This window comes from Synechococcus lacustris Maggiore-St4-Slac (assembly GCF_024345595.1).
Taxonomy (GTDB): Bacteria; Cyanobacteriota; Cyanobacteriia; order PCC-6307; family Cyanobiaceae; genus Synechococcus_D; species Synechococcus_D lacustris.
Genome location: NZ_JAGQBK010000004.1, coordinates 1 through 55,893 on the forward strand (window position 1 = coordinate 1; position 55,893 = coordinate 55,893).

Genomic DNA, 55,893 nt, shown 5'->3' on the forward strand with positions numbered 1-55,893 from the left:
GGCGTAGATCCATTGGCAGTTCATGATCTTCAGCAACTGATTCTCTCCCTACGTGAACGGGGGGTTGCGATGTTGATCACTGATCATAATGTACGCGAAACATTATCAATTACAGATCGTGCTTATATCCTTGCCGATGGCACAATTCTTGCATCAGGCACTGCCCATGAGGTGGCAAATAACCCCTTGGTTCAGAAGCATTATCTTGGTGAGGACTTTAGATTATGAATCGCTTTATTACATTTGTTAATCGCTACTGGCGCCAGGTTCCGTTGATGGATCGTTGGTTGTTATCTGAATTGCTGGGTCCCCTACTGTTTGGTATTGCAGCATTCACAGCCGTTACCCTATCGGTTGGAGTGGTTTTTGAACTTGTTCGTAAGGTTGCTGAATCGGGGTTGTCAGTTGCGATAGCAACTCAAGTTCTATTTTTAAAACTGCCTGGTTTTCTAGTTCTCTCCTTTCCCATGGCCACCTTAATGGCCACACTGCTTGCCTACAGCCGTTTGTCTGGTGGCAGTGAGCTCACAGCTCTGCGCAGCATCGGTGTTTCAACAGTGAGATTTGTTGTTCCAGCAATATTATTGGCTGCTTTAATGAGTGGCCTTACCTTTATGTTTAATGATTTTATTGTCCCCCCAGCCAACAGGGCAGGTTATGTAACCCTCCATAAGGCCCTTGGCAGAAGCATTGATTCTGAAAAAGGTGAAAATATTATTTACCCTCGCTATGGAAAAGTTATTGGCGGACCAGCTGAGGAGAAAGAACGTTTAGTGCACTTGTTTTACGCTAGGAGTTATTTCAATGGCGCTATGCTTGACGTTACATTACTAGATTTTTCCAGGCCAAATAGTAGGCAGATGCTTAAGGCAAAGCAGGCTAGGTATGACGAAAAATCGGGCAATTGGGAATTTCTTCAGGGCAGCGTTATAAATATTTCAGAGAATGGTGGAATGAATACCACAGCTGAATTTGATAGTTATTTTTACCCCCTTGGTGAGGGCCCATTAGATCTAGCTGAACTGCCAAGGGATGCAAATAATATGACCGTTGCTCAAGCTCGAGAGGGATTGCGCATCTTGGAGCAGGCCGGAGACCGTAAGGAGGTTCGCAAGTTAAAGGTTCGCATTCAAGAAAAATTTTCTTTCCCTGCCATTTGTTTAGTGTTTGGCTTGATAGGTGCCAGTTTGGGTGCCAGGCCCAATGGCCGCACAAGCCGCAGCCAGGGTTTTGGCATAAGTGTTCTATTGATATTCCTTTACTATCTTCTGGCTTTTGTTTTTAGTTCCTTGGGAGTAAAAGGTACCCTTTCACCAGTTCTGTCTGCTTGGTCGCCTGTGTTTATCGGGCTTATTGGTGGTGGATACCTGCTTAGGCAGGCAAGTCGCTAGGAATCCACCCACCCTTTCCATCCGTGCTGTATTAAACCTGAGGTGTGTTCTTGAATAATCCCTTGCTTGATCCTGTGCTTTTGCTGGGGCTTCTGGCCTTTGGTTCCCTGTTACTAGCTCTGCCCCTTGCCTTCTGGGGCCTCAGCGGTAGCCCTCAGGCCCCTACGGCAAAACTGGTACGGGGCTTGGTGGTGGCTGCAAATCTTCTCTTAACTACCCAGCTTTTGTGGCGATGGCTCGATTCAGGCCATTTCCCCATCAGCAACCTGTATGAATCCCTTTGTTTCCTCGCTTGGGGTTGCACCCTTACGCAGTTATTGGTTGAGCGCAGTTGGCCTTCAGGGCTCGTACCCGCTGCCACCACGCCAATGGCATTGGTTTGTGTTGCTTTTGCAAGTTTTGCCTTACCAGAAACCCTTAAAAATGCTGCTCCACTGGTGCCGGCCCTACGTTCCAGTTGGTTGGTTATGCATGTGAGCGTAATAATGATGAGTTATGCAGCATTATTAGTTGGCTCGCTTTTATCAGTTGCCGTGCTGATAACTGAACCCAGTAAAGTGCTAGAACTACGAAGTAGCTCAATTGGCAGTGGGGGCTATCAAAAAGCACACCTTAATCAAGGTGAATCCATTTCATTACAAGGCAGCTACTTTGGCCTGGGTGAAAGACTTGATAACCTTAGTTACCGAACAATTACAGTTGGTTTTCTGCTTTTAACAGTGGGAATCATCAGTGGTGCTGTATGGGCAAATGAAGCATGGGGAAGTTGGTGGAGTTGGGATCCAAAGGAAACCTGGGCTTTGATTTGTTGGCTTGTATACGCGGCTTATCTGCATACCCGTTTAACCCGCGGTTGGCAGGGCCGCAAACCCGCCTGGCTAGCTATGGGAGGTCTTGTTGTAATCACAGTTTGTTATATAGGTGTTAATTTACTTGGCATCGGTTTACATAGTTATGGTTGGTTTTTTGATAGTTAGTTTGCTCTAGTTAGCAGGGCTTGAAAGTCTTTATTTTTGGCCAGTGCTTCGATAATTTTGTGGCGTTCCCATAGGCCAAGCTGGCGTTCGGGGAAGCCATCAATAAAATCATCAATCACCTTAAGAGGTTTGCCTAAATTAAAGGGACTGATCTCAAGATTAAGCAATCGGAATGAGCCGCTTGGAATATCAATGCTCTTCTTGGATCTCGGGTAGGTTGAAGTTAGTAAATATTTAATATTACTTCGTAAAAAATTCTTTAGAACGATCGCAATATCTGTATTGGAAAGATGGAACAAGCAATCCCTGCAGAGCCAAATGTCAGCATCGGGTAATTTGTCATTAATTATATCCAAACAAACAAAGTTCCTTTTTTCTGATCCATAAAGGAGCTGATTGCGGCTAACTAGTGATTCAACTATGTCACCACCAACATAGGTTATTTCACCGTTCCATTCAATCATCCTAAACCAGTTGTAATCACCGCAGGGGGAATCTAGGATGCTAGTAACTTCAAGCTCCTCTACTAATTTTGGAAGCTCGGCCCTCAGGTTTTCCGTGTAGGCCATGGTTGAACCCGGTCCCGATACGCTTTCACTGTCCCCCCAGAAATTATTATTATAATAATAATTAAATATGTCGCTATTATTACCAATTAAATCAAGTTTGCGCTTTTCCTCTGAGTATTTGAATTTATCTAGCGAGTATTTCTCGCCAAATAAATTAGAGGTTAAAGAGGTTAATAAATCTATGAATTTTTTGAAAAACATTCCTTACCAAACTGCCTTTTAAGATCAATATATTATAGCGCGTAGCGCGTAGCGCGATTTAAGCGCCTGGGCGACGACTATTCCTAATGTTGCTGATTGCCTCTGCGTAATTATCTGTATTGAAAACGGCTGAGCCTGCCACCAGGGCATTGGCACCTGCTTCGATTACTTGCCAGGCATTGTTTGCCTTGATGCCACCATCTACTTCAATCCAAGGATCGAGGCCCCTCTCATCGCACATGCGCCTCAGGCTTCGCACTTTATCTACGGCAGATGGGATAAAACTTTGGCCACCAAAACCAGGGTTAACACTCATTAAAAGCACTAAATCACAGAGTTCCAGGCAATATTCAAGGCTGCTTAAAGGAGTGCTGGGATTAAGTACTGCGCCTGCTTTACAACCTAAATCGCGAATTTGGCCAAGGTTGCGGTGGAGATGGGGACAGGCTTCAACTTGTACATAAATGTGGTCAGCGCCTGCCTTTGCAAAATCGGCTACGAATTTTTCTGGTTCAACAATCATCAAATGCACATCCAGTGGCTTGCTGGTTACGGGGCGCAGGGCCTCAACCACCAGGGGACCGATGGTGATGTTTGGCACAAAACGGCCGTCCATCACATCAACGTGGATCCAATCGGCACCGGCTTGATCCACTGCCCTCACATCATCGCCAAGCCTTGAAAAGTCTGCGGAAAGGATCGATGGGGCAATCACAAGGGATTTTTCGGTCATGGGAGGGCCGGTGGTTGCCAAATTGTACGGAGCACCGCGGCGACCAACGCTGATACAGTCAACGGCGCTTTGCTTCCCTCAAAGGAGCCAGCAAACCGTTCTTTGCCCCAGCCCCCTTGGACCGCACCCTTATCCAGGAAATTCTCGAGGTAGTCGAGCAGGCCGCCATCGCCTCCGCCGAACTCACAGGTATGGGCCTGAAAAATGAGGCGGATGCCGCTGCTGTTGAGGCCATGCGCAAGCGCATGGGTTTAATCAACATGCAAGGCCGAATCGTTATTGGTGAAGGTGAGCGGGACGAGGCCCCCATGCTCTACATCGGTGAGGAGGTGGGCACTGGCACGGGTCCAGGCGTCGACTTCGCCGTAGACCCATGCGAGGGCACAAACCTTTGCGCAAACAGCCAGAGGGGATCCATGGCGGTTCTTGCCGCCTCAGACCGTGGCGGTTTGTTTAATGCCCCAGATTTTTATATGAAGAAACTGGCGGCTCCCCCCGCTGCAAAAGGAAAAGTTGATATCCGCAAGTCGGCCACAGAAAACATTGCAATTCTTAGCCAGTGCCTGGGCCTTGCTGCCAGCGAACTGGTAATTGTTGTGATGGATCGTGCCCGCCACAAGGATCTAATCGCTGAAATCAGAACTACCGGAGCAAGGGTGCAACCAATCTCCGATGGCGACGTGCAAGCGGCAATTGCCTGTGGATTTGCTGGCACAGGCACCCATTGCCTTATGGGCATTGGTGCAGCCCCCGAAGGTGTGATTTCAGCTGCTGCCCTAAGGGCCCTTGGAGCTCATTTCCAAGGCCAGCTGGTTTACGACCCCGCCGTGGCTCAAACTAGCGAGTGGGCCGACTACACAAGGGAAGGCAATATTGCTCGCTTAAATGAAATGGGTATAACCGATGTGGATAAGGTTTATGAAGCGGATGAATTAGCTTCAGGGGAGAATGTTGTATTTGCAGGTAGCGGCATCACCGATGGTTTGCTCTTCCATGGGGTTAAATTCGAGAAGGATTGCACCCGCACCAGCAGCTTGATTATCAGTACCTTAGACAACACAGCCCGTTTCACTAACACTGTGCATATCAAGGAAGGAGCTACCAGCATCGCTCTGCATTAAATAACCACTTAAAAAACCTTCAAGAATGGAGCTGGCTTATGCCTCTCCATTCTTGAGTTCCCCCCGTTTGGCCATGCATCTAGCCGTCGTAGGGCTTAGCCACCGCACGGCTCCTGTTGAGATCCGCGAAAGGCTGAGCATTCCAGAGCATTCTTTGGAGGTTTCCCTTAAGGAACTTCGTTCCAGTGATCAGGTACTTGAAGCATCAATCCTCAGTACCTGCAACCGTTTAGAGATCTACAGCCTTTTGAAGCAACCCCAACAGGGGGTTGAGGCAATCCAAGATTTTCTTGCCAGCCACAGTGGCTTACCTGGTTTAGAGCTCAAACCGCACCTATTTGCCCTTCACCACGAGGAGGCAATCCAGCATCTGCTGAGGGTTAGTTCTGGTCTCGATAGCTTGGTTTTAGGAGAGGGACAAATACTCAGCCAAGTAAAAAAAATGTATCGGTTGGGTCAGGATCACCAATCGATAGGTCCGATTTTAAATCGCCTCTTAAACCAGGCCGTAAGTACTGGGAAAAGGGTTCGCACTGAAACCAACCTCGGTTCAGGTGCTGTTTCGATCAGTTCAGCAGCGGTTGAGTTGGCTCAATTGAAGGTTGGGCAAGAGCAGGGTTTAGATGAATTGGTATCTCTGAACAGCGAACAGATCGCTGTGGTGGGTGCAGGTCGCATGGCCCGCCTGTTGATTCAGCATCTCCAAGCCAAGGGGGCTAGGGAGCTGGTTTTGGTAAATCGAACCGTTGCAAAGGCGGAGCTGCTTGCGGCTGATTTCCCCGAGCTGCCGATCAACTGCGTGGGGCTAGATCAACTCAACAACAAATTGATTAGCAGCTCCCTGCTGTTTACGAGCACAGGCGCCGATGAACCGCTGATCAACTGTCAGCGGCTAAATGGGCTGATGCGCACTCAGCGTTTGATGTTGATCGACATAGGCGTTCCCCGAAATATCAGCTCGGATGCAAGCCTGAGCCGCAATGTGCAGTGTTTCGACGTAGACGATCTCCAAGAGGTGGTAGATCGCAATCAAGCAGCACGCCGTGAGCTCGCCCTTCAGGCAGAGGTGCTGCTTGAGGAAGATCAGCGGGCTTTTCTTGAGTGGTGGGATGGCCTGGAGGCTGTTCCCACCATCAATCGCTTGCGTAGGCACCTGGAGGACCTGCGCCAGCAGGAACTTCTCAAGGCCTTAAGTCGGATGGGAGCCGATCTATCCGATCGGGAGCGCAAGGTGATCGAGGCCCTAACCAAAGGAATCATCAACAAGGTGCTGCACGGCCCCACAACGGCCCTTCGAGCCCCGCAGCCCCGGGCAGCAAGGCTTCAGGCCATGGAAGCCCTAGAGAAGCTATTCGGCCCCTTTGCGGCCCCTGGTGACGGGGAATCAAGCGGCAACTAGCCGATTTTTTGAATCGGGCATTTACGGATCGAAAACAGATCACAAATTAAACTTGCTTCTCGCGAATTCCTTGCCGGAATGGGGGTGCTTCCACCAGAGTGGCGCCGCTGCAGGGGTTAGATGAAAAGAGTTCTCGCGATCATTCTTGGAGGCGGAGCCGGCACCAGGCTTTTCCCCCTCACCAAAATGCGGGCCAAACCCGCAGTACCCCTGGCTGGCAAATATCGATTAATCGATATCCCAGTTAGTAATTGCATTAATAGTGGGATTACACAGATTTATGTGTTAACCCAGTTCAATAGCGCTTCATTGAACAGGCACATATCTCAAACATACAATTTATCCACTGGCTTTGGCCAAGGTTTTGTTGAGGTTCTAGCAGCTCAACAAACACCAGATAGCCCAAGTTGGTTTGAAGGTACGGCGGATGCAGTGCGCAAATACGAATGGTTATTTCAGGAATGGGATGTTGATGAAGTTGTGATCCTTTCAGGTGATCAACTTTATAGAATGGATTATCAGTTATTTGTTGAAGAGCACCGTCGCAGCGGCGCCGATCTCACTGTTGCTGCCCTACCAGTTGATAGCGAGCAGGCAGAGGGTTTTGGCCTAATGCATGCTGATGCCGATGGCTGGATTACTAAATTTAGAGAAAAGCCGAAGGGCGAAGCTCTCACTGAGATGAGGGTGGACACAGGTGGCATGGGCCTCAGTGCAGAGGATGCCGCCAAAAGGCCATACCTGGCATCAATGGGTATCTATGTTTTCAAGCGAGATGTGCTTTTTAAGCTCTTAGCTGAAAATCCTGAGGCCACCGATTTTGGTAAGGAGATTATCCCCACAGCACTACAAGACGGCAAGAAATTACGCTCCTACTTCTTTGATGATTATTGGGAGGATATCGGAACTATCCGGGCATTTTATGAAGCAAACCTGGCCCTAACAGCCCAACCCCATCCACCTTTCTCATTTTATGACAAGCAATTTCCTATCTATACAAGGCACCGCTACCTACCACCATCAAAATTGCAGGATGCCCAGGTAACTGAATCAATCATTGGTGAGGGTTCATTACTTAAAGCCTGCAGCATTCACCGCTGTGTTCTTGGTGTTAGATCCCGAATTGAAAATGAAGTGGTGCTGCAAGACACACTCGTTATGGGTTCTGATTATTTTGAATCGGGAGAAGAGAGGGAACTACTGCTTGAACGTGGAGGCATCCCCATGGGTGTTGGCAGGGGCACCACGGTGCGACGGGCAATCCTCGATAAAAATGTGCGCATCGGCGCCAACGTAACCATCGTCAACAAAGATCACGTGGAGGAAGCCGATCGCCCTGAACACGGCTTCTACATCCGCAACGGCATTGTTGTTGTGGTGAAAAATGCCTCCATTGCCGACGGTATGACGATCTGATTAAAGGAGCTAAAGCTTTGGGATCCGAACAGATCCAGGTTCTTAGCAGGCCCTTAAGCCAGTTGTTGCCACACTGCAATCGACTGGTTTTTTGGTTTAACCATGGGCAAAGGGCATTTTGGACTTATCGGCCTTGGCGTTATGGGCGAGAACCTCGTTCTAAACGCTGAACGCAACGGCTTCTCTAGTGTTGTTTACAACCGAACAGCTCAAAAAACCGATGAGTTCCTTGCCGGCCGAGGCGCTGGTAAGCAAATAAGTGGTGCCTACTCCCTTCAGGAGTTTGTAGACAAGCTGGAGCGCCCTCGCCGGATCTTGATGATGATCAAGGCGGGTCAACCTATCGACGACACCATCGCCAGCATTTCGCCCTACCTCGAGGAAGGCGACCTGCTTATCGATGGTGGTAACTCCCTTTACACCGACACTGAAAGACGAGTAGCAGAGCTGGAAAGCAAAAGTTTTGGCTACATCGGCATGGGTGTTTCCGGAGGCGCCAAGGGTGCATTGGAAGGTCCGAGCATGATGCCCGGTGGCACAAAGGCCTCCTACGACGCCATCGAAAGCCTCGTAACCAAGATGGCTGCCCAAGTAGAAGACGGCCCCTGCGTTACTTACATCGGCCCTGGCGGTTCGGGCCACTTCGTTAAAACAGTGCATAACGGCATCGAATACGGCATTGAGCAAATACTTGCTGAGGCCTACGACTTAATGAAGCGTGTTGCCGGCATGGGTGGCACAGAAATGGCGGATGTGCTCGGCAAATGGAATAGCAGTGAAGAACTTTCCTCTTATTTGGTTGAAATTACCGAGGTTTGTTTACGCACAAAGGATCCTGAGGACGGCAGCGACCTTGTGGAAAAAATCATGGACCAAGCCGGCCAAAAGGGCACTGGTCTATGGACCGTTGTTAGTGCCCTTCAGATGGGGGCTCCCGTTCCAACGATTTACGCATCCTTAAATGCGCGCGTAATGAGTTCACTTAAACCCCAGCGGGTTGCAGCTGAAGCCAGCCTCAAGGGGCCAGCGATCAAAGCTTTCCCCATGGGTACCCCTGAAGATGGCATGGCACCTCTTATGGATGCTGTTGTGTTGGCTTCCATGGCCAGCTATGCCCAGGGCATGGAACTTATGCGTATCGCTTCAGAGGAGCACAACTACAAATTGCATATGCCTTCAATTGCACAGATTTGGAAGGGGGGGTGCATCATCAGAGCCCGTTTGCTTAAGCGCATCCAAGACGCCTTCAACAAAGATCCGCAACTTTGCAATTTGCTTGTTGATCCTTGGTTTGCAGAGCAGGTAAACCGCCGTTTACCTGGCCTTGCCCAGGTGGTTGCAGGGGCAGCAGAGGCGGGAATCCCAGTGCCTTGCTTTAGTAGCACCCTCGACTACATCAATAGTTATCGCAGCCCCCGCCTGCCCCAGAACCTGGTGCAAGCAATGCGTGATTGCTTTGGCTCCCATACCTATCAAAGGGTTGACAAAGAAGGGGCCTTCCACACTGAGTGGCTTTAGTGGCAAGTTATCAACTAATTGAGGTTGCAGATCGCGCCGAATTAGCAGCGCGGGCCGCGGAGCAAATTGCCCAAACGATTGAGGGTGCTCTTGCGCTTCGCGATCGGGCACAGATTGCCCTGTCTGGTGGCACCACTCCAGAAGCGGCCTATCGGAATTTGGCCGAATACAACCTTCCTTGGCAGAGAATCGACTTCTTCCTTGGCGATGAACGTTGGGTTCCGGCCAACGACCCCCTCAGCAATGCCCGCATGGTGCGTGCGAGCTTGCTGGGCAATGCCAAAAGCGCCTTTGCTTGTTTCCATCCAGTACCAACGGATTCCCCAAACCTTGAAAAAGGAGTTGAGGCCTATGAACGCAGCCTTGAGCAGATCTGCCAAAGCAGTCCACCGGTTCTTGATCTGGTGCTTTTGGGCCTTGGCGATGATGGCCACACGGCATCTCTATTCCCTGGCACGGCCGCCACTCAGGTTCGTGATCGCTGGGTAACCGTTGGAGAAGGCAAAGGAATTCCAAGGATTACCTTCACGGTGCCGGTGCTTTGCGCCGCCCGTTCAGTGTTGTTCCTCGTGGCAGGTACCAGCAAACAAGAAGCGCTCAAACGCTTACTTGATCCAGCTGAAAACCCAGGCCGAACCCCAGCCAAGTTGGTGCAAACCAATTCAGATATGCTCGTATTTGCGGATACCGAAGCATGTGCAGGGCTTGGTTGAACTGGTGATATTGCTGATAGCCGCAGGCGATGGATTTAGTGGTTGGGCAAGCCTCAACGACACAGTTATGGGCGGCCGCAGCAGTGGTGCTTGCAGCGTTGGCAGTGATGGTTTGCTTATGCAAGCCGAGGTGGTGGCTGAAGGCGGTGGCTTTGTTAGCTGCCGCTCCCCCCGCTGGAACCCGCCGCTCGATTTATCGGCAGCAGGGGCGATTGAGCTTGTGCTTCAGGGGGATGGGCGCCGATATAAATTTGCCGTTGCCAGTTCTGATCTGGCCGGAAAATTGGCAGATCTTGTACCTGGAGGATTGCGCTGGGTTCGCGACTTTGATACCCAACCAACTGGCACTACAACTGTTCGAATACCTTTTGCCGATTTGCTACCAACGCTGCGGGCAAATCCCGTTTCAATACCGCTTCGATTTGATCCCAGCCGCGTTGTTCAAATGCAAATACTGCACTCGCGTTTTGCAGAAGATGGTTCAGAAAATATTGGCTTTCGACCAGGGCCATTGAGGCTTTTAGTTCAGAAGCTAGAAGCTGTTCCTTAATGGCAACAACTTGGCTACCGGCTGAGGGGCAATTGCTGGAGCAGGCGAAACTGCTGCAGAGCATATGTAAATGTGCCGACCACTCAAAACCTGAATTAAGGCATGCAGCAATTTTGCTTGAAGCTGCTGTTGATAGTTGGGTTGTGCGCCTTGAAGCGCGGGATTGCGCTGGTTTAAGGCGAGAACAAGATGATCTCGAACTTGAAATATACGGTTCAGCGCAAGACCCATCACTGCAAATTGGCTGGCTGCAGCAACAAAATCAACCCCTCCTATGGCTCGGTCGCCATCCAGTATGGATGGATCCAAATACGGGCCTTCGCCAGGAGAGACCGGCGGCAGGCATGGATTTGGAAACCATGGCTAGACGCTTGCGCAGCCTCCTAATTCAGGGTTGATCAGTAACAGCACCCTTGCTGCTGCAACTTACCTGCCGGGCGTACTTTCCTAAAACACCAGTGCTATAGGGGGGCTTTGGGGCGCGCCAAGCTGCCCTGCGTTGATCTAATTCTGCATCGTTTACGTTCAACTGAACCAATAATTTGTGGGCATCAACTGTGATGCTGTCGCCTTCTTGTACCAAAGCAATCGTGCCACCCACGGCTGCTTCCGGTGCCACATGGCCAACCACCATTCCATAGGTTCCACCTGAGAAACGGCCATCGGTAATCAGCGCAACCTGATCACCCAAGCCCTGGCCAATAATTGCGGAGGTAGGCGAAAGCATCTCACGCATGCCAGGTCCGCCTACGGGTCCCTCATAACGAATGATCAGAACATCACCGGGAAGTATTGAGCCAGAAAGAATTGCCGCCAGGCAATCCTCCTCACATTCAAAAACACGGGCAGGTCCGGTGAGGCAGGGATTCTTTACGCCTGAAATTTTTGCAACACTGCCTTCACTAGCTAGGTTTCCTTTTAAAACTGCTAAGTGGCCCTTTGCATATAGTGGATTTGATAAAGGTCTAATTACATCTTGATTTGTTGCTGGTAGCGCTGGGATATCAGCCAGAACATCATTCAATGTTTTACCTTCAATGGTGCGGCATTCACCGTGTAATAACCCCGCATCCAATAACAACTTCATCACTTGGGGTATGCCTCCAGCCGCATGAAGGTCGGTGGTAACAAAACGGCCGCTCGGCTTTAGATCACAAATAACAGGGACCCTTTGACGGATGCTTTCAAAGTCATCAATGCAAAGGGGAACTCCGGCAGTGCGCGCAATAGCCAATAAATGTAAAACCGCATTTGTTGATCCACCAATGGCCATAATCACGCTGATGGCATTTTCAAATGCCTCGCGGGTAAGTAGATCTCTAGGACGTATATTCTGCTCAATAGCTGCAACTAATACCTCGGCTGAACGGGCGGCACTATCTGCCTTTTCCTGGTCCTCAGCCGCCATGGTGGAACTTCCAGGCAAGCTCAAGCCCATCGCTTCTATGGCAGAACTCATCGTGTTCGCAGTGAACATTCCGCCGCAACTACCAGCTCCAGGACAGGCATTTTTTTCAACAGCAAGCAGCTGAGCCTCATCAATTTTAGCTGCTGTGAATTGACCAACAGCCTCAAAAGCACTTACTACTGTTAGATCGCAGCCTCCAAGTTTGCCTGGTTTAATAGTTCCGCCATAGATAAATATTGCAGGTATATTCATTCTTGCCATGGCAATCATGGCGCCAGGCATGTTTTTATCGCAACCACCAACGGCAATAACACCATCCATCGATTGGCCATTGCATGCTGTTTCAATTGCATCAGCTATCACCTCCCTTGAAACCAGGGAATATTTCATTCCCTCGGTTCCCATCGAAATACCATCACTCACGGTGATGGTGCCAAACATCTGCGGCATAGCCCCAGCCAAGAAGGCAGACTGCTCCGCACGTTTAGCTAGATCATTCAAGCCGATATTGCACGGCGTAATCGTGCTGTAGCCATTTGCAATACCAACAATTGGCTTATTGAAATCTGCATCACCAAATCCAACCGCCCTAAGCATTGCCCGGTTTGGGCTTCGTTGTATCCCTTGGGTGATAGCAGCGGAGCGGAGTTTTTCCATGGCAGCGGTGGGAGCTCTAAACAGATCCTCTCAGTTCCCAGGTTCGGGGCTGAGATCCTCAAGTTGGCGGCGCACCTCATCGATGGCGATGTTCAGTCTTTGAACCCTCTCCTCAAGGCTCTCAGGCACTGCTGAAACCGAAGCAGGGCCAGGCGCAAGGCTGTTTAATTTGCTCAAACGCCTCATTTGATCGCCAAGGGCCTGCCTGCGATCAGCCCTGGAGAGCAACCACCAGGTGAGGCCAGCCGCCCCTAGGGCTGCACCCGTAACAGCGCTAAGAAAAAGTGAGCCTGAACTGCTGGGCTGGTCGGCCATAAAAGGGCCAAAAACTGAATTTACCCTAGGAAATCATCGGTAGCGGTGCCATAAAGCCTGTGGTTGGCATTGCCCAGCCCAGGCACTACGCAATTGTTGTCGTCTAATTCTGCGTCGATGCAGGCGGTATAGATGCTCAGGTTTGGAAACTGTTCTGCCACCCGCCTCAGTCCTGGAGCTGCTGCTACAGCGCAAATAGCTCTCACCTGTTCGCCTCGTACCGATTTTTCATCCAGGGCGCTGAGCACTTTGATCAAATTTGATCCGCTGGCGAGAACTGCATCAAAAACAACTACGCCAACCCTTTCACCTATTTGGTTCGGCAGGCAATTGAGATAGGTGGTGCCTTGATCACTAAAACCCAAATGGGCAACCCTGGCATTGGGTAAAACCTCCTGGCCTCCCGCCCAGAGCCCCAAACCGGTGGTTAGCAATGGAACAACCAAAAGTGCGGCGGTGGGATCAATCACAAAACCATCACAACTTGAATGTGGGGTTTCAACCTGAACGGCCTGTTGGGGAAGCCAATCACGAATCGCCTCGTAACTGAGCCAGCGACCCAATTCCTTCATGGCGGAGGCAAATAAAGGCGGAGGTGTGTTTTTGTCGCGCAATACGGTGAGCCAATGGGCTACCAGCGGATGGGGAGGAACGATCACCCGCAAAGACATGCTGCTGGCATAATTTGGATGGATCAGCTTAGGAGTTGCCATGGCGCCGGTCCAAAAAAAAAGATCAGTGTTTGATCGTTTTAAGGCTCTAGCTGCAGCTGTTTTTTTATTGGCGGCGCTGCTGCTTTTTGGCCAACCGCAGAGCACTTTTGCCATGACGGCACCTGAATTACGTGGAGCCAAATCACTCCAGGATCTAAGCCCAAATATGCACGGCAAAGATCTTCAACAAAAGGAATTCCTAAAAGCGGATTTAAAAGGTTTTGATTTTTCGGCCGCAGACCTACGCGGAGCAGTTTTTAATGGCAGCCAGCTGCAGGGCAGCAATCTTCAAGGGGCCGACATGCGCGATGTTGTTGGTTTTGCCAGTGGATTTCAAGGGGCTGATTTGAGTCAGGCTCGCCTTGATCGCAGCATGTTGCTGCAGAGTCATTTCCGCGACGCCCGCATCGATGGAGCTGATTTCTCTGAGGCAGTGCTCGACCAGCCGGAAATTAAGGCACTTTGTGCAAGGGCTGAAGGCGTAAATCAACTATCTGGAATTAGCACCGCAGAAAGCCTTGGCTGCGGCTGAAATAGCGGTGATAGGGTTGTGCATCGGTTCCCAGGTGATCAGGCCTGGGAGGTAACGGGGAAAGTCCGGTGAGAATCCGGCGCTGTCCCGCAGCTGTAAGAGGTGCAGCCAGTGGCTTGCCTTGAGTCAGAACGCCCGCCGAATTCACCCCCATCCCCGGCGCGGACCGGCTTCTCGGATGTTCAAATCTTTGTTTCCTAAGGCTTCACTGGCCATCTTTTTCAGCGTTTTAGTTTTGATTTTTGGTTTGGGCACTCCGGTGTTGGCCCACCACTTAATGGAATTTTTTCCAATGGAGCCAAGCCCAGCTTCAGGTTTGCTGAGCGGACTGCTGCACCCGGCCCTTGGACCAGACCATCTACTCTTCCTGCTCGCCCTTGGCATTGTTAGTTTGGGCCAAGAGCTACGTTTTCGCTGGGTGCTGGCCCTTCTAGCTGTTGGTTTAGCTGGATCGCTTACTGGTTTGGCATTACCAAACAGCTTGCCTTGGGCTGATGCATGGATAGGTTTTTCACTGCTTTTGGAAGCCCTTGTTTTACTTAATCGCTTACCAAAACTGCTGCTGATTCCTGCCTTTGCCTTCCATGGCTATGTGCTTAGCGCTTCGGTGCTGGGTTGGGAGCCAACACCAGTTTTCTTCTATTTAATCGGCTTGTTAATTTCCCAGGGACTTTTGCTTTGGGTTGCTTTAAAAGTTGTGAGAAATTCATGGGCTCAGTGGGGATCAACTGGCAAACTGAGAATTGTTAGTGGAATGCTTGCTGGTATTGGCACTAGCTTGGCCTGGTCTAGCTTGGTGCCTTAATAATGGTAATGGGAAATAATCGTATACCGGTAACAGTAGTTACCGGTTTTCTTGGCGCTGGTAAAACCACATTACTAAGATATTTATTAAAGCAAACAACCCAAAGATTAGCTGTTATTGTAAATGAATTTGGTGAGGTTGGAATTGATGCTGCATTAATAAAAAACTGTATTGATTGCCCAGACGATGCTGGCTTAATTGTTGAGCTCGCCAATGGCTGCTTATGTTGCACGGTTCAAGATGATTTTTTGCCCACAATTGAGAAATTGCTGGCCCAACCACAGGCCTTAGATGGAATTATTATTGAAACAAGCGGGCTAGCCCTTCCAGAACCGTTATTGCAAGCCTTTCAATGGCCTCAAATCAAACATCGCACCATCGTTCATGCGGTTATTACCGTTGTAGATGGTGAAGCGCTAGCTGCTGGCTCGGTAGTTTGTAAACCAGAAGAGCTAGAAAAGCAGAGGTTTGAAGATCTGAGCATCAATCACCTTGATGCAATAGAGGAGCTGTTTAGAGAACAGTTAGAACAGGCTGATCTTGTGTTGATCTCAAGGGCCGACCTGCTTAAACCTGATCAACTACAAGTTGCCAGGAATTTCCTGGAGGAGCAATTAAGGATGTTGCAAATTCAGAATAGGCCGCAATGCCTAGCCATCGCTAACGGAGAGCTTTCAGCGGATTTATTGCTTGGTATCCAGCACACCAATAGGTTAAATGAGGCAGAAGAGGAGCACACCCACAGCCATCCTGAACTAAATGCCGCCGCCTTAAGCCTGCAGGGAGAATGGCACAAGGATGGTTTAGCTGAAATGATCCTCGCAAATGTTATAAAGCCTATGGATCTCTATCGCCTCAAAGGACGCATACCAATAAAGGGCAAAGAACTTCCTTTGCAGGTGCAAGCTGTTGGTAGCCGGCTGAATTTATGGTTTGAAGCCGATGGATTAGATAGTGATCAACTCGAAATAGTACTGATCGGCTCCAATCCAGATGCGAAGAGATTAGAGCTTCACCTTGATGAATTTAAGTGCTAGTCGAGGGGTAGGGGACCTTTAGTGCAAACAGGCCCCCAACAAAGCGCACCAGCCTCTTCCCAACGGGGTTGAGCACTCTTCCATGAACCCTTGCCTTGACGCAATTGGACCGTTCCTGTTCCGTTGTGTTGGATGCTCCATCTTTCGCTGCCAATATTTAGCTGCCATCTACTGCCAGGTTCAATCACAGCTACGGAACAAGAACTCCATATTTTGGTTCCAACTCGGCACTCAGTGGCAATCACAAGCGACTCTGCCTCAACCATCTTGGCTGAAGTGAGAAGAAGCATTAGCAGCAGGGCCCGCACAGGTCCCATTGTCTCAACACTGAGATCAATTTCACCATGGCAATTTTTCGAGCTTTTGGCAGCCAATGCTGTCAAGATCGAAATACTTGCTTTGGCTAAGTGCCCCGTTTTGTAGCTCGAGTGCAGGTGCAGCTCAGACCATCGGTATTGGATCCAGCTGGGGAGGCCACCAGGGCTGCCGCCCAAAGGCTAGGAGTGACCGGTGTAAGGCAACTGCGCATCGGAAAGATGGTGGAAATGGAGTTGGAAGCAGCCACTATCGAAGCAGCCCGTTCTGAGGTTGAACTGCTTAGTGATCGCCTCTTGGCTAATCCCGTAACCGAAAATTGGACGCTTGCTTTGGAGCAGTGCGAATGACCGTAGGCATAGTTGTTTTCCCAGGTTCAAACTGCGATCGAGACCTGGCTTGGGCCCTTGAGGGCATTTTGGAGATCCCCTGTAAGTTCCTTTGGCATGCCAATAAGGATTTGGAGGGAGCAAAAGCAATTGTGCTTCCCGGGGGATTTAGCTATGGCGATTACCTGCGCTGTGGAGCATTAGCCCGCTTTGCGCCGTTATTGGAAGAGGTAAGAAAATTTGCCGAAGCGGGCGGACCAGTGTTGGGTATTTGTAATGGCTTCCAAATCCTTACCGAGATGGGTTTACTGCCTGGCGCTTTAACCAGAAACCAAGATCTGCACTTTATTTGTGAGCCATGCAATTTAGTAATTGGGCAAGGCAAATCTAAGTTTATTGCTAATTATCAGCCAAACGAAACAATAAATTTACCAATTGCCCATGGGGAAGGCAGGTATTTCTGCAACTCTGATACCCATGAATTGCTAGAGCAGAACAACCAAGTTGTGTTGCGCTACCAAGCGAACCCAAATGGTTCTGTTGGCAACATAGCTGGCATTAGTAATAAAGCTGGAAATGTTGTTGGCATGATGCCCCATCCAGAGAGAGCCTGCGATCCTCAATTAGGTGGCACCGATGGCCAGCAACTGCTGCGGGCACTTGTGGGCTAAAAAACCGGACAACTGAGGTTGCCCGGTTTTAAGTTAAAAATTAAAGTTCAAATCGCAGCAAAAAAGTCTTTGCTGCCCACTGGATCAGGATTCATAGTGCGATCACCGGGTGTCCAGTTTGCAGGGCAAACCTGATCTGGATTGGCTTGAATGTGTTGAAAAGCTTGGAGAATCCTGAGGGTTTCCTCTACATTGCGGCCAACACCGAGGTTATTGATTGTGGCATGCTGAACAATTCCAGCATCATCAATTATAAATAGTCCACGCACAGCAATACCAGCTTCTTCGTCTAGAACGTTGTAGGCGCGAGCAATATCCTTTTTAAGGTCTGCCACCAACGGATAGGCCAAGTCACCCAATCCACCCTGTTTACGATCGGTTTGTATCCAGGCCAGATGGCTGAATTGACTGTCTACGGAAACACCTAGAACTTCAGTGTTCTTACTGCTGAATTCAGAATAGCGATCGGAAAATGCTGTAATTTCAGTGGGACATACAAATGTGAAATCTAATGGATAGAAAAACAAAACAACATACTTGCCGCGATATTGCGACAAACTAATTTCTTTAAATTCCTGATCAACCACTGCCGTTGCGGTGAAATCAGGGGCCTGTTGGCCAACTCTAAGTGTTCCGTTGGTCATGATTAGTACAAGCGGTTAATGGGAAATCAGCTTATACGGAGTAAATCCGCATAAGGATAGGGATAACATACCACTTTTTCGGTCCCCCCGTGGGTTTAAGCTGACACTATTAAATCAATTGCTTTTATGGCCTGGGATCCGGCGCTAATGCGCAAATACAACAACACTGGTCACTTTCGCTTGCTCAATCAACTGCGAAGCGAACTTAAAAACCACCCAATTCAACGGAGCGCCAAGGAAGAACCAGGTGGAGCTAAAGAATCTTCCTTAGGTGGATCCCCCAGAACAAAGGAAATCCGTCCCCAAACCTATCAAGCAAACCGCACAAGACGCAGCGTTAATTTAAACGAAAGCACCGTAAATAACGAATACAACAAAGAGCAAACCACTTCAACAAGCTTCAGAGACAGATTAAATGCAATTGAAATGCGTTGATGGCTCGAGGGAGACTTGAACTCCCGACCCCGGGGTTATGAATCCCGTGCTCTAACCAGCTGAGCTACCGAGCCATGGCAGCCTTAAAGCATAGATGATTGAGAGACCCTTTAACTATTTTCGGGGTAAAAAGGCAAGTGGATTTGCCGCGCCACTGCTGGGTGGAATGATCTCAAAATGAAGGTGGGGACCTGTGCTGCGGCCAGTGCTTCCCATTAGGGCAAGAGGGGTGCCTTGGCTCACATTCATACCCTTGCTCACTAGCAATCTACTGTTGTGGGCGTAACGGGTGAGTGTTCCATCTGGATGGCTAATTTCTACCAAGTAGCCATAGCCACCTTCATTCCAACCAGAGCTTGCCACAACACCATCAGCAACAGCAACTATGGGAGTACCAACATTATTTGCTACATCGATACCACGGTGCATTCTTCCCCAACGCCAGCCATAACCTGAGGTGAGGGTGCCAACGGCTGGCCAAATATATCCAGTAAAAGATCTTTGATTTTGTTGATTACCAAAATCTGGTAAACCTGGCCAACTCAAGCCGCCACTGCCGCCGGGAGTAATACCAAAAGGTAAACGAGCGCGAACAGGTTGCAGAAGCTTAACTGGAGTATCAACCGCCAAGCGAGCAATCGGGTTCAAGCCAGGATTTAAACGAGTTAATTCATGAACTGGAATTTCATAGCGATCGGCGATTTTTGCGAGATTATCTCCAAATCTTGCAAATATCGACTTTTGAGGTGCTGAGCGTCGCAGTTGAGAATCATCAATGGCTGCAACTGATTTCAGCAGATCAGCAGAACGGCTTGGCAAGGCAAACCATTCACCGGCTACAAATTTTCGACTGGTATCACAATCATTTAAAACTGCAAGCCTTTCAGCAGACAAATCAAGTTGATCTGCTAATTGTTCAACCGTAATATCATAACGAACCCTAGCCCAAAGTGAGGGGATCTCAGAGCTGGCTATGAGTTCAGGTTTATAGTGAGTAGAAATATTTTGAATTGAACTATTAATTGGAGTGGATGAACTTAAAAATGGCGAACGATCAAGATTTGAGCGACCAGGCATACCTGCGGACAACAGGAATGCAGCAGGAAAGCTAATGGAAACAGTTACAAGTAAAGCGGAAGGCTTCATGCAAAAGTATCAAAGAACAAGCCGTTGGAGAAGCCAACATCCAACGACTTCGATAGAATACACCATGCTCAAGGGAAAATCAAGTGCCCTAAGTTACAGAAAGCCCACTAATTAGCGAGATCACTGTTCAGCAAAGGCTTTTTAATTTGCCTTAGAGCCTCAAAAAGCACAATTGCTACTGCAACGGAAAGATTCAAGCTCCTAACGCTGGCACAAGGTAGTGGTACGGTAAGAAATGCGTCACAATCACTGCGCACGTAATCGGGCAGCCCACTGGTTTCGCGCCCAAACACCAGCCAATCTGAGTCTAGAAAGCGATAATCGAGATACGAATCTGGGGCGTGGCGGCTAAGGGCAATCAGTTTGCCGCCCATGCCGTGGCAATGGCCCAGGCAATCAGACCAATTGCCATGGCGATGTAGATCTACAAATGGCCAGTAATCAAGACCGGCACGCTTCAAGGTGCGATCACTAATCTCAAACCCAAGTGGTTCAACTAGATGCAGCGGAGTTTTGGTGGCGGCGCAGGTGCGGGCAATATTTCCTGTATTTGGGGGTATTTCTGGTTCAAACAGAATGATCCTGGGCATCCCTAGTTCATACCAACAACAGTTGTGCAAAGCCTATGTAGGGGAAGGGCCTCACCCATGCAAACCAACCAGCGCTCGATACAGCAACTTGCACAGGCCCTAGCCAAGCTGCCAAGGCGGTCGCGAAAGCAGCCACCAGCAACAGTTGCTGGTACAACTCCCCAGCCCACCTCCTCACTGACAAGAACCACTGGAAGCTTTCGAACTGATAACACTTCAAGAAGTCCAGCCTGCATTGCTAGCCATTCATTATCCGTAAGCTCAAGGCCAAGGGATACCCAGCTGCCGAGGGAGTCGATCAATAGAAAATTATTAGCTAAATCACTGCTGTTATCTAGGATTTTTAATAACAGATGCGGGTGTTCAAGCTCCATAAGCTGCCAGTAACTGGGGCGCCTTTGGCGATGAAGATCAAGCCGTTTCTGCCAGGATGCATCATCGGGGTATAAATTGCCCGGAGCCACATAGCAAATTGGATTGTTAGCTGCTTTTGAAACAAGTAATTGTTCAGCCCACTCACTCTTCCCACTGCGGCTAGCACCTGTAACGATGATGTGTTCAGTCACCGTTGCGTTTAACCACCACCATTCATATTGCGCAAAGTGGCCACAGAAGATGGAGATACGCGATTGAGGTAACGGAAAATCCAATATTTAAATATTGTTGCTAAAATAACAGGGAATGTTGCAATGAAAAGCATTATAAAATTTTCTTCAGTTGGAAGCCCTAAATGACTTGAAATGCTTTGAAGTAACACAGTCCAACCCTCAGGGCTGTGGAATCCAACAAATATGTCTGTAAATAGAATAATAACAAATGCTTTGGCGCTGTCACTTAATCCATAAACGGATTCATCAAAGAAGCCACGTAAAACCCTTAAGTCTTCCCTGCCTAAAAAACAAACAAAAGTAAAACCAATAAGTGCGATCAAATCGGAAATAACATTCTTTATGGCTCCGGTGCTCTTGGAATCGGCCTCATCCTTGAGCTGGTCGGCCCTTTCAGACAGTTTTGTTCTTATCTCATCAATGGAAGGGGCCTCCCTCCCCGCCAAAAGAGCATCAAACTCCAATTCTTCTTTGTAGAGGCGCAACTTACTAACCGCAGCATCCTGCAGCTGCGGTTTTGTGTAACTCAAAAAAGGAACTTCAGGCGCTAATCGATCAATTATTGGTGCAACGATATAGGTGCGTGAAACCTGTTGCAACAGAAGGGGCACTAATATAAGAAGTAATAAAATTCTTAACGACACAAGAGTTGAATCACGCCTGCGGCGAAAGCCCGCAACCAAGCTGGCTTCAGCCTCTGGATTCAATTCATTACGTACCCGATCAAAAACGCCGAGCAAACTACGGGGCAGTGCCTCTGGCCGACGTAATATTCCCTGGCTATCGGCACCGCCATATCGCCTTACAACCGATTCAATTAACTGCAATTGACGTAGTTCTTGGCTATCTAGCTCCGACCTATGCAGTTCTATGGCACTAACATATTGACGGCAGTTTGCTAAGGCTGATCGAAATCTCCTAATTATTTGAGCCTGTGTTGTTTTAGGTAATCCCAAATCCACATCTGTACGAACCGGTCGATCATTGAAATATTCCAGTTCAAGGCCCTGAATCATCAGGGCAGATTCATAGGCAAGCTCTAGGTTGCTGCTGAATTGAAGTTCTTCAGCCTTGCCAAAGGCTCCCAACCAGTTGTTCATCCCCATGTTGGGCCTGATCTACCGCTTCCATGATGCCTTGCAATCATCGGGAGAACACCCACCATGTGGCCATCGGCACAAGCGTTCCAACCACCAACAGAACAATTACCCATGAAAAAGCATTGCTATTAGCGGTTTCTTCCGCTGTGGGGATATTGGTAACTGGAGCCACCACTTCTTCAATCAGTGGCGGCCCAGGATCCTCAGCTCCACCAAGCACTGTGCCAAGGCGATCAAGACCACTTAATAGGGCTTGGCGATACCTGCCTCCATCACGGAGCGGAACAGCCATGGTTGTTTCTGCTGTGCTTTCAAGAAGTTCCTCAGGCAGCAGCTTTAAAACAACTGGCGAGGCTTTCACAGAAGCGCTATTCGAGCCGGTTTCCAAAAGGATAAGAAGCTCTCCCTCGCTTGGGCTTTGCCAGCGCTGTAGCAATTCTTCTGCCAGTTGATCAAGGCCAATGCCGTAGTCGAGGCGCCTGAAGGTGATAATCCTTGCGTCGATTCGAGCTTGACTGAACAGCTCAAGTTTTTTTTGTAATTCGGTAATTGCTGCACGGCTGAGCACGTCGGCCCCATCATCCACCTGTTCGTTGGGAGCATGAGCGGGGAAATCATCAATCCCAATCGCCCATAGAGCCTGGCCAGGCCATGCCAGCGCGCACACCAAGAACAAAAGGCTGAGTAAGCGCAGGATTGATGACGGAACCATGTTTGCTCCCCTGGAAGGTTTTCTTAGTTTGCCGTGGCCAAGGCATCTCGATGCAAAATATCCATAACTTCAATAATCAATTCAGCCTTACCAGGGCTGAGATCGAGGTTCCTAGCTAAGGATTGTAAGAACTCGAGCTCCTCAGCCTCCACCACGCGATCTGCTCTAACCAATTGAGTAGCTACCGCCAAGGCGGTTTCCCGTTGGGGTGGAGTTAGCTGGGGCAAAGCAGACTGAACAAGACCCTCTGAACCCTGATCACGCCAAAGGGCTAGCAAGCGATCAAAAAGATCAGTCATCTCGCGATCGTCCATCGAAGAGAAGGGAGTGCGAAACTCCAATTCAATTCTTAGGCTTCGTGCCTCATCACGGCCCAAAACTCCATCGCTAGCAACCGCCGCAAGGCAAACGGCAGCAAAGGACTCTGCGCTATTCATTGAAAACACCAAGGTTCATACCATTTGAGCTATGGAAAGCCAAAATGGCAGCCCTCCCACGGCAGCAAAACTCGTTATTTGCTGTGGTGGCCTGGGATTAGCTTTGAATTTCGCAAATAGCTTCACATTTCCTGAACTTGTTACACCTGCCCTAGGCCGAAGCTCTGTGTTGGCTGGTGTGATGGCAGTTGGCCTGATGTTGGTTGGGGTTATCTGGACGCGGGCAAATCCAACGGCCAGGGATCGCGTGGAGCTTGCTGGTAAGGAGGGCTTTGAGTTGACGAAGCTACTTTCAACTACATGCCAAGGGGAAATTGCCTGGGGAAGCGCAATGTTTTTACTCGCCACGCCAGCGGCCTGTTTGATGTTGGTGTGGGACGGTGAAGTGCTAATGCGGCGGGGAATCCTTGGCGAAAAAGCATTCTTAGAAGGAAATATCCTAAAAAGAGCAAGGGAGAAGCAACAGCAAATATCTTTAGTGAACCTTGAACTTTATCCAGGAGCTGCTGAATTCAACTACTTTCCCGAGTTACTTCCGGCAATCCTCGTAACACCAATTGGGGAGAGGGGTTGGCTATTGATTGGTGGCTGGTCGGTGCGTTGCTTTAGCCGAAGCGATGAACGCTGGGCCCAAGGCTGGGCAGATAAGCTCAAAATTGCACTTCAGCAGCCCGACGCTTTTCTCCAGCCTGGGCCTGGGGGAAACGCAGCTGAGTATGAACCTTCCGGCCCGGTGCAGTGAAAACAATTAAGCCATTATTACCAGTTTTGCCATGTAATTCTTGGGCCAAAGTAATTTGATTGAGCTGTTTGCGTTTAAGTTCAACTGCACCAAATGCTGAGATTTCGCCAGTGCGCCAATTCCAGATGCAATTATTTGCTGATAGGAATTCACCGGGCTGGCTAAGCTCGCAATTTTCACCAACTTTGATCAGATTATTTTTTTCCAGCAGCTCAAGATTAGAACCTGCTACAGATAATTTATCTAAAGTAGCCCGCGCCTGAGCAGAGGATGTAATGCGCTCTTCGGTAATCCACCAACGGCTAAGCCCAGCATTAATTTGCATTTTACGAGCAGGTTCACTAATCAGAACAGGCGGGTAGAAATCAAGCCAATTTTCCCTTGTATTGCCCTGTAGCGAAGCAGCAAAAAGAGTTCTTTGCTGCCTGCTTGATGGCCTTTGAATAGTTTTAATTGGACCAGCAGCAGTTAACTTGCCGCTTAGAAGCTGCCAATTAGCATCCTTAACACGAAGGTCAAGTTGGGCTAATTGTAAGGGGTTTTGTTTTTTGATCCATTGTTGTAGGCGTGGTTGATCGCGTAATTCAAGTAGCTCCTGGAGCAGATTAAAACGTGCTTTGCCCGCGGTTAGGATTTTTGTTGGATCGCTAGCCTGAGGTTTGCCAAACAATTCAATCGTATTGGCAGCGGGCCTCCAAAGGGCCCTAGCGGCGGAGATATTTATCTTACGCTGATCAAGGGTGGAAAGCTTTACACTATCCAATAATTCAATTAGTTCGCCATCATTAGTAACAACACCTTTTTTAGCAGAAATCTGGTAGGTTGCCTCACCCTTGCGATAAAGGGTTCCTGACGGGTTAGTAATAATTGCATTCCTCTGATCAATACGATAACTGGCGCGGGGGCTATATAAATCCCAAAGCCTTAAACCTGCTGAATTATTTTGGTGCAACTTAAGTGATTTAAATTTAAATGGGGGTGCGGTTTCCTTGGGTGGCGAATAGGAATTACTGCAACTGCTGAGAAGCAAGACAGTTAATATCGATGCAGTAGTTAATTTCATATTTATGCTTCAAGCTCAAGCCTTTGCATAATAGGAATTGGCTCATCAAGATATTTGCCAGGTTCAAGCTTACCCCATATCAATTGTGATTTCCAGTCAACTGCAGGTTGATCTAATTGCTTGAGTAAATTAACACTAAGATTTGGGAGTAGCGGAAAAAGTAAAACGCCAACCCATCTAGATGCTTCAAGTACTGCGTATATGTCTGAAGCAACTGCGTCACGGTTGTTTTCATCCTTTATGGCAGTCCATGGCGCCGTTTCACTAAGGTAACCGTTGGCAGCAGTTGCAAGCATTAGGATATTCTCAGATGCGGAGCGAAAGTCTAGTTGATCATAATTAGTATCTAATGATTGAAGGATCTGCTCACACAATACAGCCAAACGATGGTCTAAACCAGGTGGATTCTTTGGAATAGGGACCCCGTTAAACCATTTGCGAGCCATGCTAATTGTTCTATTTACCAGGTTGCCAATAGTATTCGCCAAATCATTGTTAACAAGATCTACTAAGCGCTGCTGTTGAATATCCCCGTCATCACCAAATTGAATATCCCTAAGTAAATACCATCTAACAGCATCAACGCCAAAGCTATTTAAAAGCATGCCAGGTTCTAGGCTATTGCCAAGGGATTTGCCCATTTTTTGACCTTCCCTAGTAAGAAAGCCATGGCCAAAAACTGCCCCTGGAGGTTCTATCCCAGCTGACATACACATGGCCGGCCAATAAATAGCATGAAATCTAAGAATATCTTTACCAATTACATGTAGATTTGCAGGCCAACCTCTTGAGATAGCAAGATCTAAATCAGGAGCATCTCCCGGCTCTAGTAAAGCAGTTATGTAACCTAAAAGAGCATCAAACCAAACATAAAAAGTATGCTCTTGATGGCCAGGCACTGGAATTCCCCATGGCAGGTTTAAACGGGAGATCGAAAAATCCTTTAAGCCACCAGAGGCGAAGTTCTCCACCTCGCGACGTCTAGAACTAGGCCTAATAAAACCATCCTTACTAATTAAATGATCAATTTGTTGTTGATAGCGGGAAAGACGAAAAAATAAATTTGTCTCATCGCGCCATTCCAATGAACGTTGATGGACAGAACAAATAGGAGCAGGATTAATGGATAAATTTTGATCTTTATATTCATCCTTGTATTCTTCACATGCAACACAATACCAACCCTGCTGCCTACCTTCAATTATGTCTCCATTTGAGGCAACACGTTCAAAAAACTGATTAACAATCGTCCTATGGCGTGGATCAGTTGTACGAATAAATCGGTTATTACTTATGCCCCACTCTTGCCAATTTTGGTTAAAAATAGCGCTGATATTATCGCAATGTAGCTGAGGAGCAATGCCAGCCTGCTGGGCTGTGCGAAGAATTTTTTGCCCGTGCTCATCACAACCGGTTATAAAAATTACCTCCTCACCCCTCTGCCTTCGGTAACGGGCAAGGCTGTCCACAGCCAATGTGGTGTAAACACTTCCAATGTGGGGCCGATCGTTAACGTAGTAGAGCGGCGTGGTGAGGGTGGTTGTCATTCGCTCGATCCTAACCATTGGCAGCAAACCACTTTTAGTTCACCATCTCCCAACGGGGATTGCATCTTGAGGAATCAGCTTTGAACCAGGACGCATTGAAAGTACCGGTGCTGGTACTTGGTGGTGGCACTGGAGCCCTTGGGGCTGCACTGCAGTGTGCCCGCAGTGGCACAAGATGCCTGCTTGTTACGCCAGGCCCGTGGGTTGGGGGGATGCTTAGTGCAAGTGGGGTTTCAGCCCCAGATGGCAATGAACTATCCCCTTGGCAAACGGGTCTTTGGGGCGCCCTTCTACGTAAGCTCAGAATGGACGTCCCTGAAGGACTAGACAACAATTGGGTAAGTTGCTTTGGCTTTCAACCGGCTCAAGCTGAAAAAATATTTCAAGATTGGATACGGGCTGAGCCTAACCTCAAGTGGATCAGTGGTTGGAATTTACAAGAACTAACAAAAAAATATAGTTTAATAACAGGGGCTATTTTTAGTGATGGTATTAATCAATTGGAAGTAAATTTTGATCTAATAATTGATGGCACAGAATTGGCTGAAAGTTTAGTATATGCTGATGTGCCCTACCGGTTAGGTTGGGAAGCAAAAGAAGAGTGGGATGAACCAAGTGCTCCAGAAAAAATTAAACTGGAGCAGGATCCATTTTTCAAAACTCAAGTGGTGCAATCACCCACATGGGTTTTCCTAGCGCGCTGGCAAGGGGATTGGAATGAAAGCAGCCAAGTATTTAGGCAAAATAAACAACCGGTTGCTCCGTTTCAAGATTGCCTAAAACCCCATGGCCTATTGAGGTGCCTTAGCTACGGCAGATTACCAGAAGATTTATTGATGCTTAATTGGCCGATCAATGGCAACGATTGGCATGAAGATCCTTTGGCGCCATTTAGTGGTTCAACAAACCGCATCGCCAAGCATCTAGATGGCATGCGTGCCCATAGCCAAAACTTTTTTAAGGAATTGCAATCAATAACTGGGGGATTACTATACACATCCAAAGATGATGGACTTGCAGTTCAGCCCTATTGGCGTGAAAGTAGGCGCATAGTTGGTAAATACACCGTTACAGAGCAAGACCTGCTGCCTGCAACACTTAATAGTGATATTAACCAATCAAGTATTGCCATTGGTAATTATCCAAATGACCATCACTATCCCGGTCCAGACTGGCCTTTAGCCCCTAAGAGTAAAGCCTGGGGCGGTAGATGGAGCGGCACTCCTTTTTGCATTCCTTTTGATGCACTATTTGGTAGCGTTGCTGCAAATTTGTTGATGGCTGACAAAGGAATAAGTGTTAGTCATATGGCCAATGGTGCAACACGATTAGGCCCATTGGTGCTAAATGTTGGTCAGGCAGCAGGCATGGCAGCAGCGCTTTGCAGCCAGGCAAAAATATTACCAGAACAATTAAATATAAAAATATTACAAAAAGCTCTTATTAATGAGAGAACTGCTCCCTCAGCACCTTTTATTAATGAAAATTTAGCTTGGCATTCGCCTGCTTGGCACCAAACTCAGCTAGGGGCACTTGATGCTAGAAATACAACTCCAACTCACACGGAAGCGCCACCTGAACCAGGAGAATATTCACAGGAAATGGAATTAAATATCAATAGTGAGGATCAATGGTTTGGTTGCTGGGGATCAAAGCGATGGCCTCTTATTACCCTTGAGCCTATGGTTAAAGAACAAATAACTAAACTAGATCGTAAAAAAGTTACGGTTGTTGGCCGCTGGAATCCATGGGGACCGTGGTGGCGAATTAACCGATTGTTGCCTTGAGATGCAATAAATCCCTGGCTGGATCAACTTCCTGAACATTAATCTTTAATAGATCCCCCGGCCCAGCCGGGTCCCTCAGCCGTGCTGGCAACTCCAATGCCCATGGCTCTATTCTCACAAGCGCAAGGTTTTGATCCTCCCTAAGCCAGCGCAACATAACTCCATCTTGCGCTATTAACTTTGGCTTTAAACTTTCCAACCATTCCAGTAGGCAGCATCGTTGATCCTCCTTACTTATCTGGCCTACTTCCCTACTCTGCTGTTCTAATTTATCTAATAATGGGCTAATCAATTCCTTTGCTAGCGGTTCTGCTTCGATTAAATTTTGGTGTGTTAACCACTGCCGGTGTGCCAGCAGGTCGTTGTATCTGCGAATTGGCGAAGTCCATTGTAGATAGGCAGAAAGGCCAAGGGCCTGATGGGCGGCAGCTTCGCTTTGCAATCGGCTGCGCCCCAACCCAAGCCTTTGATGGGCCCAGCGCACAGCGCCTGCTGGTAATTCGATCAATTGATCAGGAGCCAAACTTTGATTGCCGGCCTGGCAGCGAAAGGGCATGGCCAATTGATGTTCTTTAGCCCAATTGGCTACGGCAGCACCAGCTAAAAGCATTGCCTCTGCCACCATTGCCCGTGAACAACCTGGTTCTGTAATTTCCAATTGAGGCCTTCCATCCATGCGTATAAACCTGCCCTCCGGTTGATCCATCAATAGGGCACCTTGGGCTTGCCTCCAAAGCCGTCTGTTCAGAAGCAGGGCATTGATTTCGGCAAGATCAGCATCCTGGGGCGGAGCCAGTTCAATTAACTCATCTGCATCGCTATAGCTAAGGGCATAGGTGATTTGTACCCAGGATCGAACAATATCAATTCCAACAATGCAACTGTTTTGATCAAGGCAAATAGCAACGCTTATGGCAGCTTTTTTTGAACCGGGAGAGAGGCTTAAGGGACCACTGCCAAGGCCAATGGGAAACATTGGAACTAACCTGTGGCTGAGGTAGATACTTGATGCCCTTCGCTGTGCCTCAAGATCTAAGCACCCTCCCGGTTGAATTAATCGATGGGGATCTGCTACATGAATCCAGATCTTATGAATTCCATCGGCTGAATGCTGGATGGAGATTGCATCATCAATTTCAACGGTGCATGGATCATCAATACTGAAGCTGCGCAAATGGCTGAGATCTATACGCGCCGAATCCCCAGGCTGGCTTTCAGAAGCTGATAACACAAGCCGATCTGCCTCTGCTAAGCACTCTGCAGGAAATTGTTCAGCTTCAAAAACTTCTGATTCAGGTTTAATCTGAATAGCTAGTTGTTGACGTCGCCTCGCCTGACGCAACTGCTGCAATTCAGGCTGGGAACGCACAAATATTTTATTTTGGCGGATACGAAAGAGATCTTGTTTATTAGCAAGAGAAAGCCAACAGGCAGCCAGATCTGTGGGGGTGGGCTTGGCAAATAGAAGCTTTGCAAATGCGAGTAAATCAATGCCACCATCAAGCAACTTACGATCTATTAATCGCTGAGATTCAATCCATGCTATTGAAAAGATTGAAGAAACCAGGGGAATGGCCGATAGGGCATCTGATAATAATTCCGAGGAATATTCTTTAGAACTGCCGATTAGGAAAATATCTCTGAGTGGGTACCATTTTGAAGATTTTGCAGAAATAGAATTAGCTAATAATACTTTTCCTGGCCTAACATCTGCAATAATGGCAAGCCTTGGGGTACGTGTGTTGAGCACGTACCCAACTAAATCAGTTGGTTGCAAAATAAATAACGATGAAATTCACCGCCTATTGCCTAGCCCTCAGGGTTAACAAAAGGCAAAAGCGCCATAATACGAGCTCTTTTAACGGAGTTGGTAAGATCCCTTTGCTGCTTAGCAGTGAGACCTGTCATACGACGGGGTAACAACTTGCCACGCTCAGTTATGAACTTTTTAAGTAGGTCGGTATCTTTGTAATCAATTGGGTCGCCTGGTTTGATCGGCGAAAGGCGCTTTTTGAAAAAGGAGCTAGACATCGTTTGGGGTGTGTGTTTAAAAGTTTGCCAACTGCTGGCATAAAAAAGATTGGAATCCTAGAGGGGCCCCTGGGCCGGCCTCACTTGATTTCCTTATGAACCGTTGACTTGTTGCAGTGGGGGCAGAACTTTTTGATCTCCAACCGTTCGGTGGTGTTCCTACGGTTCTTTTCGGTGGTGTATCGAGACACACCTGGACTGCGCTTTGAGGGATTGGACCGGCATTCCGTGCACTCGAGGGTGATCACGATCCGGACGCCCTTGTTTTTGGCCATAAGGACGTTGCGCCGCTTCTTACTAGCGGTGTGACAATTCACCACCATAGCTGATTGGGTGTGGCTAATCGGTAGGATCCGGCCGCTGTTGTTGCATCTCCATGCGCGTATCGCTGCAATGGCTCAAGGAGCTGGTGCCTTTCCAGAGCGAACCCTCAGCCCTGGCTGAAAAGCTTTCCATGGCTGGTTTTGAGGTGGATTCCGACGAAGACCTAAGCGCAAGGGCTAGGGGGGTTGTGGTTGGCCGCGTGAGCAGCAAAATCGCCCATCCCGATGCCACAAAACTGAACGTGTGTGCAGTGGATATCGGTGGTTCAAGCCCCCTGCAGATCGTTTGCGGTGCCAGCAATGTTCAGGAGGGAATGGCCGTTGCAGTGGCAACTGTTGGCAGTTTTCTACCGGCTGTGCAACTAACGATCAAGCCGGCCTCCCTAAGGGGTGTTGAGAGTTCCGGAATGCTTTGCTCACTTGCAGAACTAGGCCTTGAAAACAAAGTTGATGGGCTTGTTGATTTAGATCAGGTGGCCAAAGAGCTAAAGCAGGAATTACCGGGCCTTGGCTTGCCTGTGGCATCACTCCTCGGCCTAAACGATCGCATTTTTGAGCTGGCGGTTACCGCAAATCGTGCCGATGGTTTGTCGATGCTGGGTATTGCACGGGAAGTGGCAGCCCTGGAGCAACTGGAAGTGAAGCTACCGTTGATTAGCTGTGGGCCAACAGCACTGGAACTCAAAGGGAAAGACCTGCTCAAACATTCAGAACTGTTTTCCCTCACGGAAATAGTGAATGTGCAGGTAACCGATTCGCCCCTATGGCTGCAGCGAAGGCTCGAGGCTGCTGGGCAACGCCCAGTGAACAACGTTGTTGATATCACAAATCTAGTAATGCTGGAAACAGGTCAGCCGCTTCATGCCTACGACCGTGAAAGCCTTAAATGTGATGATCCCCATGCTTTTGGGCTTCGCTTTGCTGAAAAAGGTGAGTCTGTCCTTTGTTTAGATGGAGTAGAGCGTGAATTAAACGAAAATAATCTACTTGTTACCAATCAAGAAAACCCTGTAGCCCTTGCCGGGGTGATCGGTAGCCAGGCCAGTGCCGTGCAATCCCATACAAAAAATATCTATCTGGAAGCTGCAATATTTCCTGCCACCTCGATCCGTAAAAGCAGCCGGGCAGCAGGCATTCGCAGTGAAGCCTCGGCTCGTTTTGAGCGCGGTGTGGCAAAAGAAAACTGCGTGGCTGCAGCCAACCGTGCAGTTGATCTGCTTCTTCAATTAACTGGGGCAAGTATTGGTAACCGCTGGCTAATAGAAACCGATCAAACAGCCACTGAGCCTATACAATTACGCCGGCTAGCGCTTGAAAGATTACTTGGCCCCCTCGATAATGGAGAGGCTGGCTATGGAGAAATTGAAAGCCAGGAAGTTGTGAATATCTTGGAGCGTCTTGGTTGCAGCGTTAATAGTGAGGGTGAGCAGCAAAGCGAGGATGAGATATGGCATGTGAATGTGCCGCCATCCCGTAGTGGTGACCTTAAACGGGAGGTAGATCTCATCGAAGAGGTGGCAAGACTAGTGGGCTACGACCGTTTTTGCAGCCATCTACCTGATCCTGTGGAGCCAGGTGGACTGAGCGCAAAGGAACAACTATTGCGAAGGCTTTGCTTCGCCCTTAGGGGCGCGGGCCTGCAGGAGCTTATGCATCTCTCCTTGGTTTCAAAAGATTTAAATGCTGAAATCAATAACCAGGATCAAATAGCACTCAGCAATCCACTGCTTGCGGATTACGGTTATTTGCGCACCAATTTGAGGGATGGATTAATTAATGCTGCGAGTAGAAATCTGCAGGCTCCACAGCCAGGTTTTTGGGGCTTTGAAATTGGTAAAATATTTAGTTTATACAAATCAGATTATTTTGAGCAGGAAAGGTTAACAGGGATTATATGTGGTTCTAATAAATCTGAACTATGGACCAATAGTGGCAAACAAAAATTAGTAGATTATTATGAGGCTAGGGGAATACTTGCCAAGGCTCTTAGTGAAATAGGTGTATCGCTGCAAGATATTCCATTTGCTCAAGATCCCCAATTACATCCTGGCAGGTCGGTTCAGCTATACCTTGAAGGTAAAGCGATAGGGGTATTTGGAGAAATACATCCTTCCCTTGCAGAAAACAATGATTTAGGCGTTGGTAGCACCATATTTGATATGGAATTAGAACCCATATTAAGGGCTGCAAGCAGAGCTAACAAATTAACACCAACTTTTAAAAATTATCCCACCGTACCCGCTAGCGAAAGGGATCTAGCCTTCGTTGTAAAAGAAACAACCCAAGTGAATAGTGTATTAAATGCAATCGGAAAAGCAGCTGGGCCCCTACTGGAAAATGTCCAATTGCTAGATCGATACAAAGGGGCTCCAGTGGAAACAGGTTATTGCAGCCTTAATGTGCGCTTGAGGTTTCGATCGGAAGATACAACATTAAGGGACGAACAGGTGGAACCCCTAATGAAAACTGTAAGAGAGATGCTATTAGAAAAATTTAACGCACAGCTACGCGTTTAAGTAGTGCTAGAGCCTCACAGTGGGTGGTTTGGGGGAAGAAATCTAATGGTTGCACTGATAACAATTCCAACATTCCATCTGCACACAAACGTGATAGATCCCTAGCCAAGGTTGATGGATTACAACTAACGTAAGCTATCCGATCAGGGGGGCAACCCTGGATAATATTAATCAACGAATCACTCAAACCCTTGCGAGGTGGATCGAGAAGTAATGCATCAGTAACTGGCAATACTTCGGCAAGTTTTTGTTCAACTGAGCCAACTAAAAATTCAGCATTATCTATATTATTTAAACGGGCATTATCTTGAGCTCTTTCAATACTAGCTTGATGCTGTTCGATCCCGATTAGCTTTGCTTCAGGGCCAACTAAAGGGAGTCCCAATGTTCCAACACCACAAAAAGCATCAACAAGTACCTCGCCTACACCCAGGTCTAAACCGTCCTTCAATAACGGGACAAGCCTTTCGGCTTGGGCCGTATGAACTTGGAAAAATGTATCGAGTCCAATGGCAAAACTACAATTGGCAAAACGCTCCAGCAACCAGGGCCTTCCGGCAATCAACTGTTGTTGCTCACCTAATAGGGTGTTTGTTGGTTTTGGTTGGCAATTATGAACAACCCCAACAACCGCTGGCCAACGCTCAAGCCACTCCTCGGCAAGAATATCAAAACCATCCAGCTGGGGGCTTTTGGTAACCAATCCCAATAAAATTTCGCCACTGTTAGCACCAATTCTTAGAACTAAATGACGTAGTTCTCCACTATGGCTAGCTTCGCAGTAGGCAGGCCAGCCACACTCAACAAGATCCTGCTTAATTGGCCCGATCAGTTCATCCAGGCGTGGATCAAGAACCGGGCAATGGTTCATGTTCACCACATCATGGCTTTGGCGCCGATAAAAACCGGCCTTAATCCCACTACTCGATGGTTGGATTGGAATGATCGCCCGATTGCGGTAACCCATCACCGCTGTGGCCGCAATAATCGGTTCAACCTGGATGCTTAGGCCACCGATCCTCTGAAGGGCCTGTTGAAGATTGTTCTGCTTCCATTCGGCCTGGGCCGCATCATTCCAGTGTTGCAAACTGCAACCACCGCATTCACCAGCAAGGATGCAGGCTGGTAAACGCCTGTCTGGAGACTGACGCAGTAGTTTTCTAATCTCACCGCGCACCATCCCCCTAGATGCGCCCGTGAGCCTTGCCTCCACCAATTCCCCTGGGAGGGCACCAGTAACAAAAGCAACTCTCGAGCCTTCATGGCCTATGCCACTACCTTCCTGACTGAGATCCCGGATCTCAAGGTTGAGCAGGTTTGGCTGGCTTGGATTTGTTTTCACGTTACGACCTTAAAGCTCGGCGTTACAGACCAAGGCAAAACCAGCCCTTGCGTGTCGAATGGTCGATAGAGTGCAGCAGGACCCGGGACTGCGATGAGCGTTGTACGCGATCTGATCCTTCAAGCAGACGATGAGCTGCGCTACCCCAGTGGTGGTGAGCTGCGATCAATGGTGGATTTTCTCAGCGGAGGTTCCGCTCGCTTAAAGGTGGCGAGGATTCTCAGTGAGAATGAACAAAAAATAGTTGCTGAAGCTGCAAAGCAGCTGTTCAGCCTTAAGCCCGAGTATGTGGCTACGGGTGGGAATGCCTATGGCCAAAAGCAGAGGGCCCAATGCCTTAGGGATTTCAGCTGGTATCTACGTCTTGTTACCTATGGGGTGTTGGCTGGTAGCACCAGTTTTATTGAAAACACTGGCTTGGTTGGAGCTAGGGAGATGTACAACAGCCTTGGAGTTCCAATGCAGGGCATGGTGGAGGCGATGCGATGCTTAAAAACAGCCTCAATCGCACTTGTTTCTTCAAACGACTCCATACTCTTAGAACCATATTTTGATTATTTGGTACAAGGAATGCAAACCAGCGCCTAACCAGGGGCTGCCGGCTACCCCCCAGGCAACTACATCTTGTTATCACTAGTCTCAAAATAGTCCATTAATGGTTCTATTTTGAGACTTTTTCGTGTCTTATGAGATTTGCCAAGCCAGCCGCCTAACCATCAAATTTTTTATCCACAATCTGCGAACGGGAAGACAAAAATCAAGCCACAATGATTAAACCATAAATCTCATATGAGTATCTGTACAAGACTTAAGCCAATACTCATCCAAGAATTGTAAGACTGATATGCGTACCTGTGTATATGACAGGTACGCAAACTTTTGCTTGCGGGCTAGATCTTTTACCGAGAGGGCTTTTCAGCTGCAGATGTTGCCAATTGATTTGGGTTGGACAAGCCAAAGGACAAAATCCCAAAAAAGTAAAAGGCAAAGAAGGGCTTGGCCATTTTCACGGCAAGACAAATAAAAAATTCAATAAAACCTGTTTTACGAAGCGGCAAACCTCAAGTGAAACTATATCTATGGAGTATTAAATAAGACCCATAATGAGTCTTGCGTTAATTCTTAAATAGGTAACCTGAGACAATGTTAACATGTTGAAAGATTTTATCAAAATGGTTTTAGGTAGCGTTGCTTGAGAAGCTGATAGGCCTCGTTCAGTCTTCTCATGTCTTCAGGGTTGCCACCAGCATCTGGGTGGGCTGCGATTGCCTGCTGACGATAGGCTTCACGAATATCTTGAAGTGTGAGGCTGCAGCCAACTGTGGTGGGCAGTTTTAGTAATTGCAGGGCCCCCTGGGTTGTCATAGTTGCTTGTAAATCGAGAAATGGAGTTCCCCTCCTCTTGCGTCTTAGGCGTTGGGTCATCCTTCCCACAAGCGATGGAATTCTTACCTGTAATGCTGAGGCCCCAAACGGGTCCTCTAAAATTCCAGCTGCAATTATTACCCTGTCTACGGAAGGTTCACGAATTTCCCAGCTGGGTGCGTAGTTGAGCATCACCTGCTGCAGGGCATTCCAAGTAAAAGGATTGCCTTCACTGGCATCGGCAAGGGGCCAAATATCGTGGCTTAACCAGTACATTGATGCTTCTAAAACTGCTTGGTTAGGTTCACTTCCATACAAACTCATCCAATGATTTTGAACACTTGAGATCGATTCAAGTAGATAGTTGGCATCAATTGTAATTAAGCATTCGTTTGTATTTCGCTCTATGCGTGGTGCCCTAAGGCTTCGATTCAACTTCTGTGATCGCTTAGAAACAAAACCAGGTAAATCAATCGCTGATGGTGGCTGGGCTTCATTCTCATTTAGCCAATTTTCATCATGGGATGATTCGCCAGTTGCTGTTACTAAAACCAGGGCACCTTGAATTTGATGACTATCTAATTCCTCAAGTTTATCATTTGGATTGTTGTCAATATCAGCGTCAATTTCATTTAGTAGGTATTCAAGTAGTCGTTCAATCGCTGGCCCCCTACTGCGCATTCCCCATTGTTTGCGCAAGGTATCTAACTGCTCGAGGGCAGATGACTGGAGAACCAGCGTTATTTTGCGTTCGTTTGGTTTATCAGCCAAGGGTTAGTTTATTGATGGGATGTACTAGCGATAAAGCCAGTTGCGGATTAATTGGCTGGGTTTACTTGTGTCAACCATGGCAGGGGTAGCTGGAGGCCAGCCACCAATAGGCAACAGGGGGGGCGGGGGCAGAGGTGCTGGATGATTTATTTGGCGTTTAGTGGTGAATGGTTGGTTTTTTGGTGGGTTTGATTTTGATGAGGAAATTTTGGGATAGGTGCCAATGGTTTGGATTGCATCCGGTGGTTGGATCACTATCATTGGTGTGGCAGTTACTTTGGTTCTAGCTTTCTCTAAACGATCTTCCTGTTCTCGAAGCTGGGTAATTTGCTGATCTGGAACAACGCTAAGAAGATGTCCTGGTGTTGCATCAGCTGGGTATACGAGGCTTAAACGAATCGTTTTTGTTTGAGTTGGAACTAGATCTAGGGATTTAAGTACTAGGCTTTGCCCAGATTTCATCCCCACGTGTATTTCCTCATTAACCTGATCTGTTTTTAGTGCAATACTGCCACGGAAAGAAACAAATTGTTTGCCAGGAAGTGTTGGGTGACTCAACACAAGTTTGTATGGCCCATTGCCGCGCAGATTTAGTTCTACGTCGTAACGAACACCATAGGTGCCAACATTATCCAATGAAGAATCAAGCATTCTTATTGCTAAAGGATTCACTTGGCTCTCACCAGTGCCAAAATGATGGCGGCTGGTGGTAGTTAGTGGAACATGCAACGGAGAATCAAATAGATCGTGGCTCACGCTAGCTTGATATGTATCACCCACCGCAACACCACCCACCCGTGAAAATACAGATCTATTTTCAATTTTCTCAATTTTATTAAGGTATGTACGGCCTGGAGCTAAGCGATCTTCATCTAAAATTTTTAGGATATCAAAATCATTCCTTGGATTCTTAGCAGCCACAACAGCCAGTTGAAATGGGCCGTCGCTACGACCTTTAAGTAGGGCATTCGCAATACCATTAGCCGGTAGATCAGTGCTGAAAATTACAGTGCGGCTGCGGGCTGGGATTCGTAAGGCCTCTGGGAATTTCCGATCTAGGGTGCCCCTTAATAGTTGGGCGGCTGTGGCAGCCCCTGGGCCCGTATTCCATGGCCGATGGCCTTGGGGAATTACTCCAAGCAGGTTATTTGCTTGATATGGTGCTTCAAAGCTATTTTTAACAGAACCCCGTTCAAATCTGAGTAGCACATCACGATCACCTGGATTAATTGCTATGGCAGCAAGGGTAAGTTGTGATCTCCTTATTCCATACTGCCCATCAACTGGATTGTATTTATGGTGGGCATGGATACCAAACTCACCATTAAATATATAGCTGGCATTGCTTAGCCGCTGACCATTTTCAGCTTGGGCATCACCCGGGGTGGTGCTTATTAATATTCCCGGACCCGCAACCTCTTCAGGTTGGTTGGAATGCAATACAGGAACATTATTAAAACTACCCCGTAGTGGACGCGCCGTTTGACCTGCCATTAAAGACACGTCAGCCCAAGCGGCGGGAATGGAGGAAAATAGCGATACAGCCAAAACCAGACCCGCGGGGCGCATGGGACCAATGGGGCCAACTTTTCTTAGATTGGGTCTTAAATGCGGCAAACGGAACTTTCTAGCGGAATAAATTATGGTTCTAGCTAAGCCAAATGCAGTGGGGGCCTTGCTGTTCTGTGTAGTCACGGAAAGGGAGCAAGGGAACGACAACTGGGACAGCGGGTTAGCTAGAACCTATCTGTTCATCATATTTTCCCATGTTTCCACTGCCAGGCTGCTGTTGGAGTGACACTGATCTAAAAGGTGCCAGGGGGCGTCAGCAGAGGCGTAAATTGTTTTTGCTCCAGGGCTGGCGTGATGCCGCTGAAAGGCAACTGGCTGCAGTTAATGCAGCTATCACAAGCCTTGAAGCTCAAATGCAGAGGGATGAAACTAGGGATTGATAACCGCCGCATGCGCCAACAGCGCATTTGGGCCGTTTATCTCTAACCAAGCCAAATTTGATTCATTGGTAGCTAGCAGGTAACCGGCATAACCAAGGGCATTCAAGCTAAACCCCTCGTGGCCATCGCTTGTTCTCGGGACTAAAACAAACCAGTTTCTACTAATCAGTAAGTTGTAAGCACCAAGTGGTTTATCTGCCTTGCTTGGCAATCCGAGACCATTTTCAGCGGCAAGATTGCCATAGGTTTCAATTAAGAAATCTACTGTTGGAGTTTTGCCTACGGGCATTGCCCTAATACCAACTCGCCAAGGCCATGGCCTCGCACCTTCTCTTGCTGCACCCATAAATTTTGGGTCTTCGGGGCAAAGCTGGTGTTCCTCGCTGCGGGGTAATAGCTGCAGGTGCCGATGGGGTTGACTGGCGCCTGCGCTGGGACTGCTATTAAAAAACCAAAGTCCATTCTGCAGCTGCCAAATATCAACAAGTGCTTGCCAATCAGTGCGTGTTAACCAGCCGCCCTGGGGCTGCCATCCCTTGCTGATAAGTAGTAAATGTCCTGGTTCTACTGGATATTTATTAAGCAAAAGAACATGATCATCCAATTCTAAAACCTCAAGATTACGATCCCAAGGAAAAAATGGATTAGCCCTGGGGCCCCATTCGTTTAGATGTTTAGGAGTAGGTCCAAGCAACTTACGTAATATGAATGGACTCCAGGCATCTGAATAAATTATCTCTGTTTCTAATGGAACCAATGCACCATTCTGCATGGCATTTTTTTGACAATTTAGTGATAGTTCAGCTAGGGGGATCATGCTGATTTCTTTAATCTTGCCAGGGTGGCGCCCCTGTAGTAATAGGCCAAAATTTGGGTAAAGCGATAGCCCTTTTGAGCAAGACTACGGGCTCCATGCTGGCTCATACTTGCTCCCAAATGGCCATGGGCTTCAAGGCTAATCGCTTTATCAGCGGCATAAAGACTCTCAACAATTCCCCCCTGGTAGCTGAGCACAAGTCCCCTTGTGAAATCAGCTGCTGCCCGGGCTGGCCCAGTTTCGCTTGCCAGGCCCTGGTATACCTGCCAGCGCGTTGTGGCTCCAAGATTCCAATCGGGATCTGCCGGCCGCGCCATGTGGGCCAGGGCATAGGAACGGGCTGCTACCGCTTGGGCCCGAAGGGCCTCATCGGGCCAGTAGCTTGGCATCTCGGCTCCAACCACTGAAGCAATGTATTGCTCCAATGGTATGTGATTAACAACCACCAATCCATTTTGGTTGCAAAATAATCTAAGTTCACCACGATAATTTGAACTATTTAAATTTGCTATTCCAGTGCTGGTTGGCCTTAGCCAGAGTTCATCAGGTGCGTTGCTATTAATTAGCTGAAGCTTCTGGTTAACGCAGCTAATTGCAGCGATACCATTTCCCTCTCTCCATAAAAGCCCAGCTTTTGATTGCAATTGCCAGGGTCCTTCAGCGCCGATAGTTGCCTTTTTAGTATTTGATTCAAGCAAAACTCTAATCAACATTAATGGTTGGGGTTGATTTGCTTGGGGAATTACTAAATCATTCTTGGGCTTTAGATTTTTAAATTCATTTTTGTAAGCTTTTGGCTCCTGCAGCAAGGCATCTAACATCACGGTGTCTAGTTCTTTGGCTGGCCGCAATGATGGGGCAATCAACGCTATTACTGCCATGGCAAAAAGCAACGGCAATGAACAGTAAATTAAGCCTAAACGATTACGTTTAATCCAGCCCATCAGCTGCTTGTAAATATCCATGAATCGGGTTCAATCGCGGATGATTGCCATGGCAAATATCCCTGCCAAAGGATCACACCATTACCTTTAATACGCACCTTAGCCGCTGCTATTGGTTCACAAAACATTCCCCCTGGTCGCTGGGATGGTTGCCATCCCTGAACTTGATTAATACCCAACTTTTTGCACCACCAAGGGGCCACAAGGGCATGGGCTGATCCGGTTACTGGATCCTCTTTGATGCCCATGTTGGGTGCAAAGAAACGCAGTTGATATTGGTATGGCTGAGTAGCTGTTTGCATCACTAGCCAAGCCTTTTCCGGTCCATTTTGCCATGCTAAATCATTGCAATCTAGGCTAGCTATTGGGAATTCTGCATTTACAAGTATTACGCCGTAGCCCAATTGAGAGCTCCAAGTAGCCAAGGGATCAGCTCCCAATAAATTTGCGATCCAGTTTTCTGTTTGCCGCTCCTTCATTTCTTCGCTTGGCAGATCGATGCTCGCCAGTTCCGGTGTTAGCACTTCAACTCTGAGCTTGCCGCTGCGAGTTTGGAAATCGATTGGTTTTGCTATTGCCAATTCTCCCCATTTGTGTAAAGCCAAACCTGCGGCAAGGGTGGCATGGCCGCATAGGGATACCTCACAGGTGGGCGTAAACCAGCGCAAACACCATTGACCGCCGTTGTGCCATAGAAACGAGGTTTCCGACTGGGCCAATTCAGCAGCTAGGGCCTGCATCCAGATAGAACTAGCAGGATGATCCAGTAAAACAACTGTGGCGCCATTGCCCCCCATCGGGTTGGCACTAAAAGCATCAATGGCACAAATCGGAATGCCTTTGTGGTGTGAGCTGATCATTCGCTGCGCAGTTGCCTTTCCATCAGTTTTTGGATTGCCATGGGCGGATCAATGCGGCCTTCTATAAGTTCTTGCACCTGAGTGGCGATGGGCAGGTTCCAAGCCCTATCCCCCGCCAAGCAAAGCACCGCAGCACAGGTGGGCACACCCTCAACGGTGGCGGCGATCTTTTCAAGGGCGGCAGCCGTTGAGAGCCCTTCAGCCAAGGCATTACCAAAGCGGTAATTCCTACTTAAGGCACTGGTGGCAGTGGCTAATAAATCACCTAACCCGGCCAAACCATAAAGGGTTTCTGGCCTTCCCCCAAGGGCTTGAATCACCAACCCCATTTCGGCTAGTCCACGGGTAAGTAACGAGGCCCTTGCGTTGGCTCCAAGGCTTAGTCCATCACATACACCAGCTGCTATCGCAATTACATTTTTCAGCCCACCAGCCACCTCTGTACCCACTGGGTCGTTGTTGCGATAAAGCCTTAGGTGTGAACTACTTAATTCCTTTTGAAGTTTGTTCAGCAGCTGATCGTTCGTGCCAGCTAACACGCTGGCAGCTGGTAAACCCATTGCTAATTCCGTTGCCAGATTTGGCCCGCTGAGCACAAACATCGGCATTTTTGGGCAATGCAGTTGCCAAATTTGGCTGGCGGTTTTTCCAGTGCCCGGATCTAGGCCTTTTGAACAACTCAGTAATGGTGGATAACGGTTCCAGTTTGAAAGTTGTTTAGCGAGGCCTTCTACGCCAGCAAATGCCACTGCTGAAACAACAAGGTCGCAGTTTTGGAGTGGTTCGAGGGCCGCGATGCCAGAGCTACGTCGCCACAATTCAACCCGGTGGCCAGTTTGCTGAAAAAGGCCCATGAGGGTTGTCCCCCAGGTGCCGCCTCCAATTAGGCCAATAGCCAAAGCCAATCACCTGTCCCCTGGAAATTGCCATCATGGGCCCCTACGCGGGGCTTGCAATGGGGAATCCCTTCGCTTGGGAACAACTGGAGGGTTCGGCGCTCGTTGTGGGCCAAGGCGGCATTGGCAGGGCAATTGTTTCAGCACTCAGGCAAAAAGCTCCCCAACTTGATCTATTGGCAGCCGGTAGATCGGGCCCCTATCCCCTTGATATCTGTTCAAGCGAATCATTGGAACGCTTGAAGGAAGATCTGCAGGGGCGTAAGCCACTGAGATTGGTTTTTAATTGCAGTGGTTGGCTTCACCAAAACGGTAAAGGGCCTGAAAAAAGGCTACAAGCAGTTAGCAGAGCTGGGCTTGAGCAATCTTTTGCTGTTAATGCTTTTGCACCAATCCTGCTTGCTAAGGCGGTAGAAGCAGCGCTTGGCCATGGTTCGCCCTGCTGGTTTGCAAGCCTGTCGGCACGGGTTGGCAGCATCGGCGACAACCAGCTCGGTGGCTGGTATTCCTATCGAGCAGCAAAGGCGGCTCAGAACCAACTACTGCGTTGTTTGGCGATCGAGTGGCAGCGCAAAAGACCTGCAGCAACAGTTGTTTTGCTGCACCCAGGCACCACTGCCACCCAGCTATCAGAACCATTTAGTGCAGGTGTTGCTGCCCATAAACTTTTTGAGCCAGCCAAGGCTGCAGAGCAGCTGCTTGCGGTTTTGGCACAACAAACCCCTGCCAATTCAGGTTGTTTCCTTGCCTGGGACGGCAAATCAATCCCTTGGTGATGCTTTTTCTTGCAGTAGTTCAAGCGGAATAATTTCAAGGCAGGATCTTTCACAGGCCTCCAGGATCACTGGAGGTGCCATCCCATCCCAATAGGCTTCAAGCCAACGGGCAGCACAGATGCACCAACGATCACCAGGTTTAAGCCCAGGGAAGGCATTTGCCTCATTTGGGCTGCTCAAGTCGTTCCCTTGGGCTTTGCTGTAGCTCAGGAAAGAATCACTCATCACGGCACACACCGTGTGACGACCAAGATCACTGGGGTTGGTTCTACAGGTTCCATCCCGAAACCAACCGGTGATTGGATTACAACCACAAGTTTCTAAAGGGGTGCCAAGGACGTTGAAACCCGTTGCTATTGGAGCGTTCATGGCAGTTTTAGAGCTCTGGTGTTGGTGGTTGTACCCCCCATAAATTCAGCCAAACACTTGACGGAATCGGGGGGGGAGGCGCTATGGGTCATTGGGCGATCGATTTTTGCTCGTCGCAATTCAACCCGTTACTACACCTGTTAGCACCCGATGAGCTGGGATTTCACCGAAGATGCGGCATTCCATGCCCTTGGCGATGCCTTTGCCGAGAGTGGCGAAACCTCAGCCATGGAGTTCCTAGCCAATGGAGAGGGGGCCTTCCATTTTCAGGAACTAACTCAGAATGCGGCTGGTGAGGGTTTTGACCTATCAGATTCGAGCACCCTGGAGAATTTTCAACAGGATGTGATCGATGCCTTGGAAGGTCGCCGACCTGAATAAAACAGCGCGCCCTAGCCGTAATAAAAGGCTATTTCCTTAGGCTTCAAACCATCCCAACCTGCCGCCTGCAGGCGTTCATTAAGTTCGCTTTGGCCCATGTGCTTGGCCCCGCTGCGCACAATGCGATTACGCATTGACTTTTTTACGCCGCTGCGGGCTCTGGCGCTTTCCAGAGCCATAACCTCGTTGTAGAGGGTGAGCATCTCTGTGGGTATCACAGAGCCATCCAGATCTACGCCGGCTGCAATTGCAGCATCAACACCGTTTGGACCCGAAATTGCCATGGCATAGGGGAATGCAAACCCCAGGCTGCCACAGGCCCAGGATCAGGCGCTGAAATAGCGAGCCTTACTGTGCAAAGCAACTAAAGCTGTGGTGCTTTGCTCTGGATCCAGCTGATCACTCTCATCCATGCTTAAGCCGATGCGATCGGCCCCGAGCCAGGTTAATTGGGGGCGGGAATCAGCAACATTTGGGCAGGCTGGATAGCCAAACGAATAGCGACTACCTCGATAGCGCTGGGCCAGCACATCCTTAAGGTTTGAGGGTTCCTCAGTGCTGAAGCCCATCTCCCCACGAATGCGGGCATGGGTCCATTCCGCCAGGGCTTCAGCAAGTTGAACGCCTAAACCGTGAAAATAAAGATAATCGCTGTATCGATCAGCTTTAAATAGTTCCTTAGCAAAGGCAGTGGCGCTTTCCCCCATTGTCACTGCTTGCATTGGGATCACATCTGTGGCCGATTGATTATCAAGGTCTCTATAGAAATCTGCTATGCAATAGCGATTACCTGAGCGCTGCCGCGGTAATTCAAATCTCCCCAAGCATTTTGAGGGGTTTGCTGGATCATATATAACAACACTATTTCCATCCCTGCCACAGGGGAAATAACCGTAGGCAACACGGGGGCTAAGCAGGTCTTCAGCCTTGATTCGCTCAATCCACTCCTTAAGAACAGGCTCGGCTTTTGATTGAATTATCTGATCGTATTCCTCCCTTGATTGGTTTTGATTCTTACGCAGTTGCCACTGGCCGGCAAACAATGCCTGACGATCCAAGTAGGCAAATATTTGCTCAAAGGGGATTTCATCCTCAAGCAGAATTTTCGTACCCCAAAATGGTGGCTTAAGCGCTTGCTCCTCTGGTACTGCAGCAGAGCGATCGCTGCTAATAACTAAGTCCAATTGGTTTGTGGGCTTTGCTGGTTCATCGAGATCGCCAGGATCTGGATCAGCCTTGCCAAGATCAAATCCTTCAGGTGATTCAACTAAAAAGCCCTGTTTATTATCCCAATTATTAGATTTTTTTGCCTCAACCAATGCATCCATAAATCGCAGATCAGTAAAAGCATCACGACCATAAATAACCTGACCGTGGTAAACATTTCTACAATCCTTATTAACAAATCTAGGCGTTAGAGCTGCCCCACCCAATATAACTGGAACATCAATATCAGCCTGATTAAAGGCATCTAGATTATCCTTCATGAAGGCTGTTGATTTTACCAGCAACCCACTCATTGCGATGCAATCGGCCCCATGCATTTTCTGGGCCTCAATTATTGCTTCAACCGACTGCTTGATGCCAAGATTTATAACCTCATAGCCATTATTTGTAAGGATGATGTCTACCAGATTTTTGCCAATGTCATGAACATCACCTTTAACTGTGGCAATCAAAAGCTTGGCTTTTGCTGAGCTTTCTAGCTTGCCATCAGCGCCAATAACCTTCTCCATATGGGGTTCCAGAAAAGCAACAGCACTCTTCATTGTTTCAGCGCTCTGCAACACAAATGGCAATTGCATTTGACCAGAACCAAATAATTCTCCAACAACCTTCATGCCGTCCAATAAAAATGTATTAACTATTTCCAGTGGCTTGTAATTTTGCAAACCATCGGCCAAGGCCTGCTCCAGGCCTATTCTTTCACCATCAATAATATGCTGCTTAAGCCTTTCTTCCACAGGCAAGTCGGCCAGGGATGGACCGGAAGCCCTCGCTTCCTTAGCGCTTACTCCTTCAAATAAACTTGTTAATGTAGTGAGGGGATCATATACACATAAACCATTCTCGAATCGGCGTTTATCATTGATTAAGTCTCGGCATACCTGCTGATGCTCCTCACTAATTTTTGAAAGGGGCAGGATTTTTGCAGGGCTAACAATCGCAGCATCCATTCCTGCTGAACAGCAATCATGGAGGAAAATTGAATTAAGAACAATCCGCGAAGCAGCTGAAAGGCCAAAACTTATATTGCTAACACCTAAAACCACATGGGTTCCAGGTAGGTCATCGCGGATTCTTTTGATTGCAGCAATGGTTTCACAGCCGTTGCGGCGATCCTCTTCTATGCCAGTGGATATGGGTAATGCAAGGGGATCATAAAAAATTTCACGGGCCGGTATGCCAAATTCCAATGCATCCCGGTAGGCCCTCTGGGCAATGGCAAATTTACGCTCAGCGCTGCGAGCCATGCCTTCTTCATCAATGGTGCCGATTACAACGCCTGCTCCATAGGTGCGGGCTAGTTCTAAAACTTTGAAAAATCTTTCATTGCCGTCTTCATAATTGGTTGAATTAAGCAAGCATTTACCCCCTGCTACTTTTAAGCCGGCTTCCATTTTTTGCCATTCGGTTGAATCAAGCATCAATGGAAGATTCACATTAGTAACTAACCGGCTAACCAATTCATGCATATCCGCTTCGCCATTGCGGCCCACATAATCAACGTTCACATCAAGTATGTGGGCATTTTCTTTTACTTGGCTGCGGGCCACACCGATCAAACCATCCCAATTTTCTTCATTTAATAAATCACGTACTTTTTTAGAACCACTGGCATTTAAACGTTCACCAATAATTAGAAATGAATTTTCCTGTTCATAGCTAGTGGTGCCGTAAAGGGAAGCCGCTGCTGATTCCGCTTTGAGTAATGGTCTCTCGAGATATTGATGGGGCTGCCTAACCTCACGATGGGCTGGCTTAAGTTCCCGTGCCACTTCCACAAGGGCCGAAATGTGCGCTGGGGTGGTACCGCAACAACCACCAATCACCTGAATGCCAAGATCCTCAATGAAATGGTGCAATGCCATTTTCATTTCGATTGGAGTAAGGCGGTAGTGGGCAACTCCGCCAATATTTTCAGGCAAACCAGCATTGGGAATGCAGCTAACAACAAACGGAGAGCAACTACTTAAATAACGCATGTGCTCCTTCATCTGCTCTGGCCCAGTGGCACAATTTAAACCAAGAATATCGATTGGGAAAGGCTCTAAAATTGCAACAACAGCTGCTATATCTGAACCAACTAACATCGTGCCAGTTGTTTCCATCGTTACACTAACCATTAAGGGCCTACGTTCACCCGTTTGAGAAAATGCTTCTTCAACGCCCGTGAGTGCCGCTTTTATTTGTAGAACATCTTGGCATGTTTCAATTATAAATAAATCAACATTTCCGGCTAACAATCCCAATGCTTGTTCAGTAAAACAAGCCTTCATTACATCAAAACTTACGTGGCCAAGGCTTGGCAGTTTAGTGGTGGGCCCCATGGAGCCAGCCACATATCTTGGATGTTGGTCTGTAGTGTATTGATCTGCCATTTCACGGGCTAGTAAAGCGGCCTGGCGGTTTAATTCAAAGGCTTCATTTTCTAAATCGTATTCAGCAAGCACCAGAGAGGTTGAGCCAAAGGTATTTGTTTCAATTACATCGCAACCAGCATCTAGGAATTGTTTGTGAACGGCCCTAACAACATCCGGCCTAGTGCGCACAAGTATTTCGTTGCAACCCTCAAGGGCTGAGCCGCCAAAATCAACGGCGGTTAGCTCCATTTGTTGGAGTGATGTGCCCGTGGCGCCATCGAACACCAACACTGGACGCTCGGGGCTGTGGAGTCGTTCTAGGAAACCAACCATGCTCAGATGCCAACCCTCGTAACCCAATGGTCAAAAATAGGGTCTCGAGCCTCCGTAATGGCGGTTAGTCGGCTGCGCAGGGCCTCCATAACAGGCCGATGCATTGCCAGATCTGTGCTTTCAATGCGCCTAACCGGGGTTACTTTTGCTGCAGTTCCGGTTAGGAATACTTCATCGGCAATAAACAATTCTGTTTTATCGATGGGCCTCTCAACAACCGTGAAGCCCATGCTGCGGGCCAATTCGATAACACTTGCTCTGGTAATGCCTTCGAGTATGTCTTGATCAACACCTGGTGTATACAAAATGGAATCGCGAACAATAAATAAATTCATACCACTTGCCTCGCTAACCTTACCCCTACTATTTAAAAGTAATGCCTCATCAAAACCACTTTTAACAGCTTCAGTTTTAGCCAGTGAACTTGTAATATATGCTCCACTAATTTTGCCCCTTAAAGGTAGGGAGCGATCCTCCTGCCTTGTCCATGAACTGATTCTGCAACTAACGCCATTGGGTGAAAGATAGTCGCCAAGTTCTATGCCATATATCAAGAAATCTGTTTCAATATCATGTAACCTTGGTGCTATGCCCAGGTCGGAGGTGTAAACAAATGGTCTTAGATAACTTGGTTTTGTTGGTTTATTGGCCTTTAGAAATTCAACCACTGCTGCCATGATCGTTTCAGGGCTTAACTCTGTTAGTAAAAGTTTTGCGCTTTCACTCAATCGCTTTGCATGGCGATCAGCTCTAAACAACAAAATCTCAGAGGCATCATTTGGATTTGGTATTGCCCGCATGCCGCCAAAGGCGCCAGTGCCGTAGTGCAGCGCGTGGGTTGCTACGGATAGGGTGGCCTCGGCAAATGGCACGCAGCGGCCGCCGAACCAGGCATAGGGAAGAAATTGATGCATCTAACGGTTGAAACCTTGGCCCGATCTTCTCATCCCTTAGCCAGGGATGATGGCTGAATGCACAGATTGGCAGTTATCCCGGGGGACCTGAGTGATCAGCTTCCAGCCCTGGTGGAGCAAACAGCAGCCCCATTTTTATTTTTAAGCAGTGCCGACAGCGATCTAAGCCTTCTTGCCAAGCAAAAACCCTCCGTGCCGATAAGGGCCCTAAATATTCAGGCCCTGGAGCATCCAGCAGCCGTAGACCACTACCTGCGCAGCACCGTTAGCAAGGCGCGCCTGGTATTGGTGCGGTTGCTTGGTGGCAGGGGGCACTGGAGTTACGGAATCGAGCAGCTGCGGGAATGGGCTAGGGGCGATGCAAGCCGAGGCCTATTGATAGTTAGTGGAACAGTGGAGGGGGAGCAGGAATTAGCAAGCCTTGGCAATTTTCCAGATTTCATAGCGATTGCCATTGGTCGATGTTTAAGGGAAGGGGGAGCTGAAAACATGGCCCAAGTTATGGGCTGTTGCTCTAACTGGTTGGCTGGGGAACCATTACAACCACCAGAGGCAATTCCCCAGCCAGATCCCTATTGCTTCAAATGGCAACCAAACCCTGGGCCAAAGGTGGGGCTGATCTTCTATCGCTCCCTATGGAGTAGCGCCGATCTTGATGTACTCGAAAGCTGTGCAAGCGCCATGCGGGATGTTGGCTTGTGCCCGCGCCTAGTGCTGGTTAGCAGTTTGCGTGATGAATTGGTTCAACAAGGTGTTCGCCAATTGCTCCAGGCGGAGGCCGTTGAATTGGTACTTTGCGCAACTGGTTTTGCTTCCGTTAAAGCCGATGAAGCCGAGGCGGGAGCACCCCTCTGGCAGGCCCTTGGCGTGCCTGTTTTGCAACTGCTATGCAGCACTTTGCCTAAACAGCGCTGGCAAAACAGCAGCGTTGGCCTTGGCCCCCTAGATCTCAGCATGCAGGTTGCTCTGCCTGAGCTTGATGGCCGCATCACTGGACGGATTGTTTGCTTCAAAGAGCTCTATCGCGCTGATGCCGCCCTGGAATGCGCTGTGCAGCGCTATTGCCCAGATGGGGAGCGCATGGCATGGATGGCGGCCCTAGCTAAGGCTTGGGTGCATTTAAGACGCACGCCAGAAAAACATAAAAAAGTCGCGATTGTGCTCGCTAACTATCCCTGCAGAAATGGCCGTTTAGCCAATGGCGTTGGCCTTGATACCCCCGCCAGCGCCGTTGCCATTTTGCAGTGGCTCAAGGGGGAGGGCTATTACCTCGGCGAGGGCAACCTGCCCGAGGATTCAAATGCTTTGATCAAAGCTTTAACCGCTGGCCGTAGCCCCGACCCTGAAAGTTTTCACCTTGCCCCCTGCGCTGAACTTGCTTTTTCTGATTATGAAAATTGGTATAACAAACTCGATCAAAGGGTCCGGGAACTGATTGCGGAGCGTTGGGGCATACCTGCAAACGACAATTACCTATCAAAGGAGAACATCTCAATCTGTGGTTTGATCTATGGCAATGTTGTGATTCTATTGCAACCAAGCAGGGGCTACGACCGCGATCCATCACTTAATTATCACTGCCCAGACCTCCCCCCGAATCACAATTATTTAGCCCATTATCTGTGGCTAAGGGAAAAATTTAATGTTGATGCTGTTATTCACTTAGGTAAACATGGCAACCTGGAATGGTTGCCGGGTAAAGGCATTGGCCTATCCGCCAATTGTTTTCCCGAGCTAGCCTTTGGGGCCCTGCCAAACATCTATCCTTTTATAGTTAATGATCCAGGCGAGGGCTCGCAAGCAAAAAGGCGAAGCCAGGCTGTGATTCTCGACCATCTAACGCCACCCCTAGGCAGGGCAGGTTTACATAACGAACTGGTGGAATTGGAGGGCTTGGTTGATGAATACTGGGAGGCCAGCTCAATGGCAAGCAATCGCGTTGATATTCTAAAAACAAAGTTATCAGCAAAATTATCAGAGTATAATTTTGATAATTTTACTGATATAAATATTGGCTCTATCGCAAACGATGGGTCTATTAATGCCGATTTTGATGAAAGAATAAATAAAATTGATGGCTATTTATGTGAACTCAAAGAAGCGCAAATACGCACTGGTTTGCACACTTTTGGCCTTTCACCATCAGCCGAGGCAGAGGCTGAATTATTACTTGCCATTGCGCGATTCCCTGGCCCCGGCCGCCTCGGCCTCGGCCGGGCAATTGCAAAAGATCTAGGTATTCATCTCGACCCCCTAACGGCTAGGGAAGCTGATCCACTCAGCCCAACTGATTTGCGTTTGCTTCAGCAAATACGTCCAGATGTGCCCTTGCGCTGCCAAGGTGACGGCATAACAGTTATTCAAGACTTTGCTGCCGCTTGCCTGGAAGGCAAAATTGCCGCACCGGGTAACTGCACAACTAAAGAACTAAGCCAAATAATTGCTGAATTAACACCGCGTTTAAAGGGTTGTGCCCATGCTGAGCGCAACAATCTGTTAGCTGCACTCCGTGGTGAACGCATTGAGGCAGGCCCATCGGGTGCCCCCACCCGGGGCAGGCCAGAGGTGTTGCCCACCGGCAGAAATTTTTATTCCGTAGACCTGCGTTCGGTACCCACTGAAGCCGCCTGGGATCTGGGCAGGCGCAGTGCCGAGGCATTACTCGAGCAGCATCTCCAAATCGAGGGAGAGCATCTCACCCAATTGGCTATTTCAATTTGGGGCACCAGCACCATGCGCAGTGGTGGCGACGATGTGGCCCAGGTGTTTGCATTTATGGGTATTCGCCCCCAATGGGATGGCAGTAGCAGGCGCATGGTGGGACTTGAATTAATCCCCACCAGCAGCCTTGCCAGGCCAAGGGTTGATGTAACTGTTCGCATATCTGGGTTCTTCCGTGACGCCTTTCCCCAGCTACTCCATTGGCTAGATCAGGCAAATCAGATCGTGCGCCAACACACAGAAGGGGGAGTTGGTTGTGAGGTGTATGGGTCTGCCCCAGGGGCCTATGGAGCGGGTTTACAGGGTTTGATCGAGAGTGGTAATTGGGAGGATAGGGATGACTTAGCCGAAGCATTTTTAAATTGGAGCAAATGGCACTATCGCGCCAATGCCGAACCCCAAGCCGACAGGCTTGGCCTTGAAAAGCGACTTCAAAAGGTGCAAGTGGTACTCCACAATCAAGACAATCGTGAACATGATTTGCTCGATTCAGATGATTACTATCAATTTCATGGTGGCATGGCTGCAGCTGTAAGGCGCATTAAGGGCAGCGACCCTAAATTGTGGTTTGGAGATCATTCCCAACCCTTAAATCCCAAGCCAAAGCCACTCGCATTAGAACTAGATAAAGTAATTCGTAGTCGCTTGCTAAATCCACGCTGGATTGAAGGTATGCAGCGGCATGGATATAAAGGCGCCTTTGAATTTGCCGCGAGCCTAGATTACCTTTTTGCCTACGATGCCTGCACAGATCTTGTTCCAGACTGGGCCTACAGTTCAGTTTGTGAGCGTTGGCTTGAGGATTCTAAGGTTCAAGAATCAATTAGAAATAGCAATCCTTGGGCACTAAGGGATATGGCAGAAAGACTTCTGGAGGCTAATAATAGGGGTTTATGGCAAAACCCAAAACCAAATCAGTTGGAGTTTCTCAAACAATTGGTTTTAAGTAGTGATGAAAATATTGAAATTAACCAAGGTCCTTAAGCATGTCTTTGAAGGGATCGATCGATCCAGGTTTGGCAGAGCGCGGCGGAGCTGGAGAGATTTTTTCAGGTGCAGCCGGCGCCTTGGAGGCACTGCCGGGCACGTTTGTTCCTGATACGGCTGAACCTTTCATCCGATTTTCCAGTTCCACCTGAGTGATCTGCTGGGCGAAGGTTTTCTTAACCGGCTTGGGAACACCGGCATTCATGGATGTTTTGTTTGGATTAGCTACAACAGACTCTGGTAAACCGTCAGAAACCTTTTCAAGCCTTGATTCCATCGAGTCAACTTCCTCAATGCGCTCTTTTAGTCCAGGGTTTTCGGCTGTGCCTGGAAAGGTGCGTCGAATGCTGTAGGGGCGTCGCATGAAATTCACATCGCCAAGGCTGCTTGCCTTATCGGGTTCAAGAAAAAAGCTTTTGTCCTGATCCTCTGCCTCGTTGGGCTTGCGGCGGAAGCGATCAAACAAACCCATGGCACTTGTATGAGCTTTATGAAATTTAGCGGCCCAAGAGGCTCAAACCGTGGCTGTCGGTGCCACAACTCTGTAAAAAGTTGAGATCCATAGCTAGATCAGCCACCCGTTCACACACATGCTCACTGGGGCGCCAGCGTGGTTGCATCTCATAGTCGTACCAGGTTTCCGCCCCATCAAAACCCAACTCTGATGCCGCTCGCATTAGCAGCTTGAAGTTAATGCGATAGCGGGCGGGGTGAGCCAACAGGGCTAAACCGTTTGCAGCCTGGATCGCTTCAACAACGGCAGCTGCACCCAGCTGTTCTCCCACAACCGTATCCCCTTGAAGATATGGTTCCATCGCCCCATGGTTTGGCTCATAGCCAAGGGCCAACACGTGCACTAGGCAATTCTCTAGTACACAACTCACCTCAGTGCCAGTCCAAAGTTTGGGAACATTGGATCCAGCTGAGCGGTGGTAATCAAGCCGCTTTTGCACCAACGGATAAGCCTCAAGGCTGTGGTGGTCGGTAACGGCAAAGTGCTCAAGGCCTATTTTCACTGCTTCATCAGCTAGGGCCTCGGGGGTGAGGCTGCCATCACTGCAAAGGGTGTGGCAGTGGAAATTGAATCTTTTTGGGCAAGTTGTAGCTGTTACCTGCTCGAGCACAGCCCTGAGGGGATGCTTAAACGGCATTGATTGCCTCCCGTTCAGCCTTTAAACGGCGCCAACGGGCGTAAAACTGAATTGACGCCGCCATGAAAAGTACTAAGGCCACCAGCAACCAGGTGGCGCCGCCAGTGGGGAATTGATTTTTAAACACCACCAACATCACCACCAACACCAGTAGCAGAGTGGGCAATTCGTTAAATGCGCGCAACTGTTTTGCAGACCACTCACATTTGCCAAGGCTCAACAATCCCATCAGGCGATAGCAATAGCAGTGGTAAGCCACCAGGCCAACAACAAATGCCAACTTTGCATGGAGCCAGGTTTGGGATAACCAGCTCGGATTGCCAAGCAATAAGCCAGCAGCGCCAATAACTGTTACCACCAGGCCAGGGGTGGTGATGATGTTTGCCAGGCGCCGTTCCATCAGGGCGTACTGTTTTTCAAAGGCCTGGCGCAGGGGTTCGGGTTGGTCCCTGGCCTCCACATGGTAGATAAAAAGCCTGACCAGGTAAAAAAGACCGGCAAACCAAACCACAACACCAACTATGTGGAGGGTTTTAAACCACAGGTAGGCTTCCGCAGAGATGTTTATGGTCATTGAAGCCCACTCCGTTGAGCCCATTCAAACCCTGCGGCGGTAGCGCCTATGGCTTGGCGTTCGCTTTGGCTGAATTTATCCAACTGTTTAATCATCAAAGCCATGCGCGGATGATTGCGAAAACGTTCCTGGTGACGACCTAGAAAATCCCAATAGAGCACAGTAAAAGGACAGGCCACTGGTCCGCTGCGTTCCGCAGGATCGTAGCTACAGCCCTTGCAATAGGTACCCATGCGCTGGATGTATTTACCACTTGCGGCATAGGGTTTGCTGGCGAGCATGCCTGCATCGGCCCACAAACCCATGCCAATTACATTTGTTTGCATCACCCAATCGTGGGCATCAACAAACTGACTGTTAAACCAAGCTACATATTCCTGCGGATTCCAGCCAGCCAGCAAGCCTAAATTAGCAAGAATCATTAAACGTTGAATATGGTGTAAATAGCCACTATTAGATAATTCAGCTAACACATTATCAACGCAGGCCATGCCACTCTTAGAATGGTTTCTAATAAATTCGGGCAGGGGCTGCACCGCTGCTAATGCATTGGAAAGGGGGTAGCTATCGCCAAAGTGATGGTATAGACCCTGGGTATATTCCCGCCAACCAATTATTTGACGCAGCACTCCCTCCAAACTGGCAAGGGGTACTTTTTTCCTTAATCCCTCCGCCTCTAAGCGATGAACAACCTCGAGGGGATGGAGCAAACCTAAATTCAAATAAGGACTCAGTAGGGCATGCCAAAGCGTTGATTCACCCTGAACCATGGCATCTTGATAGGGGCCAAAATCAGCGAGGCGAGTTGAGATAAAATTCTCTAAAACCAGGAGCGCCTGCTGCCTGCTCACCGCCCATTTGAACGGCTTTGATATTCCACTAAGTTCATATATTGGTTGAAGCTCTTCCAGTTTTTTAATTACAGCATTGGTTGTTTCACTTGGTGTAAACCAAAGAGCTTCAGGACCCTTGAGGCCAGTTTTAGGTGGTTTGCGATTTTCTTTATCAAAATTCCATTGCCCACCCAAGGGTTGATCACCATCCATAAGCACTCCAAAGCGCCTACGGCCTTCGCGATAAAAGTATTCAAGCCTCAGCGATCGTTTGCCTTGAGCCCAATTTGCAAATTCAGCTTGGCTCCACATAAATTGATTGTTATCAAACCAGCGCAATTGCCAAGCACACTTGCTGTAGGCGGCAAGTTTTTCAATCGCCAGCTTGATTGGCCTATCGCTTGGGGTCATCAAACGCAATTCGCCTATGCCATGGTTTGCAATCCAGCTGTTAAGGGCATCTTCATAGCTGGGAGCCTCCACTAGATCCACCACCCAGCCAGCCGAGCGCAATTCAGCTGCAAAGGCGCGTTGGGCAGCCCAAAACAGGATTTGTTTTTGGATGTGTGGTTTGGTAGTTAGCACCGAAAGGCTCTCCACCAGCAAAACCCTGGCCCCATGGGGCTGGGAAGAAGCAAGCGCTGCCTGTTGCAGGTGCAGTTGGTCATTCAATACCCAGATGCCAATTGCCACAGCTAGCCCCAAGATGAGGTGAGAGTTTCTACAGCCTATGGATTTCGATCTGCTTGTGATCGGTGCAGGCTCAGGCGGGCTCGCCGCAGCTAAGCGTTCAGCACGCCACGGAGCCAAAGTGGCGATTGTTGAGGCAGATCGCGTTGGTGGAACCTGCGTAATTCGTGGTTGTGTGCCAAAAAAATTATTAGTTTATGGCTCAGAATATAAAGAACTTTTCAGAGATGCTAAAAGTTTTGGCTGGGAAGCAAGCGAGCCAAAACTTCACAGCAATATACTTTTGCAAAATGTTCGCAATGAAGTTAACAGACTAAATCAACTTCATATTAATTTATTAGCTCAAGCAAATGTTGAGCTAATTAGCGGAATGGCAAGTTTTAGCGATTCCCATACCATACAAGTTGGTGATAAAAACTATAGTGCAAAAAATATCCTTATAGCCGTTGGTGGCAAGCCAACCCGTTTGCCAATTCCAGGGGGAAGCCTGGGCTGGGTGAGCGATGATTTATTTGAGCAGCAGAGCTTGCCAAAATCGATCGTGATAATTGGTGCAGGTTATATTGCCTGTGAATTTGCCTG

59 protein-coding genes, 1 tRNA gene and 1 riboswitch (1 of these 61 only partly in view) are annotated in these 55,893 nt (G+C 48.5%); of the genes, 25 read left to right on the forward strand and 35 right to left on the reverse strand.

Going from position 1 to position 55,893, the window contains the following annotated elements:
- From KBY68_RS04200 to ccsB, 3 genes are all read left to right on the forward strand, one after another.
- Positions 1-228 (forward strand): ABC transporter ATP-binding protein C-terminal domain-containing protein (locus KBY68_RS04200; RefSeq protein WP_462476630.1); only part of this gene is annotated, 228 nt, incomplete at its 5' end.
- Positions 225-1,391, forward strand: coding sequence for an LptF/LptG family permease (locus KBY68_RS04205; RefSeq protein ID WP_255096007.1), 1,167 nt, complete (start codon positions 225-227; stop codon positions 1,389-1,391). The genes KBY68_RS04200 and KBY68_RS04205, both read left to right, overlap by 4 nt.
- Before the next feature lie 50 nt (positions 1,392-1,441).
- Positions 1,442-2,368, forward strand: coding sequence for a c-type cytochrome biogenesis protein CcsB (ccsB, locus tag KBY68_RS04210; RefSeq protein WP_241537020.1), 927 nt, complete (start codon positions 1,442-1,444; stop codon positions 2,366-2,368).
- Here the strand turns inward: ccsB and KBY68_RS04215 are convergent.
- A complete protein-coding gene (locus KBY68_RS04215; protein ID WP_255096008.1) occupies positions 2,365-3,138 on the reverse strand; it encodes a class I SAM-dependent methyltransferase in 774 nt (257 codons plus the stop codon). The two genes, ccsB and KBY68_RS04215, sit on opposite strands and share 4 nt — an antisense overlap.
- Positions 3,139-3,196: 58 nt before the next feature.
- Positions 3,197-3,871 carry a ribulose-phosphate 3-epimerase gene (gene rpe / locus KBY68_RS04220; RefSeq protein WP_106499361.1) on the reverse strand — a complete coding sequence of 225 codons (675 nt, stop codon included), beginning with the start codon at positions 3,869-3,871 and terminating at the stop codon, positions 3,197-3,199.
- Positions 3,872-3,987: 116 nt separating this feature from the next.
- On the opposite strand from rpe, the gene glpX reads away from it, so the two are divergent.
- The 7 genes from glpX to KBY68_RS04255 all read left to right on the forward strand — a co-directional run bounded on the left by glpX (position 3,988) and on the right by KBY68_RS04255 (position 10,986).
- Entirely contained in the window at positions 3,988-4,992 is a 1,005-nt protein-coding gene (gene glpX / locus KBY68_RS04225) for a class II fructose-bisphosphatase (RefSeq protein WP_255096009.1), read from the forward strand.
- Positions 4,993-5,065: 73 nt separating this feature from the next.
- On the forward strand, positions 5,066-6,391 hold the full coding sequence (locus tag KBY68_RS04230) for a glutamyl-tRNA reductase (RefSeq protein WP_255096164.1): 1,326 nt from the start codon (positions 5,066-5,068) through the stop codon (positions 6,389-6,391).
- Positions 6,392-6,511: 120 nt separating this feature from the next.
- The gene (locus KBY68_RS04235; RefSeq protein WP_106499359.1) at positions 6,512-7,807 is read left to right on the forward strand and encodes a glucose-1-phosphate adenylyltransferase; all 1,296 of its coding nucleotides are present in this window, start codon (positions 6,512-6,514) and stop codon (positions 7,805-7,807) included.
- 102 nt (positions 7,808-7,909) lie between these two features.
- Positions 7,910-9,325 carry an NADP-dependent phosphogluconate dehydrogenase gene (gene gndA, locus KBY68_RS04240; RefSeq protein WP_255096010.1) on the forward strand — a complete coding sequence of 472 codons (1,416 nt, stop codon included), beginning with the start codon at positions 7,910-7,912 and terminating at the stop codon, positions 9,323-9,325.
- Positions 9,325-10,038 carry a 6-phosphogluconolactonase gene (gene pgl / locus KBY68_RS04245; protein WP_255096011.1) on the forward strand — a complete coding sequence of 238 codons (714 nt, stop codon included), beginning with the start codon at positions 9,325-9,327 and terminating at the stop codon, positions 10,036-10,038. Before gndA ends, pgl begins: the two co-directional genes overlap by 1 nt.
- A complete protein-coding gene (locus KBY68_RS04250) occupies positions 10,004-10,588 on the forward strand; it encodes a CIA30 family protein (RefSeq protein ID WP_255096012.1) in 585 nt (194 codons plus the stop codon). Before pgl ends, KBY68_RS04250 begins: the two co-directional genes overlap by 35 nt.
- A complete protein-coding gene (locus KBY68_RS04255; RefSeq protein ID WP_255096013.1) occupies positions 10,588-10,986 on the forward strand; it encodes a DUF8659 family protein in 399 nt (132 codons plus the stop codon). Before KBY68_RS04250 ends, KBY68_RS04255 begins: the two co-directional genes overlap by 1 nt.
- Here the strand turns inward: KBY68_RS04255 and ilvD are convergent.
- The 3 genes from ilvD to upp are packed head-to-tail and all read right to left on the reverse strand — an operon-like array spanning position 10,977 to position 13,681.
- Positions 10,977-12,653 (reverse strand): dihydroxy-acid dehydratase, encoded by a 1,677-nt coding sequence (ilvD, locus tag KBY68_RS04260; RefSeq protein ID WP_255096014.1) that lies wholly within the window; start codon positions 12,651-12,653, stop codon positions 10,977-10,979. The genes KBY68_RS04255 and ilvD overlap by 10 nt on opposite strands.
- Positions 12,654-12,683: 30 nt before the next feature.
- Positions 12,684-12,968 (reverse strand): hypothetical protein, encoded by a 285-nt coding sequence (locus tag KBY68_RS04265; protein WP_255096015.1) that lies wholly within the window; start codon positions 12,966-12,968, stop codon positions 12,684-12,686.
- 20 nt (positions 12,969-12,988) lie between these two features.
- A complete protein-coding gene (upp, locus tag KBY68_RS04270) occupies positions 12,989-13,681 on the reverse strand; it encodes a uracil phosphoribosyltransferase (RefSeq protein WP_255096016.1) in 693 nt (230 codons plus the stop codon).
- Here upp and KBY68_RS04275 point away from each other — a divergent pair.
- From KBY68_RS04275 to KBY68_RS04285, 3 genes are all read left to right on the forward strand, one after another.
- Positions 13,680-14,213, forward strand: a complete 534-nt coding sequence (locus KBY68_RS04275; protein WP_255096017.1) for a pentapeptide repeat-containing protein — start codon at positions 13,680-13,682, stop codon at positions 14,211-14,213. The genes upp and KBY68_RS04275 overlap by 2 nt on opposite strands.
- A 7-nt stretch (positions 14,214-14,220) precedes the next feature.
- Positions 14,221-14,370, forward strand: a riboswitch (cobalamin riboswitch).
- Between the two features lie 21 nt (positions 14,371-14,391).
- Complete coding sequence (locus KBY68_RS04280; RefSeq protein WP_255096018.1) at positions 14,392-15,018, forward strand: HupE/UreJ family protein; 627 nt, start codon at positions 14,392-14,394, stop codon at positions 15,016-15,018.
- Positions 15,019-15,026: 8 nt separating this feature from the next.
- Entirely contained in the window at positions 15,027-16,055 is a 1,029-nt protein-coding gene (locus KBY68_RS04285; RefSeq protein WP_255096019.1) for a GTP-binding protein, read from the forward strand.
- Here the strand turns inward: KBY68_RS04285 and KBY68_RS04290 are convergent.
- Positions 16,052-16,321, reverse strand: a complete 270-nt coding sequence (locus KBY68_RS04290; protein WP_255096020.1) for a hypothetical protein — start codon at positions 16,319-16,321, stop codon at positions 16,052-16,054. The genes KBY68_RS04285 and KBY68_RS04290 overlap by 4 nt on opposite strands.
- Before the next feature lie 141 nt (positions 16,322-16,462).
- On the opposite strand from KBY68_RS04290, the gene purS reads away from it, so the two are divergent.
- Both purS and purQ read left to right on the forward strand, forming a co-directional pair.
- On the forward strand, positions 16,463-16,720 hold the full coding sequence (gene purS / locus KBY68_RS04295; protein WP_106499350.1) for a phosphoribosylformylglycinamidine synthase subunit PurS: 258 nt from the start codon (positions 16,463-16,465) through the stop codon (positions 16,718-16,720).
- Positions 16,717-17,370, forward strand: coding sequence for a phosphoribosylformylglycinamidine synthase subunit PurQ (gene purQ / locus KBY68_RS04300; protein ID WP_255096021.1), 654 nt, complete (start codon positions 16,717-16,719; stop codon positions 17,368-17,370). Before purS ends, purQ begins: the two co-directional genes overlap by 4 nt.
- A gap of 47 nt (positions 17,371-17,417) precedes the next feature.
- Here purQ and KBY68_RS04305 read toward each other — a convergent pair whose 3' ends face one another.
- On the reverse strand, positions 17,418-18,017 hold the full coding sequence (locus KBY68_RS04305; protein WP_106499348.1) for a peroxiredoxin: 600 nt from the start codon (positions 18,015-18,017) through the stop codon (positions 17,418-17,420).
- Between the two features lie 123 nt (positions 18,018-18,140).
- On the opposite strand from KBY68_RS04305, the gene KBY68_RS04310 reads away from it, so the two are divergent.
- Positions 18,141-18,449, forward strand: coding sequence for a hypothetical protein (locus KBY68_RS04310; RefSeq protein WP_106499347.1), 309 nt, complete (start codon positions 18,141-18,143; stop codon positions 18,447-18,449).
- On the opposite strand, the gene KBY68_RS04315 is transcribed toward KBY68_RS04310, so the two are convergent.
- The 7 genes from KBY68_RS04315 to KBY68_RS04345 all read right to left on the reverse strand — a co-directional run bounded on the left by KBY68_RS04315 (position 18,450) and on the right by KBY68_RS04345 (position 23,042).
- Positions 18,450-18,523, reverse strand: a tRNA-Met gene (locus KBY68_RS04315).
- A 40-nt stretch (positions 18,524-18,563) separates the two neighbouring features.
- Positions 18,564-19,595 (reverse strand): peptidoglycan DD-metalloendopeptidase family protein, encoded by a 1,032-nt coding sequence (locus KBY68_RS04320; RefSeq protein ID WP_255096022.1) that lies wholly within the window; start codon positions 19,593-19,595, stop codon positions 18,564-18,566.
- 107 nt (positions 19,596-19,702) lie between these two features.
- Positions 19,703-20,185, reverse strand: coding sequence for a tRNA (cytidine(34)-2'-O)-methyltransferase (locus tag KBY68_RS04325; RefSeq protein WP_255096023.1), 483 nt, complete (start codon positions 20,183-20,185; stop codon positions 19,703-19,705).
- A 2-nt stretch (positions 20,186-20,187) separates the two neighbouring features.
- Positions 20,188-20,751, reverse strand: coding sequence for a bifunctional adenosylcobinamide kinase/adenosylcobinamide-phosphate guanylyltransferase (locus KBY68_RS04330; RefSeq protein ID WP_255096024.1), 564 nt, complete (start codon positions 20,749-20,751; stop codon positions 20,188-20,190).
- Positions 20,752-20,759: 8 nt separating this feature from the next.
- Complete coding sequence (pxcA, locus tag KBY68_RS04335) at positions 20,760-21,899, reverse strand: proton extrusion protein PcxA (protein WP_255096025.1); 1,140 nt, start codon at positions 21,897-21,899, stop codon at positions 20,760-20,762.
- A 37-nt stretch (positions 21,900-21,936) separates the two neighbouring features.
- On the reverse strand, positions 21,937-22,605 hold the full coding sequence (gene psb32 / locus KBY68_RS04340) for a photosystem II repair protein Psb32 (protein WP_255096026.1): 669 nt from the start codon (positions 22,603-22,605) through the stop codon (positions 21,937-21,939).
- Between the two features lie 23 nt (positions 22,606-22,628).
- Entirely contained in the window at positions 22,629-23,042 is a 414-nt protein-coding gene (locus KBY68_RS04345) for a tellurite resistance TerB family protein (protein WP_106499341.1), read from the reverse strand.
- 31 nt (positions 23,043-23,073) lie between these two features.
- Here KBY68_RS04345 and KBY68_RS04350 point away from each other — a divergent pair, with 31 nt between their 5' ends.
- Positions 23,074-23,784 carry a cofactor assembly of complex C subunit B gene (locus KBY68_RS04350; protein ID WP_255096027.1) on the forward strand — a complete coding sequence of 237 codons (711 nt, stop codon included), beginning with the start codon at positions 23,074-23,076 and terminating at the stop codon, positions 23,782-23,784.
- Here KBY68_RS04350 and lptC read toward each other — a convergent pair.
- Together lptC and metG are read right to left on the reverse strand one after the other, a co-directional pair.
- A complete protein-coding gene (gene lptC / locus KBY68_RS04355; protein WP_255096028.1) occupies positions 23,693-24,847 on the reverse strand; it encodes an LPS export ABC transporter periplasmic protein LptC in 1,155 nt (384 codons plus the stop codon). The two genes, KBY68_RS04350 and lptC, sit on opposite strands and share 92 nt — an antisense overlap.
- Positions 24,848-24,849: 2 nt before the next feature.
- Positions 24,850-26,394, reverse strand: a complete 1,545-nt coding sequence (gene metG / locus KBY68_RS04360) for a methionine--tRNA ligase (RefSeq protein WP_255096029.1) — start codon at positions 26,392-26,394, stop codon at positions 24,850-24,852.
- Between the two features lie 80 nt (positions 26,395-26,474).
- Here metG and KBY68_RS04365 point away from each other — a divergent pair, with 80 nt between their 5' ends.
- Complete coding sequence (locus KBY68_RS04365) at positions 26,475-28,181, forward strand: FAD-dependent oxidoreductase (RefSeq protein WP_255096030.1); 1,707 nt, start codon at positions 26,475-26,477, stop codon at positions 28,179-28,181.
- Here KBY68_RS04365 and KBY68_RS04370 read toward each other — a convergent pair.
- The 3 genes from KBY68_RS04370 to rpmG all read right to left on the reverse strand — a co-directional run bounded on the left by KBY68_RS04370 (position 28,162) and on the right by rpmG (position 30,487).
- On the reverse strand, positions 28,162-29,931 hold the full coding sequence (locus tag KBY68_RS04370) for a ribonuclease catalytic domain-containing protein (protein ID WP_255096031.1): 1,770 nt from the start codon (positions 29,929-29,931) through the stop codon (positions 28,162-28,164). The genes KBY68_RS04365 and KBY68_RS04370 overlap by 20 nt on opposite strands.
- 59 nt (positions 29,932-29,990) lie before the next feature.
- Positions 29,991-30,212 (reverse strand): 30S ribosomal protein S18, encoded by a 222-nt coding sequence (gene rpsR, locus KBY68_RS04375; protein ID WP_180664171.1) that lies wholly within the window; start codon positions 30,210-30,212, stop codon positions 29,991-29,993.
- An 80-nt stretch (positions 30,213-30,292) separates the two neighbouring features.
- Complete coding sequence (gene rpmG, locus KBY68_RS04380) at positions 30,293-30,487, reverse strand: 50S ribosomal protein L33 (RefSeq protein ID WP_106499878.1); 195 nt, start codon at positions 30,485-30,487, stop codon at positions 30,293-30,295.
- 101 nt (positions 30,488-30,588) lie between these two features.
- Here rpmG and pheT point away from each other — a divergent pair, with 101 nt between their 5' ends.
- Positions 30,589-33,051 carry a phenylalanine--tRNA ligase subunit beta gene (gene pheT, locus KBY68_RS04385; protein ID WP_255096032.1) on the forward strand — a complete coding sequence of 821 codons (2,463 nt, stop codon included), beginning with the start codon at positions 30,589-30,591 and terminating at the stop codon, positions 33,049-33,051.
- Here pheT and rlmD read toward each other — a convergent pair.
- Positions 33,029-34,393 (reverse strand): 23S rRNA (uracil(1939)-C(5))-methyltransferase RlmD, encoded by a 1,365-nt coding sequence (gene rlmD / locus KBY68_RS04390; protein ID WP_255096033.1) that lies wholly within the window; start codon positions 34,391-34,393, stop codon positions 33,029-33,031. The two genes, pheT and rlmD, sit on opposite strands and share 23 nt — an antisense overlap.
- A gap of 93 nt (positions 34,394-34,486) precedes the next feature.
- Between rlmD and KBY68_RS04395 the strand changes: the two genes are divergently transcribed.
- Positions 34,487-34,981, forward strand: coding sequence for an allophycocyanin subunit alpha-B (locus tag KBY68_RS04395; protein WP_106499861.1), 495 nt, complete (start codon positions 34,487-34,489; stop codon positions 34,979-34,981).
- Positions 34,982-35,292: 311 nt separating this feature from the next.
- Here KBY68_RS04395 and KBY68_RS04400 read toward each other — a convergent pair whose 3' ends face one another.
- The 3 genes from KBY68_RS04400 to KBY68_RS04410 form a co-directional block, all read right to left on the reverse strand.
- Positions 35,293-35,451, reverse strand: a complete 159-nt coding sequence (locus KBY68_RS04400; protein ID WP_255096034.1) for a hypothetical protein — start codon at positions 35,449-35,451, stop codon at positions 35,293-35,295.
- A gap of 109 nt (positions 35,452-35,560) precedes the next feature.
- A complete protein-coding gene (locus KBY68_RS04405) occupies positions 35,561-36,529 on the reverse strand; it encodes a molecular chaperone DnaJ (protein WP_255096035.1) in 969 nt (322 codons plus the stop codon).
- A 24-nt stretch (positions 36,530-36,553) separates the two neighbouring features.
- Entirely contained in the window at positions 36,554-38,098 is a 1,545-nt protein-coding gene (locus KBY68_RS04410; RefSeq protein WP_255096036.1) for a DUF3370 family protein, read from the reverse strand.
- A gap of 197 nt (positions 38,099-38,295) precedes the next feature.
- Here KBY68_RS04410 and KBY68_RS04415 point away from each other — a divergent pair, with 197 nt between their 5' ends.
- Entirely contained in the window at positions 38,296-38,481 is a 186-nt protein-coding gene (locus tag KBY68_RS04415) for a sigma factor SigF (RefSeq protein WP_106499864.1), read from the forward strand.
- Here KBY68_RS04415 and KBY68_RS04420 read toward each other — a convergent pair.
- The 4 genes from KBY68_RS04420 to KBY68_RS04435 form a co-directional block, all read right to left on the reverse strand.
- Positions 38,471-39,298: an ATP adenylyltransferase family protein gene (locus tag KBY68_RS04420; protein ID WP_255096037.1), complete on the reverse strand. Its 828-nt coding sequence runs from the start codon at positions 39,296-39,298 to the stop codon at positions 38,471-38,473. The two genes, KBY68_RS04415 and KBY68_RS04420, sit on opposite strands and share 11 nt — an antisense overlap.
- Complete coding sequence (locus tag KBY68_RS04425) at positions 39,295-40,179, reverse strand: SpoIID/LytB domain-containing protein (protein ID WP_255096038.1); 885 nt, start codon at positions 40,177-40,179, stop codon at positions 39,295-39,297. Before KBY68_RS04425 ends, KBY68_RS04420 begins: the two co-directional genes overlap by 4 nt.
- Positions 40,180-40,241: 62 nt before the next feature.
- Positions 40,242-41,102 carry a PhzF family protein gene (locus KBY68_RS04430; protein ID WP_255096039.1) on the reverse strand — a complete coding sequence of 287 codons (861 nt, stop codon included), beginning with the start codon at positions 41,100-41,102 and terminating at the stop codon, positions 40,242-40,244.
- Positions 41,099-41,956, reverse strand: coding sequence for an NAD(P)H-dependent glycerol-3-phosphate dehydrogenase (locus KBY68_RS04435; protein ID WP_255096040.1), 858 nt, complete (start codon positions 41,954-41,956; stop codon positions 41,099-41,101). The genes KBY68_RS04430 and KBY68_RS04435 overlap by 4 nt, the downstream gene beginning before the upstream one ends.
- A gap of 101 nt (positions 41,957-42,057) precedes the next feature.
- Here KBY68_RS04435 and KBY68_RS04440 point away from each other — a divergent pair, with 101 nt between their 5' ends.
- Positions 42,058-42,774, forward strand: a complete 717-nt coding sequence (locus KBY68_RS04440; protein ID WP_255096041.1) for an SDR family oxidoreductase — start codon at positions 42,058-42,060, stop codon at positions 42,772-42,774.
- Here KBY68_RS04440 and KBY68_RS04445 read toward each other — a convergent pair.
- Positions 42,760-43,143 (reverse strand): DUF2237 family protein, encoded by a 384-nt coding sequence (locus KBY68_RS04445; RefSeq protein ID WP_255096042.1) that lies wholly within the window; start codon positions 43,141-43,143, stop codon positions 42,760-42,762. The genes KBY68_RS04440 and KBY68_RS04445 overlap by 15 nt on opposite strands.
- Positions 43,144-43,293: 150 nt before the next feature.
- On the opposite strand from KBY68_RS04445, the gene KBY68_RS04450 reads away from it, so the two are divergent.
- Positions 43,294-43,524, forward strand: coding sequence for a DUF8667 family protein (locus KBY68_RS04450; RefSeq protein WP_106499869.1), 231 nt, complete (start codon positions 43,294-43,296; stop codon positions 43,522-43,524).
- Between the two features lie 11 nt (positions 43,525-43,535).
- Here the strand turns inward: KBY68_RS04450 and KBY68_RS04455 are convergent, their stop codons facing one another.
- The 3 genes from KBY68_RS04455 to KBY68_RS04465 are packed head-to-tail and all read right to left on the reverse strand — an operon-like array spanning position 43,536 to position 48,355.
- Positions 43,536-43,808 (reverse strand): small RNA NsiR4-regulated ssr1528 family protein, encoded by a 273-nt coding sequence (locus KBY68_RS04455; protein WP_255096043.1) that lies wholly within the window; start codon positions 43,806-43,808, stop codon positions 43,536-43,538.
- Positions 43,809-43,850: 42 nt separating this feature from the next.
- Positions 43,851-47,441 (reverse strand): methionine synthase, encoded by a 3,591-nt coding sequence (metH, locus tag KBY68_RS04460; protein WP_255096044.1) that lies wholly within the window; start codon positions 47,439-47,441, stop codon positions 43,851-43,853.
- Between the two features lie 2 nt (positions 47,442-47,443).
- Positions 47,444-48,355 carry a branched-chain amino acid transaminase gene (locus tag KBY68_RS04465; protein ID WP_255096045.1) on the reverse strand — a complete coding sequence of 304 codons (912 nt, stop codon included), beginning with the start codon at positions 48,353-48,355 and terminating at the stop codon, positions 47,444-47,446.
- A 57-nt stretch (positions 48,356-48,412) separates the two neighbouring features.
- On the opposite strand from KBY68_RS04465, the gene cobN reads away from it, so the two are divergent.
- Entirely contained in the window at positions 48,413-52,060 is a 3,648-nt protein-coding gene (gene cobN, locus KBY68_RS04470) for a cobaltochelatase subunit CobN (protein WP_255096046.1), read from the forward strand.
- Here cobN and KBY68_RS04475 read toward each other — a convergent pair.
- Genes KBY68_RS04475 through KBY68_RS04490 form a run of 4 tightly spaced genes read right to left on the reverse strand, consistent with a single transcriptional unit; the run spans position 52,044 to position 55,314 of the window.
- Positions 52,044-52,535 (reverse strand): hypothetical protein, encoded by a 492-nt coding sequence (locus KBY68_RS04475; RefSeq protein ID WP_255096047.1) that lies wholly within the window; start codon positions 52,533-52,535, stop codon positions 52,044-52,046. The two genes, cobN and KBY68_RS04475, sit on opposite strands and share 17 nt — an antisense overlap.
- 25 nt (positions 52,536-52,560) lie before the next feature.
- Complete coding sequence (locus KBY68_RS04480; protein WP_106499875.1) at positions 52,561-53,214, reverse strand: PHP domain-containing protein; 654 nt, start codon at positions 53,212-53,214, stop codon at positions 52,561-52,563.
- The gene (gene hemJ, locus KBY68_RS04485) at positions 53,204-53,788 is read right to left on the reverse strand and encodes a protoporphyrinogen oxidase HemJ (RefSeq protein ID WP_106499876.1); all 585 of its coding nucleotides are present in this window, start codon (positions 53,786-53,788) and stop codon (positions 53,204-53,206) included. Before hemJ ends, KBY68_RS04480 begins: the two co-directional genes overlap by 11 nt.
- Positions 53,785-55,314, reverse strand: coding sequence for a cryptochrome/photolyase family protein (locus KBY68_RS04490; protein WP_255096048.1), 1,530 nt, complete (start codon positions 55,312-55,314; stop codon positions 53,785-53,787). Before KBY68_RS04490 ends, hemJ begins: the two co-directional genes overlap by 4 nt.
- 37 nt (positions 55,315-55,351) lie before the next feature.
- On the opposite strand from KBY68_RS04490, the gene gorA reads away from it, so the two are divergent.
- Positions 55,352-55,893, forward strand: the start of a protein-coding gene (gorA, locus tag KBY68_RS04495; protein ID WP_255096049.1) for a glutathione-disulfide reductase. 814 nt of this gene lie beyond the right edge of the window; the window shows 542 of its 1,356 coding nt (coding positions 1-542); it begins with the start codon at positions 55,352-55,354; its stop codon lies off the right edge, out of view.

Coding starts and splice junctions, on each gene's coding strand:
- KBY68_RS04205 (WP_255096007.1), top strand. CDS start 225: ATGAATCGCTTTATTACATTTGTTAATCGCTACTGGCGCCAGGTTCCG.
- KBY68_RS04215 (WP_255096008.1), bottom strand. CDS start 3,138: ATGTTTTTCAAAAAATTCATAGATTTATTAACCTCTTTAACCTCTAAT.
- rpe (WP_106499361.1), bottom strand. CDS start 3,871: ATGACCGAAAAATCCCTTGTGATTGCCCCATCGATCCTTTCCGCAGAC.
- KBY68_RS04230 (WP_255096164.1), top strand. CDS start 5,066: ATGCATCTAGCCGTCGTAGGGCTTAGCCACCGCACGGCTCCTGTTGAG.
- KBY68_RS04235 (WP_106499359.1), top strand. CDS start 6,512: ATGAAAAGAGTTCTCGCGATCATTCTTGGAGGCGGAGCCGGCACCAGG.
- gndA (WP_255096010.1), top strand. CDS start 7,910: ATGGGCAAAGGGCATTTTGGACTTATCGGCCTTGGCGTTATGGGCGAG.
- KBY68_RS04255 (WP_255096013.1), top strand. CDS start 10,588: ATGGCAACAACTTGGCTACCGGCTGAGGGGCAATTGCTGGAGCAGGCG.
- ilvD (WP_255096014.1), bottom strand. CDS start 12,653: ATGGAAAAACTCCGCTCCGCTGCTATCACCCAAGGGATACAACGAAGC.
- KBY68_RS04265 (WP_255096015.1), bottom strand. CDS start 12,968: ATGGCCGACCAGCCCAGCAGTTCAGGCTCACTTTTTCTTAGCGCTGTT.
- KBY68_RS04275 (WP_255096017.1), top strand. CDS start 13,680: ATGGCGCCGGTCCAAAAAAAAAGATCAGTGTTTGATCGTTTTAAGGCT.
- upp (WP_255096016.1), bottom strand. CDS start 13,681: ATGGCAACTCCTAAGCTGATCCATCCAAATTATGCCAGCAGCATGTCT.
- KBY68_RS04280 (WP_255096018.1), top strand. CDS start 14,392: ATGTTCAAATCTTTGTTTCCTAAGGCTTCACTGGCCATCTTTTTCAGC.
- KBY68_RS04285 (WP_255096019.1), top strand. CDS start 15,027: ATGGGAAATAATCGTATACCGGTAACAGTAGTTACCGGTTTTCTTGGC.
- KBY68_RS04290 (WP_255096020.1), bottom strand. CDS start 16,321: ATGGTTGAGGCAGAGTCGCTTGTGATTGCCACTGAGTGCCGAGTTGGA.
- purQ (WP_255096021.1), top strand. CDS start 16,717: ATGACCGTAGGCATAGTTGTTTTCCCAGGTTCAAACTGCGATCGAGAC.
- KBY68_RS04310 (WP_106499347.1), top strand. CDS start 18,141: ATGGCCTGGGATCCGGCGCTAATGCGCAAATACAACAACACTGGTCAC.
- KBY68_RS04320 (WP_255096022.1), bottom strand. CDS start 19,595: ATGAAGCCTTCCGCTTTACTTGTAACTGTTTCCATTAGCTTTCCTGCT.
- KBY68_RS04325 (WP_255096023.1), bottom strand. CDS start 20,185: ATGCCCAGGATCATTCTGTTTGAACCAGAAATACCCCCAAATACAGGA.
- pxcA (WP_255096025.1), bottom strand. CDS start 21,899: ATGGGGATGAACAACTGGTTGGGAGCCTTTGGCAAGGCTGAAGAACTT.
- psb32 (WP_255096026.1), bottom strand. CDS start 22,605: ATGGTTCCGTCATCAATCCTGCGCTTACTCAGCCTTTTGTTCTTGGTG.
- KBY68_RS04345 (WP_106499341.1), bottom strand. CDS start 23,042: ATGAATAGCGCAGAGTCCTTTGCTGCCGTTTGCCTTGCGGCGGTTGCT.
- KBY68_RS04350 (WP_255096027.1), top strand. CDS start 23,074: ATGGAAAGCCAAAATGGCAGCCCTCCCACGGCAGCAAAACTCGTTATT.
- lptC (WP_255096028.1), bottom strand. CDS start 24,847: ATGAAATTAACTACTGCATCGATATTAACTGTCTTGCTTCTCAGCAGT.
- metG (WP_255096029.1), bottom strand. CDS start 26,394: ATGACAACCACCCTCACCACGCCGCTCTACTACGTTAACGATCGGCCC.
- rpsR (WP_180664171.1), bottom strand. CDS start 30,212: ATGTCTAGCTCCTTTTTCAAAAAGCGCCTTTCGCCGATCAAACCAGGC.
- rpmG (WP_106499878.1), bottom strand. CDS start 30,487: ATGGCCAAAAACAAGGGCGTCCGGATCGTGATCACCCTCGAGTGCACG.
- pheT (WP_255096032.1), top strand. CDS start 30,589: ATGCGCGTATCGCTGCAATGGCTCAAGGAGCTGGTGCCTTTCCAGAGC.
- KBY68_RS04395 (WP_106499861.1), top strand. CDS start 34,487: ATGAGCGTTGTACGCGATCTGATCCTTCAAGCAGACGATGAGCTGCGC.
- KBY68_RS04410 (WP_255096036.1), bottom strand. CDS start 38,098: ATGCGCCCCGCGGGTCTGGTTTTGGCTGTATCGCTATTTTCCTCCATT.
- KBY68_RS04415 (WP_106499864.1), top strand. CDS start 38,296: ATGTTTCCACTGCCAGGCTGCTGTTGGAGTGACACTGATCTAAAAGGT.
- KBY68_RS04420 (WP_255096037.1), bottom strand. CDS start 39,298: ATGATCCCCCTAGCTGAACTATCACTAAATTGTCAAAAAAATGCCATG.
- KBY68_RS04425 (WP_255096038.1), bottom strand. CDS start 40,179: ATGGCAGTAATAGCGTTGATTGCCCCATCATTGCGGCCAGCCAAAGAA.
- KBY68_RS04430 (WP_255096039.1), bottom strand. CDS start 41,102: ATGATCAGCTCACACCACAAAGGCATTCCGATTTGTGCCATTGATGCT.
- KBY68_RS04435 (WP_255096040.1), bottom strand. CDS start 41,956: ATGGGCCTTTTTCAGCAAACTGGCCACCGGGTTGAATTGTGGCGACGT.
- KBY68_RS04440 (WP_255096041.1), top strand. CDS start 42,058: ATGGGGAATCCCTTCGCTTGGGAACAACTGGAGGGTTCGGCGCTCGTT.
- KBY68_RS04445 (WP_255096042.1), bottom strand. CDS start 43,143: ATGAACGCTCCAATAGCAACGGGTTTCAACGTCCTTGGCACCCCTTTA.
- KBY68_RS04450 (WP_106499869.1), top strand. CDS start 43,294: ATGAGCTGGGATTTCACCGAAGATGCGGCATTCCATGCCCTTGGCGAT.
- KBY68_RS04455 (WP_255096043.1), bottom strand. CDS start 43,808: ATGGCAATTTCGGGTCCAAACGGTGTTGATGCTGCAATTGCAGCCGGC.
- metH (WP_255096044.1), bottom strand. CDS start 47,441: ATGGTTGGTTTCCTAGAACGACTCCACAGCCCCGAGCGTCCAGTGTTG.
- KBY68_RS04465 (WP_255096045.1), bottom strand. CDS start 48,355: ATGCATCAATTTCTTCCCTATGCCTGGTTCGGCGGCCGCTGCGTGCCA.
- cobN (WP_255096046.1), top strand. CDS start 48,413: ATGCACAGATTGGCAGTTATCCCGGGGGACCTGAGTGATCAGCTTCCA.
- KBY68_RS04475 (WP_255096047.1), bottom strand. CDS start 52,535: ATGGGTTTGTTTGATCGCTTCCGCCGCAAGCCCAACGAGGCAGAGGAT.
- KBY68_RS04480 (WP_106499875.1), bottom strand. CDS start 53,214: ATGCCGTTTAAGCATCCCCTCAGGGCTGTGCTCGAGCAGGTAACAGCT.
- hemJ (WP_106499876.1), bottom strand. CDS start 53,788: ATGACCATAAACATCTCTGCGGAAGCCTACCTGTGGTTTAAAACCCTC.